At 43.7% G+C, this 57671-nt stretch carries 52 protein-coding genes and 1 riboswitch (1 of these 53 running past the window's edge); of the genes, 35 read left to right on the forward strand and 17 right to left on the reverse strand.

Annotated elements, in window-relative coordinates; genetic code table 11:
- The first annotated feature begins 95 nt into the window (after nucleotides 1-95).
- The 10 genes from ehuD (at nucleotide 96) to D4T97_RS20860 (ending at nucleotide 11365) form a co-directional block, all read left to right on the forward strand.
- Nucleotides 96-794 (forward strand): ectoine/hydroxyectoine ABC transporter permease subunit EhuD, encoded by a 699-nt coding sequence (gene ehuD / locus D4T97_RS00010; RefSeq protein ID WP_126046449.1) that lies wholly within the window; start codon nucleotides 96-98, stop codon nucleotides 792-794.
- An 8-nt stretch (nucleotides 795-802) separates the two neighbouring features.
- Nucleotides 803-1627 (forward strand): ectoine/hydroxyectoine ABC transporter ATP-binding protein EhuA, encoded by an 825-nt coding sequence (gene ehuA, locus D4T97_RS00015; protein ID WP_408021585.1) that lies wholly within the window; start codon nucleotides 803-805, stop codon nucleotides 1625-1627.
- Between the two features lie 698 nt (nucleotides 1628-2325).
- The gene (locus tag D4T97_RS00020) at nucleotides 2326-2961 is read left to right on the forward strand and encodes a LytTR family DNA-binding domain-containing protein (RefSeq protein WP_126046452.1); all 636 of its coding nucleotides are present in this window, start codon (nucleotides 2326-2328) and stop codon (nucleotides 2959-2961) included.
- A gap of 216 nt (nucleotides 2962-3177) precedes the next feature.
- The gene (locus D4T97_RS00025) at nucleotides 3178-4716 is read left to right on the forward strand and encodes an acetyl-CoA hydrolase/transferase family protein (RefSeq protein ID WP_126046454.1); all 1539 of its coding nucleotides are present in this window, start codon (nucleotides 3178-3180) and stop codon (nucleotides 4714-4716) included.
- Nucleotides 4717-4839: 123 nt separating this feature from the next.
- On the forward strand, nucleotides 4840-5283 hold the full coding sequence (gene hutP, locus D4T97_RS00030) for a hut operon transcriptional regulator HutP (protein WP_126046456.1): 444 nt from the start codon (nucleotides 4840-4842) through the stop codon (nucleotides 5281-5283).
- A 123-nt stretch (nucleotides 5284-5406) separates the two neighbouring features.
- The gene (hutH, locus tag D4T97_RS00035; protein WP_126046458.1) at nucleotides 5407-6927 is read left to right on the forward strand and encodes a histidine ammonia-lyase; all 1521 of its coding nucleotides are present in this window, start codon (nucleotides 5407-5409) and stop codon (nucleotides 6925-6927) included.
- A gap of 187 nt (nucleotides 6928-7114) precedes the next feature.
- Nucleotides 7115-8794, forward strand: a complete 1680-nt coding sequence (gene hutU / locus D4T97_RS00040; protein ID WP_126046460.1) for a urocanate hydratase — start codon at nucleotides 7115-7117, stop codon at nucleotides 8792-8794.
- Nucleotides 8791-10059 (forward strand): imidazolonepropionase, encoded by a 1269-nt coding sequence (gene hutI, locus D4T97_RS00045; protein WP_126046462.1) that lies wholly within the window; start codon nucleotides 8791-8793, stop codon nucleotides 10057-10059. The genes hutU and hutI overlap by 4 nt, the downstream gene beginning before the upstream one ends.
- Entirely contained in the window at nucleotides 10052-11041 is a 990-nt protein-coding gene (locus D4T97_RS00050) for an agmatinase family protein (RefSeq protein ID WP_126046464.1), read from the forward strand. The genes hutI and D4T97_RS00050 overlap by 8 nt, the downstream gene beginning before the upstream one ends.
- A 126-nt stretch (nucleotides 11042-11167) precedes the next feature.
- On the forward strand, nucleotides 11168-11365 hold the full coding sequence (locus D4T97_RS20860) for an amidohydrolase family protein (RefSeq protein ID WP_268920393.1): 198 nt from the start codon (nucleotides 11168-11170) through the stop codon (nucleotides 11363-11365).
- Nucleotides 11366-11409: 44 nt separating this feature from the next.
- On the opposite strand, the gene D4T97_RS00060 is transcribed toward D4T97_RS20860, so the two are convergent.
- Nucleotides 11410-12282: a MurR/RpiR family transcriptional regulator gene (locus tag D4T97_RS00060; RefSeq protein ID WP_126046467.1), complete on the reverse strand. Its 873-nt coding sequence runs from the start codon at nucleotides 12280-12282 to the stop codon at nucleotides 11410-11412.
- Nucleotides 12283-12287: 5 nt separating this feature from the next.
- Nucleotides 12288-13067: a nitrilase-related carbon-nitrogen hydrolase gene (locus tag D4T97_RS00065; protein WP_235872110.1), complete on the reverse strand. Its 780-nt coding sequence runs from the start codon at nucleotides 13065-13067 to the stop codon at nucleotides 12288-12290.
- Between the two features lie 184 nt (nucleotides 13068-13251).
- On the opposite strand from D4T97_RS00065, the gene D4T97_RS00070 reads away from it, so the two are divergent.
- From D4T97_RS00070 to D4T97_RS00125, 12 genes are all read left to right on the forward strand, one after another.
- A complete protein-coding gene (locus tag D4T97_RS00070) occupies nucleotides 13252-14631 on the forward strand; it encodes an aspartate aminotransferase family protein (protein ID WP_126047951.1) in 1380 nt (459 codons plus the stop codon).
- Between the two features lie 616 nt (nucleotides 14632-15247).
- Nucleotides 15248-16690 carry a Na+/H+ antiporter NhaC gene (gene nhaC, locus D4T97_RS00075; RefSeq protein ID WP_126046471.1) on the forward strand — a complete coding sequence of 481 codons (1443 nt, stop codon included), beginning with the start codon at nucleotides 15248-15250 and terminating at the stop codon, nucleotides 16688-16690.
- A 133-nt stretch (nucleotides 16691-16823) separates the two neighbouring features.
- A complete protein-coding gene (locus tag D4T97_RS00080; RefSeq protein ID WP_126046473.1) occupies nucleotides 16824-17060 on the forward strand; it encodes a hypothetical protein in 237 nt (78 codons plus the stop codon).
- 79 nt (nucleotides 17061-17139) lie between these two features.
- Nucleotides 17140-18186: an ABC transporter substrate-binding protein gene (locus tag D4T97_RS00085; protein WP_126046476.1), complete on the forward strand. Its 1047-nt coding sequence runs from the start codon at nucleotides 17140-17142 to the stop codon at nucleotides 18184-18186.
- A gap of 39 nt (nucleotides 18187-18225) precedes the next feature.
- Nucleotides 18226-19503, forward strand: coding sequence for an NAD(P)/FAD-dependent oxidoreductase (locus tag D4T97_RS00090; protein WP_126046478.1), 1278 nt, complete (start codon nucleotides 18226-18228; stop codon nucleotides 19501-19503).
- Between the two features lie 21 nt (nucleotides 19504-19524).
- Entirely contained in the window at nucleotides 19525-20607 is a 1083-nt protein-coding gene (locus tag D4T97_RS00095; RefSeq protein ID WP_126046480.1) for a C45 family autoproteolytic acyltransferase/hydolase, read from the forward strand.
- Between the two features lie 69 nt (nucleotides 20608-20676).
- Nucleotides 20677-22218: a bifunctional GNAT family N-acetyltransferase/carbon-nitrogen hydrolase family protein gene (locus tag D4T97_RS00100; RefSeq protein WP_126046482.1), complete on the forward strand. Its 1542-nt coding sequence runs from the start codon at nucleotides 20677-20679 to the stop codon at nucleotides 22216-22218.
- Nucleotides 22219-22457: 239 nt separating this feature from the next.
- A complete protein-coding gene (locus D4T97_RS00105) occupies nucleotides 22458-23528 on the forward strand; it encodes an ABC transporter substrate-binding protein (protein ID WP_126046484.1) in 1071 nt (356 codons plus the stop codon).
- A gap of 81 nt (nucleotides 23529-23609) precedes the next feature.
- Nucleotides 23610-24677: an ABC transporter substrate-binding protein gene (locus D4T97_RS00110; RefSeq protein WP_126046486.1), complete on the forward strand. Its 1068-nt coding sequence runs from the start codon at nucleotides 23610-23612 to the stop codon at nucleotides 24675-24677.
- Nucleotides 24678-24827: 150 nt separating this feature from the next.
- The gene (locus D4T97_RS00115) at nucleotides 24828-26450 is read left to right on the forward strand and encodes an amidohydrolase (RefSeq protein WP_235872111.1); all 1623 of its coding nucleotides are present in this window, start codon (nucleotides 24828-24830) and stop codon (nucleotides 26448-26450) included.
- 18 nt (nucleotides 26451-26468) lie between these two features.
- Nucleotides 26469-27812: an APC family permease gene (locus D4T97_RS00120; protein WP_126046490.1), complete on the forward strand. Its 1344-nt coding sequence runs from the start codon at nucleotides 26469-26471 to the stop codon at nucleotides 27810-27812.
- A 26-nt stretch (nucleotides 27813-27838) separates the two neighbouring features.
- Nucleotides 27839-28510 carry a GNAT family N-acetyltransferase gene (locus D4T97_RS00125; protein WP_126046492.1) on the forward strand — a complete coding sequence of 224 codons (672 nt, stop codon included), beginning with the start codon at nucleotides 27839-27841 and terminating at the stop codon, nucleotides 28508-28510.
- 578 nt (nucleotides 28511-29088) lie between these two features.
- On the opposite strand, the gene D4T97_RS00130 is transcribed toward D4T97_RS00125, so the two are convergent.
- A complete protein-coding gene (locus tag D4T97_RS00130) occupies nucleotides 29089-29904 on the reverse strand; it encodes a mechanosensitive ion channel family protein (protein WP_126046494.1) in 816 nt (271 codons plus the stop codon).
- A 552-nt stretch (nucleotides 29905-30456) separates the two neighbouring features.
- Between D4T97_RS00130 and D4T97_RS20340 the strand changes: the two genes are divergently transcribed.
- The gene (locus D4T97_RS20340) at nucleotides 30457-30627 is read left to right on the forward strand and encodes a hypothetical protein (protein ID WP_164525403.1); all 171 of its coding nucleotides are present in this window, start codon (nucleotides 30457-30459) and stop codon (nucleotides 30625-30627) included.
- Between the two features lie 397 nt (nucleotides 30628-31024).
- Here the strand turns inward: D4T97_RS20340 and D4T97_RS00135 are convergent, their stop codons facing one another.
- From D4T97_RS00135 to potA, 6 genes are all read right to left on the reverse strand, one after another.
- Complete coding sequence (locus D4T97_RS00135) at nucleotides 31025-32128, reverse strand: polyamine ABC transporter substrate-binding protein (protein ID WP_126046496.1); 1104 nt, start codon at nucleotides 32126-32128, stop codon at nucleotides 31025-31027.
- Nucleotides 32129-32261: 133 nt separating this feature from the next.
- The gene (locus D4T97_RS00140; protein WP_126046498.1) at nucleotides 32262-33338 is read right to left on the reverse strand and encodes an ABC transporter substrate-binding protein; all 1077 of its coding nucleotides are present in this window, start codon (nucleotides 33336-33338) and stop codon (nucleotides 32262-32264) included.
- Nucleotides 33339-33803: 465 nt separating this feature from the next.
- On the reverse strand, nucleotides 33804-34901 hold the full coding sequence (locus D4T97_RS00145) for a polyamine ABC transporter substrate-binding protein (RefSeq protein WP_126046500.1): 1098 nt from the start codon (nucleotides 34899-34901) through the stop codon (nucleotides 33804-33806).
- Between the two features lie 98 nt (nucleotides 34902-34999).
- Nucleotides 35000-35773, reverse strand: a complete 774-nt coding sequence (gene potC / locus D4T97_RS00150) for a spermidine/putrescine ABC transporter permease PotC (RefSeq protein ID WP_126046502.1) — start codon at nucleotides 35771-35773, stop codon at nucleotides 35000-35002.
- Complete coding sequence (locus tag D4T97_RS00155; protein WP_126047953.1) at nucleotides 35774-36607, reverse strand: ABC transporter permease; 834 nt, start codon at nucleotides 36605-36607, stop codon at nucleotides 35774-35776.
- 80 nt (nucleotides 36608-36687) lie between these two features.
- Nucleotides 36688-37758, reverse strand: coding sequence for a spermidine/putrescine ABC transporter ATP-binding protein PotA (gene potA, locus D4T97_RS00160; protein ID WP_126046504.1), 1071 nt, complete (start codon nucleotides 37756-37758; stop codon nucleotides 36688-36690).
- A 372-nt stretch (nucleotides 37759-38130) separates the two neighbouring features.
- Between potA and D4T97_RS00165 the strand changes: the two genes are divergently transcribed.
- The 4 genes from D4T97_RS00165 to D4T97_RS00180 all read left to right on the forward strand — a co-directional run bounded on the left by D4T97_RS00165 (nucleotide 38131) and on the right by D4T97_RS00180 (nucleotide 44166).
- The gene (locus tag D4T97_RS00165) at nucleotides 38131-40266 is read left to right on the forward strand and encodes a sigma 54-interacting transcriptional regulator (RefSeq protein WP_126046506.1); all 2136 of its coding nucleotides are present in this window, start codon (nucleotides 38131-38133) and stop codon (nucleotides 40264-40266) included.
- Nucleotides 40267-40526: 260 nt separating this feature from the next.
- A complete protein-coding gene (locus tag D4T97_RS00170; RefSeq protein WP_126046508.1) occupies nucleotides 40527-41951 on the forward strand; it encodes an NAD-dependent succinate-semialdehyde dehydrogenase in 1425 nt (474 codons plus the stop codon).
- Between the two features lie 66 nt (nucleotides 41952-42017).
- A complete protein-coding gene (locus D4T97_RS00175; RefSeq protein ID WP_126046509.1) occupies nucleotides 42018-42665 on the forward strand; it encodes a GNAT family N-acetyltransferase in 648 nt (215 codons plus the stop codon).
- 142 nt (nucleotides 42666-42807) lie between these two features.
- Nucleotides 42808-44166 carry an APC family permease gene (locus tag D4T97_RS00180; protein ID WP_126046511.1) on the forward strand — a complete coding sequence of 453 codons (1359 nt, stop codon included), beginning with the start codon at nucleotides 42808-42810 and terminating at the stop codon, nucleotides 44164-44166.
- 107 nt (nucleotides 44167-44273) lie between these two features.
- Here the strand turns inward: D4T97_RS00180 and D4T97_RS00185 are convergent, their stop codons facing one another.
- From D4T97_RS00185 to D4T97_RS00195, 3 genes are all read right to left on the reverse strand, one after another.
- Nucleotides 44274-44816 carry a chromate transporter gene (locus tag D4T97_RS00185; protein ID WP_126047955.1) on the reverse strand — a complete coding sequence of 181 codons (543 nt, stop codon included), beginning with the start codon at nucleotides 44814-44816 and terminating at the stop codon, nucleotides 44274-44276.
- On the reverse strand, nucleotides 44816-45427 hold the full coding sequence (locus D4T97_RS00190; protein ID WP_126046513.1) for a chromate transporter: 612 nt from the start codon (nucleotides 45425-45427) through the stop codon (nucleotides 44816-44818). The genes D4T97_RS00185 and D4T97_RS00190 overlap by 1 nt, the downstream gene beginning before the upstream one ends.
- A 482-nt stretch (nucleotides 45428-45909) precedes the next feature.
- A complete protein-coding gene (locus tag D4T97_RS00195) occupies nucleotides 45910-46401 on the reverse strand; it encodes an Lrp/AsnC family transcriptional regulator (RefSeq protein WP_126046515.1) in 492 nt (163 codons plus the stop codon).
- A 454-nt stretch (nucleotides 46402-46855) separates the two neighbouring features.
- Here D4T97_RS00195 and D4T97_RS00200 point away from each other — a divergent pair, with 454 nt between their 5' ends.
- The gene (locus D4T97_RS00200) at nucleotides 46856-48409 is read left to right on the forward strand and encodes a gamma-glutamyltransferase family protein (RefSeq protein WP_126047957.1); all 1554 of its coding nucleotides are present in this window, start codon (nucleotides 46856-46858) and stop codon (nucleotides 48407-48409) included.
- Nucleotides 48410-48627: 218 nt separating this feature from the next.
- Here the strand turns inward: D4T97_RS00200 and D4T97_RS00205 are convergent, their stop codons facing one another.
- Nucleotides 48628-49644 carry an LLM class flavin-dependent oxidoreductase gene (locus D4T97_RS00205; RefSeq protein WP_126046517.1) on the reverse strand — a complete coding sequence of 339 codons (1017 nt, stop codon included), beginning with the start codon at nucleotides 49642-49644 and terminating at the stop codon, nucleotides 48628-48630.
- A gap of 93 nt (nucleotides 49645-49737) precedes the next feature.
- Here D4T97_RS00205 and D4T97_RS00210 point away from each other — a divergent pair, with 93 nt between their 5' ends.
- The 5 genes from D4T97_RS00210 (at nucleotide 49738) to D4T97_RS00230 (ending at nucleotide 53245) form a co-directional block, all read left to right on the forward strand.
- A complete protein-coding gene (locus D4T97_RS00210; RefSeq protein WP_126046519.1) occupies nucleotides 49738-50037 on the forward strand; it encodes a 4a-hydroxytetrahydrobiopterin dehydratase in 300 nt (99 codons plus the stop codon).
- Nucleotides 50038-50124: 87 nt separating this feature from the next.
- Nucleotides 50125-50233, forward strand: a riboswitch (TPP riboswitch).
- A gap of 407 nt (nucleotides 50234-50640) precedes the next feature.
- Nucleotides 50641-51258, forward strand: a complete 618-nt coding sequence (locus D4T97_RS00215; protein ID WP_164525404.1) for a thiamine phosphate synthase — start codon at nucleotides 50641-50643, stop codon at nucleotides 51256-51258.
- A gap of 5 nt (nucleotides 51259-51263) precedes the next feature.
- Nucleotides 51264-51464, forward strand: coding sequence for a sulfur carrier protein ThiS (gene thiS / locus D4T97_RS00220; protein ID WP_126046523.1), 201 nt, complete (start codon nucleotides 51264-51266; stop codon nucleotides 51462-51464).
- Between the two features lie 3 nt (nucleotides 51465-51467).
- A complete protein-coding gene (locus D4T97_RS00225) occupies nucleotides 51468-52235 on the forward strand; it encodes a thiazole synthase (protein WP_126046525.1) in 768 nt (255 codons plus the stop codon).
- Nucleotides 52232-53245, forward strand: a complete 1014-nt coding sequence (locus D4T97_RS00230) for a ThiF family adenylyltransferase (RefSeq protein ID WP_126046527.1) — start codon at nucleotides 52232-52234, stop codon at nucleotides 53243-53245. Before D4T97_RS00225 ends, D4T97_RS00230 begins: the two co-directional genes overlap by 4 nt.
- A gap of 44 nt (nucleotides 53246-53289) precedes the next feature.
- On the opposite strand, the gene D4T97_RS00235 is transcribed toward D4T97_RS00230, so the two are convergent.
- Nucleotides 53290-53844, reverse strand: a complete 555-nt coding sequence (locus D4T97_RS00235) for a GNAT family N-acetyltransferase (protein ID WP_126046529.1) — start codon at nucleotides 53842-53844, stop codon at nucleotides 53290-53292.
- Nucleotides 53845-54452: 608 nt separating this feature from the next.
- Here D4T97_RS00235 and D4T97_RS00240 point away from each other — a divergent pair.
- Nucleotides 54453-56075, forward strand: coding sequence for a Na/Pi cotransporter family protein (locus D4T97_RS00240; RefSeq protein ID WP_126047959.1), 1623 nt, complete (start codon nucleotides 54453-54455; stop codon nucleotides 56073-56075).
- 18 nt (nucleotides 56076-56093) lie between these two features.
- On the opposite strand, the gene D4T97_RS20345 is transcribed toward D4T97_RS00240, so the two are convergent.
- From D4T97_RS20345 to D4T97_RS00245, 3 genes are read right to left on the reverse strand one after another with little or no spacing between them, the layout of a single operon-like run.
- A complete protein-coding gene (locus D4T97_RS20345) occupies nucleotides 56094-56264 on the reverse strand; it encodes a hypothetical protein (RefSeq protein WP_164525402.1) in 171 nt (56 codons plus the stop codon).
- A gap of 21 nt (nucleotides 56265-56285) precedes the next feature.
- Nucleotides 56286-56441 (reverse strand): hypothetical protein, encoded by a 156-nt coding sequence (locus D4T97_RS20350; protein WP_164525405.1) that lies wholly within the window; start codon nucleotides 56439-56441, stop codon nucleotides 56286-56288.
- A 56-nt stretch (nucleotides 56442-56497) separates the two neighbouring features.
- Nucleotides 56498-57121, reverse strand: a complete 624-nt coding sequence (locus tag D4T97_RS00245; RefSeq protein WP_126046531.1) for a flavin reductase family protein — start codon at nucleotides 57119-57121, stop codon at nucleotides 56498-56500.
- A gap of 142 nt (nucleotides 57122-57263) precedes the next feature.
- Here D4T97_RS00245 and D4T97_RS00250 point away from each other — a divergent pair, with 142 nt between their 5' ends.
- Nucleotides 57264-57671, forward strand: the start of a protein-coding gene (locus D4T97_RS00250) for a Zn-dependent hydrolase (protein ID WP_126047961.1). It continues 888 nt past the right edge of the window; the window shows 408 of its 1296 coding nt (coding positions 1-408); the start codon lies at nucleotides 57264-57266; its stop codon lies off the right edge, out of view.

Genomic DNA, 57671 nt, shown 5'->3' on the forward strand with positions numbered 1-57671 from the left:
ACCATGCTGCTTCTCCTATACTTTGTCCTGGCGCTTCCGCTCATCTTCGGCGCGCGCTGGCTTGAGAAAAAGGCTGCGAAAGGGGTGGCGGCCAGATGACTTGGGATTGGAATTTTGCCATCGAGATTTTTCCAAGGATTTTCAAGGCGATGTGGATTACGCTCGGTGCCACGGTGTCCGCCTATCTGATTGCTTTGACGCTGGGCCTTGTGTTGACATTGCTGCGGCGGACCAGTTTCAAACCGCTCAAGTGGCTGACGGTCGGCTTCATCGAGTTTGTGCGGAGCACGCCGCCGCTTGTGCAGCTATTCTTCCTTTTTTATGCGTTGCCGCAGATTCCTTATATCGGCTTTACGCTTAGTCCGTTCATGACGGGAGCATTAGGCCTTGGTATCCATTACAGCACCTATGTGTCGGAAATCTATCGGTCGGGGATCGACTCGATACCAAAAAGCCAGTGGGAGGCAGCTGCGGCGCTGAACTTCTCCAAGGTGCATACGTGGATGAAGGTCATCTTGCCGCAGGCGATCCCGCCTGTCATCCCGATGCTCGGAAACTATCTGATCGTGCTATTCAAGGAGACGCCGCTGCTTTCAGCGATCCTCGTTGTGGAGATGCTGCAGACGGCCAAGATCATCGGCTCGGAAACATGGCGTTATCTGGAGCCGATCACTATTGTAGGGCTGCTCTTCCTGCTGCTGAGCTACCCGTCGTCGCTGCTTGTACAGTACGTGGAGAAAAAGGTTAACAGAAGCCGTGGAAGACAACAAACGAATAAAGGAGTGAGCGCGTGATGGCAGCGATGCAGGATGCAATCCGTGAAGAAGTTAGTGATATGCCGGAAGCCGCGCCTGACGGGCCGGTCGTCCGCTACCGGGACATCCGGAAATCGTTTGAGGATTTCGAAGTTTTAAAAGGACTGGACCTTGATGTAAAACAAGGGGAGAAGATCACGATTATCGGGCCGAGCGGATCGGGGAAGACGACGATCATCAGGATGCTCATGACGCTGGAGGAGCCGACATCAGGGATTATTGAAGTGGACGGCGAGCCGCTTTGGCATCAGGAGGTCAAGGGGGAGCTTGTCCCCGCCGGCGAGAACCACCTCCGGAAAGTGCGCGGTAAAGTCGGCATGGTGTTTCAACAGTACAACCTGTTTCCGCATATGACTATATTAAAGAACGTAACGGAGGCACCCGTCCATGTGCTAGGCATGCCGAAGAAAGAGGCGAAAGAAAAGGCGCTGGCGATGTTGGAAAAAGTCGGGCTCAAAGACCATGTGCACAAATATCCGATCCAGCTGTCCGGCGGACAGCAGCAACGGGTGGCAATCGCCCGGGCGCTCGTCATGGAGCCGAAGGTGATGCTCTTTGACGAAGTGACATCGGCGCTAGATCCCGAGCTTGTCGGAGAAGTGCTGAATGTCATCAAGGATATCGCCGATACGACGAACATGACAATGATCCTCGTGACACATGAGATGGACTTCGCCCGTGAGATTTCCGACCGTGTCGTCTTCATCGACAAAGGGAAGATCGTGGAGCAGGGCCCGCCGGAGCAAGTATTGGAAAAGCCGAAGACAGAAAGGCTTCAGACGTTTTTACAACATTTTCGTAATGGATATTAAGAAAAGCGGAAGGCCGCCAGCCTATCGGCGAAAAGCACAAGGCGAATATTGATGAGGAAGTTCCTCAGCCACCACAGCAAAGCAGCTGATTTCAATCACCTCGTGAGAGACAACACTGAAATTGCTTGATGCAGCTTTGCGACGAGTTGAACAAGGCTCCCTCGAATAAGCTATGGCGCAGGAACACATTCACCCGAATAGGCTTCCCTGCAGCTTGTGACCTCGAGCCGATGGCGCCTGAAGCTAGACATAGCACATATTAATTCAGCAGAATTAGGCTGATTTTGTCTTTCCTATTTTGAAAGCATGTAAGAGAGAATCTCGATTCACTCTTACATGCTTTTTCTGCTTATATACAATTACAATAAAATGTTTTCAATGTCCCATTAAACAAAAATCTAATTTTGGTCCTTATCCTTCCCGAAGAGTAGAGCGCATCCAGCATACGTTCAGAAAATCCCGGGTAGAGGTAATCCGTTGTACGTCTTCTCGAAAAGTGATGGCCATCGTCATTACGCAATAAATCCACACGCGGAATGGCAGTCATTGTCTATGCGTTGAAGAATTTAACAGAACAGCTCTTAAAGTCAGTCGATTCTGCTTACAGGACGACAATACTTAAAAGCGGTTACTGATGCTGTTTCAGTAAAGGTTATTATATACTTATTATTAAAAGGTAAAATTCAAAGGTGGTTCAAATGGACAAGGTTTCGCTTTTAAATGTAATCGGGGAGCTGTTTTCCGATGAAATATCCATTGCTGTATCGAACACAAAAGAATATATTTATTTCCGGCCGAGCAAGCGGATTGATTTGAAAATCAAACCGGGCGATCCGATCAAAGAGGGAACAATCGCATATAAAGCCCTTTCTACAAAGCAAAAGGTCTCCGAATTCATTGACCGTGAAGTTTACGGTGTCCCTTATCACGGGATGGCTGTTCCTTTCGAGAAGGATGGGAAACTTGAAGGATGCGTCACTGCCATTTATCCTGTTCTAAGTGAAGGAAAATCAGTTGTCACTGTTAAAACGAATGATGGCTGGATCCCTATACCGTTTGAAAAGGTAAAGTACTTAGAAGTAAAAGACAGGAAGACTCACGTTTTTTCTGATGGGTATTCCGGTACGCATAAAGATACATTGCAGGAATTTGAATACCTGCTGCCGAGAGATACTTTTATCCGCTGCCACCGTTCTTATATTGTCAATGTCCATCATATTCGTGCAATTTATCCGGATACACATTCCACTTTTATATTGGAAATGGACAACGAGGTAAAGATACCGGTCAGCCAATCCTACTCCAGCTACTTTAGGAAATTGCTTGGATTTTAAGAAAAGCGAAGGCACCGGAGCTAGAAAGAGCACTCATCCTTTTTTAGATTAACTTAGTCTAATTTTTCAAATTGTTTATTTAAAAGTTGCTGCCTTAAGCAGCGAATTTTGTGCTTTAGACAGCCATTCCCTTATTTCAACCCCAATTTCTCAATAATCGGCTTAAGTCATTTAAAATTATTTTTAACTATAGCCTGAGAAAGAGGGGTATTTTTCATGGAAATTAAATATGATCGCATAAGAGACCCTCGCTTACAAGACCGATTCGTAACAGCTGAAGAAGCAGCTTCATGGATTCAAGACGGGATGACGTTAGGGTTAAGCGGATTTACTCGTGCAGGTGATGTGAAAGCGGTTCCGTTCGCCCTTGTTGAACGGGCAAAAAAGGAAAAGTTAAAGGTAAATGTATTTACAGGAGCTTCTTTGGGCTCTGACATAGATAAAATCTTTGCGGAAAATGGGATGATCAATAAAAGACTTCCGTTCCAAGCAGACCCTACCATGCGGAAAAAGATCAATAATGCAGAGCTTTTATTTGTGGATCACCATCTTTCGCATACGGCGGAATATGTACGGGCAAATACGATCGATTCAATAGATGTAGCCATATTGGAAGCGATTGCGGTTACAGAGGATGGGATGCTTATCCCGACAACGTCAATTGGGAATTCATTATCTTTCGCGAAGCATGCAAAATCTATTATTGTTGAGATCAATATGGCGCAGCCCATGTTACTGGAAGGGCTGCATGATTTGTACGATCCCGAAGAACAGGGAGAACGGGCTCCAATTCCGCTGACCAAAACAGGAGACCGAATTGGTACGGCCGGAATCCCACTTGACTTGGAGAAGATAAAAGGAATTGTCTTTACTGACCAATTGGATTCCCCTTCAACGATTGTTTCTCCGGATCATGAAACTGAAATGATGGCCCAACATTTAATTTCATTTCTCCGAAGTGAAATTAAAGCGGGCAGGCTAACCGAGCACCTGGCCCCGCTGCAATCAGGAATAGGTTCGGTGGCAAATGCCGTCCTGCACGGAATGATCAACTCCGAGTTTGAAGATTTGGAAGTCTATTCGGAAGTTTTGCAGGATGCGGTATTCGATCTGATTGATGCAGGAAAAGTAAATTATGCTTCCTGCTGCTCCATCACTCTGTCAGAAGAAAAAATGAACCAGGTCTTCGGTAATTTTGAAAAATACCGTGACAAGCTGATCATGCGTCCGCAGGAACTGTCCAATCATCCGGAAATCATCCGCCGGCTCGGATTGATTTCCATTAATACAGCCTTAGAGTTCGATATTTATGGGAACGTCAATTCAACGCATGTTTCCGGAACGAAAATGATGAATGGGATAGGAGGCTCCGGCGATTTTGCCAGGAACGCCCGACTAGCCATTTTTGTGACCAAGTCAATTGCAAAAAACGGTGATATATCCAGCATTGTTCCATTTGTGTCCCATGTGGATCACACAGAACATGATGTCGATATCGTTGTAACTGAGCAGGGCTATGCGGATCTAAGGGGGCTTGCTCCAAGGGAAAGGGCGCCATTGATCATAGAAAAATGTGTACATCCGTTGTACCGGGACCAGCTGTGGGCTTATTGCGAAGAAGCGCTTGAACGTGGAGGACAGACCCCGCATGTCCTCGAAAAAGCTTTTTCCTGGCATACGAATTACAGTAAATTTGGAACAATGCTTGAGGGACAGATCCAGGAGGAACAGGAATTATTAATTGATCGTGCTTAGCGGCCAAGTCTATTAAAAAATGTGTCTCACAGATTCCGGTTGACACACTTGTGAAAAGCGCTTACAATTTAGGTAGTCATTAGCTTTTAGTGAGTTTATCGGTAAATGGAAAGAGTTGTTCATATGACATTGAATAAAGATCTTCGAATCGGCCGTCACGCAATTCTTCTTTTGCTGTCCGACCAGCCGGCTGAGCAGATGAAAAAGCTGGAGCAGTCAAATTGGAAGGGCTGTGTTGGAAAAGTCGGCTCAATGGATGCCCATAAGGTAGTTGCTGCAATTGAAACAGCGGCCAAGAAAAATGGGATTATCCAGACGGACGTTTACCGGGAATCGCATGCATTATACCATGCTATCATTGAAGCGTTGCATGGTGTTACAAGAGGCCAGGTGCAATTGGGGTCTATATTGAGAACGGTCGGCTTGACTTTTGCCGTGTTGCGGGGAAACCCCTATATAAACGAGCAAGAAGGAGAGTGGATTGCCGTTTCTTTATACGGCACAATTGGTGCACCTGTCAAGGGTTCTGAACACGAGACAATTGGATTAGGAATAAATCATATATAATTTGCCCATAGTTTACTAGCTAGTAGGGGGCTATATCATGAAATCGTTATTGATTTTTATGATATAGCCCCTTTTGTATTTTTTGCTTTATCTGACTAAAGGAATATGAAGGGAGCCAATAGAATGATTACACTAGATGGTCAATCACTCACTTTTTCTGAAATGCATAAGTTTCTGTTTGAGAGCGAAAAGGTTAGTTTCACTGAAGAAAGTATGAAGTTGGTTCAAAAAAGCCGGGAAGCCGTTGAAAAAATTGTTGCCGAGGAAAAAGTTGTCTATGGAATTAATACAGGTTTTGGAAAATTCAGCGATGTGTTGATTGGTAAAGAGGACGTGGAAGAATTGCAGTTGAATTTAATACGATCCCATGCCTGCGGGGTTGGTGAACCTTTTCCGGAAATCGTCTCACGGGCAATGGTCCTGCTTCGGGCAAACGCATTGTTGAAAGGTTTTTCGGGTGTGCGTCCTGTTGTTATTAAAAGACTGCTAGATTTAGTCAATGCGCAAATTCATCCGGTCATCCCACAGCAGGGTTCTCTTGGCGCCAGCGGAGATTTGGCTCCGCTCTCCCATCTGGCCCTTGTGTTAATTGGAGAAGGAGAAGTCTTTTATAAGGGAAAGAGAATGTCTTCGATTGATGCTTTTTCAAAAGAAGGGGTATTCCCGATTACGTTGACGGCCAAAGAAGGGCTGGCTCTAATAAACGGGACACAGGCAATGACAGCGATGGGAGTGGTTGCATATTTAGAAGCGGAAAAGGTAGCGTATCAGGCCGAAATAATCTCATCTATAACAATAGAAGGACTGCGAGGAATCACTGATGCATTTGATGAAGATATTCAACTCGCACGCGGCTATAAGGAGCAAGTTGAAGTGGCTGAACGAATCCGCAGCTATCTGAACGATAGTTATTTGTCGACCAAACAAGGAGAACTGCGTGTCCAAGATGCCTATTCGATCCGCTGCATACCACAAGTGCATGGAGCTACATGGCAGGCGCTGAATTATGTGAAAGAAAAGCTTGAAATTGAAATGAATGCGGCTACTGACAACCCGTTAATTTTTGATGACGGTGAGAAGGTTTTATCCGGCGGCAATTTTCATGGACAGCCGATTGCATTGGCAATGGATTTCCTGTCCATCGCCGTGGCAGAACTGGCGAATATCTCAGAACGGCGGATTGAACGCCTAGTTAATCCGCAGCTAAATGATTTACCGCCATTTTTGAGTCCAAAGCCCGGCCTGCAATCAGGTGCGATGATTATGCAATATGTTGCAGCTTCCCTTGTATCTGAAAATAAAACATTTGCTCATCCGGCAAGTGTTGACTCGATCCCATCCTCAGCAAATCAAGAGGATCATGTGAGTATGGGGACAATTGGAGCCAGACATGCTTACCAAATTGTTGCCAATACGCGTCGGGTATTGGCTATTGAAGCAATTTGCAGCATGCAGGCGGCAGAAATACGTGGAAAAGAAAAAATGGCGGCTGCTACAAGGGGTTTTTTAGAAAAGGGAAGGAAAATTGTCCCGTTTATTCATTCAGATCGTGTATTTTCCAAAGACATTGAAAATATGTCCGAATGGCTGAGAAAAGAAGATATCTTCTTTGACAAAAAAGGTATTACGGAGCTACAGGCGTAAGAAAAGCGGAAGGTGCGCAGCCCTTGGCGAAGGCGACAAGCGCAAGAGCACATTCTTCCTGAATAAACTGCCTTCCGGCTTGTGACCCCGAGCCAATGGCGCCTGGAGCCAGACATATAAAATCTTAATTTGAACAAAATATTTTGTCTGATTTTATGCTTCTCAATAATAAACAGGAGGTAATAATATGGAACCGATCACACCTAATAAGATTATGCGTTATCGTGGAAACGAGTTAAATACGAAAGGATGGCAGCAAGAAGCGGCTCTGCGTATGTTGATGAATAACCTGGATGAAGAAGTGGCAGAAAAACCTGACGAGCTTGTGGTATATGGTGGGATAGGGAAAGCTGCACGGAACTGGGAATGCTTCGATGCGATTGTCCGTTCACTGAAAGAACTGGAAAATGATGAAACTTTGCTCATCCAATCCGGAAAACCTGTTGTCGTTTTTAAAACACATGCAGATGCTCCCCGGGTGCTATTGGCAAACTCGAATATTGTTCCGGCTTATGCCAACTGGGAAACTTTCCACGAGCTTGATAAAAAGGGATTAATGATGTACGGACAGATGACAGCGGGAAGTTGGATCTATATCGGGTCTCAAGGGATTGTTCAGGGGACTTACGAGACGTTTGCGGAGCTTGCCAAACAGCATTACGGCGGCAGTTTAAAAGGCACGATTACTGTTACTGCCGGGCTGGGGGGAATGGGCGGAGCGCAGCCGCTGGCGGTAACCATGAATAGCGGGGTATGCATAGCGATTGAGGTGGATGAGTCTAGAATTGACCGCAGAATCGAAACGGGTTACACAGATGTAAAGGCCCATACCTTGAATGAAGCAATGAAGTTGGCTAGAAATGCACGAAACGAGGGCAAAGCGTTGTCAATCGGCTTATTGGGGAATGCCGCTGAACTGATTCCGGAGATGATCGGAAACGGCTTTATCCCTGACGTGTTAACGGACCAGACATCGGCACATGATCCGCTAAACGGGTACATTCCTTCAGGAATGTCACTTGAAGAAGCCGCTACTTTGCGAAAATCTAATCCGGAAGAATATGTGAAACGTGCTAAAGCGTCGATGGCAAGGCATGTTGAAGGCATGCTTGAGATGATGGAAAAAGGAGCCGTTACATTTGATTATGGGAACAACATCCGTCAAGTTGCCAAAGACGAAGGAGTGCAAAATGCTTTTGACTTCCCTGGTTTCGTTCCGGCTTATATTCGTCCCCAGTTCTGCGAAGGAAAGGGCCCTTTCCGCTGGGCGGCGCTCTCGGGTGATCCGGATGATATTTATAAAACAGATGAAGCCATACTGAGGGAGTTTAGTGATAACGAACACCTTTGCAATTGGATTCGGATGGCGCAGGAAAAAATTCAATTCCAAGGCTTGCCGTCCCGTATTTGCTGGCTTGGATATGGGGAGCGAGCACGCTTTGGAAAAATATTAAATGATATGGTAGCAAGCGGAGAACTGAAAGCGCCGATTGTAATCGGACGTGACCACCTTGATTCAGGCTCTGTCGCTTCCCCAAACCGTGAAACTGAAGCAATGAAGGATGGCTCCGATGTTGTAGCGGACTGGCCGATCTTAAATGCAATGATTAACGCAGTCGGTGGAGCAACATGGGTTTCTGTCCATCATGGGGGCGGAGTAGGCATGGGATATTCACTTCATGCGGGGATGGTCATCGTTGCCGACGGTACAAAAGAGGCGGAAGCACGTCTTGAACGTGTATTGACGACTGACCCCGGCATGGGCGTTGTCCGTCATGTGGATGCAGGATATGAAACAGCAATAAATAAGGCTCATGAAACAGGGATGAAGATTCCGATGCTCGAGAAAGGGAGTGATCAAGAATGACAATGCCTGTGTGGATCAAACACGCTGCCCAACTGGCAACGCTGGCTTCTGAAAACGAAGGGCCGCGAACGAAAGCAGACATGTCAGATTTAGGCATCATCGAAAATGGGAGCGTGTGGCTGGAAGACGGAGTAATCAAAGCTGTTGGCACGACAAAGGAGCTTGAACAAAGATTTTCAGCAAGGGCAAAGGTAGCGGAAATGATTGATGCATCAGGCCTGCTTGTGACTCCCGGTCTTGTCGATCCCCATACGCATGTTGTCTATGGGGGAAGCCGTGAAAAGGAATTTGAAATGCGGCTGGAGGGCACTTCATATATGGAAATCATGAACGCCGGCGGCGGCATTCATGCAACCAACCGAATGACAAGAGAAGCAACGGAAGAAGAGTTGATTGAACAAACAACACGTCGGCTAAATTCCTTTTTATCCCATGGTGTGACAACGGTTGAAGGGAAAAGCGGCTACGGAATGGATTTGGAGACCGAGCTGAAACAGCTTCGTGTCATGAAAAAGCTGCAACAGACACACCCTATTGATCTCGTGCCTACTTTTATGGGCGCCCATGCGGTGCCCCCTGAATATAAAGGTCGAGAAGATAAGTTTGTCGATCTTTTGATTGAAGAGATGCTTCCAGTAGTTGCAGGGGAAAAGCTGGCTGAGTTCAACGATGTCTTTTGTGAAAAAGGGGTTTTTACACCGGAGCAATCAAAGCGGATATTGGAAGCAGGAAAGCATTATGGGCTGATTCCGAAAATTCATGCCGATGAGATTGAGCCTTACGGCGGCGCTGAGTTGGCAGCTGAAATTGGGGCCATCTCAGCGGAACATTTGTTGAAAGCTTCGGAAGAAGGCGTGCGGGCGATGGCGAAATCCGGAACAATTGCCTGTCTTCTACCTGCGACGGCACTCTTCTTAAGGGAGAAGGCGGCTAACGGTCGCTTCATGATAGATGAAGGGGTCGCTGTCGCCATCTCGACAGACGCCAATCCGGGCTCGTCGCCGACAACATCGATGCCGCTTGTCATGAACCTTGCATGCATTTTGATGCGTATGACTCCAGCGGAGGCATTGACTGCGGCGACATACAATGCCGCTTGTGCAATCAACCGCCAGGAGTGCGTAGGGTCGCTCGAAGTCGGAAAGCAGGCGGATGTTGTTCTGTGGGATGTGAAAAATTATCAGGAGCTTCAATATTTGTTTGGCGTGAATCATATGAAGTCGGTCTGGAAAAATGGTGTACAGGTGGTGAGAGCGGATGGGTAAGAACTGGCTTCAAACCCCGGAATGGTCCTGGACCGTTCCAAATGACTATCGTGAATTTGTCCATCAGTGGGTCCGTCCATTAAAAGAGGGGGATTTGCCGGATATGGTCCTTTATGGAGCGCCGATTTCCAGATCGTCCATCAGTGTCTCCGGAGCCTCTTTATATCCATTGGAATTTCGACGGTTGTGGAAAAACTTTGCGACTTATAATTTGGATGAAAACGTCGATTTGGCGCCGTTTTATGTAGCGGATGCCGGAGATATCGCAATGCATACGACGGATATTCTTTTATCCCATCAAAGAATTCAGGAAACGACAGCACATTTAGTTAAGCAGTATCCTCAATCTGTTACATGCATGATAGGGGGAGACCATTCCGTCACGGCTTGCGCTGTCCGAGGAATCAAGGAATACCACCCCAGTGAAGAGATAGGAATTCTCCAGATTGATACCCATCTGGATGTTCGGGATCCGCAGGAATTGGGGCCAGCCAACGGAACTCCGATCCGCCAGCTGATTGACGGCGGTATGGTAAAAGGGGAAAATGTCGTGAATATCGGGCTTCATGGCTATTTTAATGCCAAGCCGCTCGTCAATTATGCATTGGAGCATAAAGTCAAAATGGTTACATTGAACAAAGCTCGCAAAAAAGGACTAGTCCATACGGTCCAGGCCGCGTTGGATCATTTAACAAAAGTTACGGACCGTATTTATGTTACAGTTGACATGGATGTGCTTGATGTTTCAGTTGCTCCGGGGGTACCGGCTTCGACTCCGGGTGGAATGACGTCCATGGAGTTGTTTGATATTTTACTTGAAATCGGGAAGCGTCAGTCTGTACGCCATATTGATTTTGTCTGTTTAGATCCGAGCAGGGATTCTTCAGTGTCAGAAACTGTTAAAATCGGAGTCTATGCCTGGCTTCAGTTTGTCACGGGGCAGATGCTGAAAAGAGGGGCGAACCAGACAAGATCCATTTGAGGCCACTTTTGTGGTCTTTTTCTATTTGGGTAAATGTCAGAGAGGTATTCTTGCCTTTAAGAGCCTTTTGGATCCGGATAATTGAGTCCAGATGATTGGGGATATCCCATTTGAAATATAAATAGAATTGACAGCTGCGGAAAAGATGTTTGGTATTCACATGAACTCGGAACGCTTGAAGCGGGTAAGCTGGCAGACATCGTTGTATTAAAACAAAATTTATTTGATATACCTGCGGAGGATATTCCAAATGCGGGAGTTGAACTCACTATTTCCGATGGAAACGTTGTTTTTGAAGCCCCTTGTGTTACAGTTGATCAATAGGAGAGAACAGGGTATGTGGGTTGCCTCACAAACCCTGTTCTTTTTTATTCAGTAAAAGTGTCCCTCATATGAAAAATTCCAAAGCGCTCCCACGCTGCTTCTATTTTTTCAAGGCGGGCTTCCGCCTCTCTCATCCTGCCTTTTCCGATACTCACCACAAGTGCGTTGATCAGGCTTAGCGGAGCAGTAAATGAATCAATGAATGTCGGCATTTGGCTTGTTGCAGTCAGAGCAACATCAGAATGGGGGATCAAGGGTGAGAGCAAACTGTCCGTGATGCATATTGTCTTCGATCCTCTTTCCTTGGCAAAGGCGAGCGTTTGAATAGTGCTGTTCGGATAACGTGGAAAGCTGATGCCGATAACCACGTCTTTTTCATTTAGGTTATACAATTGCTCGGACAAATTTTCGACGGAGCTAACCATCTCCGCATGTCCTAAAATGATGTTTAAATAATATTGAAGGAAAATCCCCAACGCCGCGGCGCTGCGGTTGGCTGCAATGTATATTTTATTTGCTTCCTGCAAAAGGCCTACCGCCTGGTGAAACTTTTCAATATCCAATTTTTCCATGGTCGACTTGATATTTTCCATATCGTCGTAAAAAATGTCATAGATCGATTGGTCCCGGTCGTCATATATATCGGTTGTCATCTTCAATCGCTCCGTTGTGGTCAACTGCTTCTGAATTGAGCTTTGCATCCTGGACTGCAGCTCGGGATAGCCCGAATATCCAAGGAAAGAAGCGAACCGGACAACAGTCGCTTCGCTCACATCGGCTTTTTTTGCGAGAGTCGCCACGTTAAAAAAAGGAACGACATTTGTGTTGTTCAAAATATAGCTGGCGATCTTCTTATGAGATTTACTCATTTCAGGGATCTTTTCCGCAATATGATTGTAGACATTGTAATTTTTCATCTCACTCATCCTTTAGCAAATGTTGTACGATTGAAATCTTCCAGATAAGGAATTCTCTTTCTCACTTCTTCGATCACACTGAAATCCATCTTATGTATTAAAATAAAAGGTTCATCCCGAGGTGCTTCAGCCAGCACTTTTCCATCAGGGCCAACCAGCTTGCTTTTTCCGCAGCTTCCTTCAAACACTGTATTCACCCCTAAAACAAAGACGGTATTATCGAGGGCCCGGGCAGGAAGTTGAATATCCCATCTAGGTTCGGCAGGTATACTCCATACGGACGGCGCGATAATCAACTGAACCCCTTGCAATGCAAGCTGTCGGCTTGGTTCGGGGAATTCCATGTCATAGCATATTAATATTCCGATTTTACCGGCTGATGTTTGGATAGCTTCGTATTTTCTTTCACCTGGTAAAAAGATTTCTTTTTCTCTTCCCCATAAAAAAGATTTCCTGTAACAAGTCAGCAAGTCGCCCGTCTTTTCAATGACAGCAGTAGAAATAAAGAGGTCTTTTTTCCCTTTTTCTATAAAGGGCACGACCAATACTATGTCTAGCTTCTTTGCGAGCATTTGGAAACTGGAAATTGTAGGTCCTTTTTTGTGTTCTCCGAGAAGCTCAAACTCTTCTTTGGATAAATAATAGCCACACTCCCATAGCTCTGGGAGTGCCACAAGCTGAGCTCCCTGTGCCGCTGCAAGTTTAACCATTTTAACCGCTGTATTGAAGTTTTCAGTAGCTTGGTTTGGCTTGGAGTGCAACTGGATAGCAGCAACTATCGGCAAAGTAAACACATCCTTATTCTTTCTCCTAAAGATAGTACAGATATCATTTATATGCAATAAATATTTCATTTTTATTAGAAAAAGAAATATTTTTTTGTAAAAGGGCTGATTACAGGGTATAATGAAATAAATATTTCATAATATATAAATAATGGAAATAAAAATTACCAAAGAGGTGCTTATGATGGGGATCAGTGAAAGAGGAATGGAGATCAAACGCTTTGCAGAGAAGACTCCAAAGTCACTGGATTTTTATAAAGAAGCAAGTAAGGTCATGCCGGGCGGCTCGACCGCCAATATCAAATTCTATGCACCATATCCGATCATTATGGAAAAAGGTAAGGGAAGTCATCTTTATGACTTGGATGGGAATGAATATATCGATTATTTGCTTTCATATGGGGCATTGATTCTCGGACACGGGCATCCGAGGGTGCTTCAGGCGGTACAGGAACAATTATATGAAAGTGGCACATATTTATTTGGCACCCCACACCGGCTGGAGGTGGAAATGGGGAAGAAGATCCAGCAGCTATATCCAAGCATTGAACTTTTGCGTTATACAAATTCCGGCACGGAAGCCACTTTGCTGGCTATCCGGTTGGCTTGCGCTTTTACCGGTAAAAATAAAATTGCAAAATTTGAAGGCCATTACCACGGAGGGTATGATCAGGTTCTTGTCAGCGTCAACCCATCAGTGGTGGAAGCTGGTCATCCACAGCATCCGAATTCAATTGCTGAGTCTAAGGGGATGGACGAGTATCACGAAGAGCATACAATCATTTTGCCCTTTAATGATTTGGACGCCACTTCGGAAATCTTAAGAAAAAGAAAAGATGAAGTTGCGGCCGTTATTGTGGAACCGATCCAAAGTGGGTTTATCCCGGCAACGCAAAGCTTTATGGATGGTTTGAGAGAAGTGACGGATGAACTGGGGATTCTCCTCATTTTTGATGAAGTGAAGACATGTTTTAGATTGGGGCTAGGAGGTGCACAGGAATATTACAACATAAAGCCGGATCTTTCGACCCTGGGTAAGGCGGTTGGCGGGGGATATCCGATCGGCATTACCGGCGGGAAAAAAGAAATTATGGATGTAAGCATTCCTAAAGCGGCTTCAGATGTATTTGACAACAGCCAAAGTAAAATTTCCAGTGCAAAAGATGTGCTCTTTCATAGCGGCACGTATAATGGGCATCCATCCATTTTGGCAGCGGGGCTTGCAACAATCGATGTTCTAGAGGAAGAGATTGATAGGATCAACGGAATTGCCGGCCAGTTGAAAAAAGGAATCTCCAAGCTTTTTTTACAACGAGGGATAGCTGTACAGACATTGGGTCTAGGATCTATGTTCAATTTGATTTTTACTGAAAAAGATCAAATATTGAACTACCGTGATCTTCAGCACGCGGATTATTCTCTAAGAAAAGAGTTTGACTTTCAATTATTAAATGAAGGAATATATACAAAGCCGCTGAACAGATATAGCATTTCCAGTGCTCACGGCCAGAAGGAAGTCGATAGAACTTTGGAGGCCTATGATAAGGTGTTAGGAAGTCTATAAAAATACGCTCCGCTTCGTGTTTTACAGAACGCGGGGCTTTTTATTTTAGACTTTTTTTGAGAATCGATGCAACTTAGCGGGATTAATTACCGCTTTCAGCTTGGGCATCGGCTGTATACTTGGGATGTCTTGTTTCAGTAAAAATCCTTTTTGTGGTCACTTCAGCCACTGCCAGGTTTAAGGATGAATCCTCTTTTACGGTCATTGACAGGTAAGGCCTGTGATTTTTGCTGCTTTATGGTTCCCGCCCGCCTGTCTTTTTTTCCATCTCGGTCACTATGACCGCATCATGGCTCCTGTCCGTCTGGCTATATCCCAATATGGTCACTGTGAATCTTACAAGTGATTATCCATCGAACAACCCATTACTACAATCCCGGGACTTTTGGTGCTCTCCATTCCAATCCATTATCTCTTCAGTAGCCGTCCAGTTTATATGTCGCTAACCGCCACCTCTCATTTTCAAAGAATCAATGCAATAAAGCAATCATTATTCAAAAATGCATAACCTTAGGCATGAATAAGAATGAAAACGTTATCGGTAAACCCTTTAGGGGTTGGCACAGATCTTGCAACTGTTTTATGATAACGCTTTTATTACAGGAGGATATATAGATTGAATAAACAACAAGAACGGACAGAAGCTAAAAAACCTACATTACTTGTCGCTTTGATACCAATTGGTTTTATGGTGATAGCCCTGTTTACGGGGATATTCATATATGATGCAGATCCTCATATTCCGCTGCTCCTCAGCGCGGGTGTAGCAGCCATTGTAGCGTTACGGCTCGGATTTAAATGGAAAGAAATCGAGGATGGTATGCTTGACGCAGTCAGGATGGCGCTTCAAGCAATTGTGATTCTGATGGTAATCGGTGCGATTATCGGTTCCTGGATTGCAGGCGGGATCGTTCCGACAATGATCTATTACGGCTTGGATATTTTGGCTCCCGGGTATTTCCTTGTTGCTGCGTGTGCCATCTCTTGTATTGTCGCGATTGCTTCCGGCAACTCGTGGACAGCTGCAGGAACAATTGGAATCGCAATCATGGGAATTGGACACGGGCTTGGCATGAATCCAGCCATGGTAGCGGGTGCTGTAATTTCAGGTGTGTATTTCGGGGATAAAATTTCACCGCTTTCCGAGACGACGAACTTGGCTCCTGGAATTGTCGGAGTAGAGTTGTTTGAACATATTAAGCATATGCTTTATACGACAATACCCGCTCTTGTCATTTCCTTGGCAATTTATGCAATCATGGGTATTAAGTTTGCCGGAAAAGGCAACGAAATATCAGAAGTAAAATTGCTTCAATCCCAATTGGGAGATATTTTTACAATCTCGCCTTGGCTCTTGCTTGTCCCATCTTTTATCATTGTCATGATGATTTTTAAAATACCAGCGCTTCCAGGATTGACGATCGGTTCTCTGCTTGGTGCATTCTGCGCGGTCACAGTTCAAAAGGTCCCGGTAGGAGAGGCTATCAACATCTTATACTACGGGTATTCCATCGATACAGGGATCGAGATAGTGGACAGCTTATTGAATAATGGCGGTATAGAATCGGTATTGTATACGGTTTCCCTGATTGTGATCGCAATGTGTTTCGGGGGAGTTCTGGAGAAAACAGGAATCTTTGAAGCCATTGTCCATGCAATTATTAAGCTTGCGAAGAAGACAGGAAGCTTGATTGCAACAACTGTGGCGACTTGTATAACTTCCAACATAGTCGGCTGCGACCAATATTTATCCATTATTGTCCCTGGACGGATGTATGCTGCCGAATATGAAAAGCGCGGATTGAAGGCTAAAAACTTGTCCCGTACACTCGAGGATGCCGGTACGATGACTTCACCGCTTGTTCCGTGGAATACATGTGGGGCATTCATGGCAACAACGCTTGGTGTTGCCACACTCAGCTATCTGCCTTTTGCATTTTTATGTTTGATCAGTCCGATCATATCCATCATTTATGGAATGACTGGATTTAAAATAGAATATAAGGATGAAGTTGCTGCAAAAGCCCAAAGCAAGAAAGAACAACATGCAGTCAGTTAACAATGTTAACTGCTGCATCTCTTTTAAAAAGAATTAATAGAAATTTTATTTTTTTCAAAAATGAAAGCGATTGCCATTTAAGTTAACTGCTGCGGGCTAAAAAACGGAATACGAAGGAGGAGGATAGAATTCAATGGAAGAGATGATCTTGAGTCCTTGCGATGGTGTCCTTGTCAATATTCATGTACAGGAAAACCATGACAAGAGACGCTGTATTGTATTTTTAAAAATCCAGCAAAAAGATGATACCATTCTGGAAATCAAAAAGACCTACTGTGGAAAAATATCATCCGTGGAAGTGAGGGAAGGGGAGGAAGTGGTCAAGGGCATGGTTTTGGCATATGTGGAAGAATATGCTGTTGAAATATAAACTTTTTACTGTTGGCAAAATGCTCGTACCTTGACAGAAAGACTTATGAAATAACTTACATCTAAAGGAGAATACCCAAATGAGATTGAAAAGTTTCAGTTTGTTAGTTTCAGCGTTGGCATTTATTTTAATCATTGCGGGATGCGGAGGCAGCGGTGCCGGCGGAAAGGATGATAATGTCGTCAATATTCTAAACTGGTCTGAGTATTTGCCTGATGAGTTAATCAAAGAGTTTGAAGAAGAGACAGGGATAAAAGTGAACTACAGTACGATTTCTTCTAATGAAGAGCTTGTGGCAAAGTTGAACGTCGGGAAGGCAACTTATGATGTGGCTGTTCCGTCCACATATTTTATTGAAGTGTTGATCAATGAAGGCCAACTGGAGAAAATCAACAAAGACAATATTCCGAACTTGAAAAATATCGATGAAAAATATATGGGATGGGATTTTGATCCCAACGATGAGTACTCTGTACCTTACATGTGGGGAACAGAAGTAATTGCTTACAACGAGGACTTGGTAGACTTTGAGATTAAGAGCTATAAGGACTTATTCAATCCGAAATTAAAAGATGGTCTGGTTGTTGTGGATGACCCTCGTACAATGTTGGGAGCCATGCTGGAAATGCTTGGTTACTCTACAAACAGCACGAATGAGGATGAAATCATGGAGGCCGCCGAGGAATTGAAGAAGCTTATGCCAAATATTAAGGCGTTCGACAGTGACAGCCCGAAAAACATGCTCGTTAGCGGTGAAGTGAAAGCCGGGGTCGTTTACGGAGCTGAAGCTGCACTTGCCATGAGGGAAAATCCAAGTATCAAATTGGTCATCCCGGAAGATCATTTAAGCTTATGGCAGGATAACTTCGTCATTCCGAAAGATGCACCGCATAAGGAAAATGCGGAGAAGTTCATTGACTTCATTCTTAGACCTGAAATAAGCAAGGAAATCACAATGGACTATCCATACCATAATCCGAATAAAGCGGCACTTGAACTGCTCCCTGATGATGTTCAGGAGGAGCTGGAATTGACAGACGAGGAATTTGAGAGAGGCGTGCACGCGAAGGATGTCGGAGAAGCTATCAAGTATTACGACCGTGCCTGGTCTGAGGTAAAACAATAAACATAGAATGATAGGTGCCAATTTTGGAGGAGTGGGAATATGAGCGGTAAATCGTTGTGGCAAGCTACAGCAAATGATATGAAGAGAAGGCCTGTCCAGCAAGGTGAAGAAACATGTGACGTTGTCATCATAGGAGGGGGTTTTACCGGGCTTTCTGTTGCATATCACTTACAGCAAAGAAATGTTAAGACCGTCGTTTTGGAGTCAAATACGGTGGGTTCCGGTGCAAGCGGACGAAATGGCGGGGAAGTCCTGATCGGATATGTCGAGTCCATGAGGGCGTTAACCGAAAAATATGGCAGAGATGCCGCCAGACAGATGTTTCAAATGTCCCTTGACAGCATTGACCTCATTGAAGGGATTATTGAGGAAGAGGGAATCAATTGTGATTTTTTGCGAAATGGGAATTTGCTAGCAGCTTACAAACCATCCCATTTGGATGGAATGAGGCAAGAACAGGAATTTTTATATGAAAATTATAATTTTGAAACAAAGATCATAGAAAAAGAAGACATGCAAACTGAAATGGACTCTGATTTTTATCATGGAGCCCATATCGATGAAAAGAGCGCCATATTCCATCCATTAAACTATTGTCTGGGTTTGGCAAATGCAGTGGAAAAATACGGCGGCACTATTTATGAACACTCTGAAGCTATAAAAATCAATCGCGAATCTCATGACAGAGTAATAGTAGAAACAAATAACGGCCGTGTGATCGCCAAGCAGGTCGGGATGTTTGTCAATGCTTATACGACTGACGTCCACAAACTGATCAAGAAAGCAATAGTTCCTGTTGAAAGCATTGTGCTAGCAACTGAGACTTTACCTGAAGATTTGTGTAAACAGTTGATGAAGCACAACCGGGCAGCCTGCGACACGAAAAATCTGCTTTATTATTTCCGGCTTTCTGCTGATAACCGTATGGTGTTCGGCGGGTCGGGGCGTACGACAAGCAAGCGGGATGCCCAAAAGCTATTCGATAATTTACAAGCCGGCATGGTTGACGTTTTCCCAGCGTTAAAGGATGCCAAAGTGGATTACAGATGGAGCGGAAAAGTCGGTTTTACTATTGAGAAAATCCCTTATATCGGCCAATTGGACGACGGCACCCACTTTGCTTTTGGTTATGCGGGCCATGGAGCGGCAATGTCCACACTTCTAGGGAAAATAGTGGCGATGAACATGCTCAACGAAGGGGATAAAAATAATCCTCTCGACCGTTCCAACTTGAAGCCGATTCCGTTTCATAGCATGAATGCTACTGGACTGGGCATTATGAAGTATTACTTTAAGTTCTTGGATTATATTTCTTAAAGAGAAAGAAGGACGGCAGCAATGATTAAACAATTGTATCTTGAAGGCACACCGCGTGAAATAGGGGAAAAACACGGCCGTGAAGGAAAAGAGCAGATACAGGTCAGTTTGGGAACTTATGAAAAGCTCTTTTATGGCTTTCATCAAATCAGTTGGAAAGAAGCACGCAACCGCGGGCTTGACCACCTGAAAGCAATTGAAGCATATGACCCTCAGCTTATTGAGGAAATGGAAGGGATAGCCCAAGGTGCGGGCGTCGACTTCGAAGATATCTTAGCCTTAAATGCTCGAAGTGAAATCGCACTTACCGGACACAAAGATAAGATTCTATCCGACGGATGTACATCCATAGCAGTAACAGCTCCTGCATGTGATGAAACGATCATCGGGCAAAACTGGGATTGGAAAGGCAGCCAGATCGACAGTCTCCTCCTGCTTCGTATTAAGCAGGAAGGGAAGCCTGATATCACAATGGTGACTGAAGGCGGAATCATTGGAAAAATCGGCTTCAATTCTGCTGGAGTCGCCGTCTGCTTGAATGCTTTGATCACTGATAAAAAGTCCAATGAAGTACCTATTCATCTAGGGTTAAGGGCAGTGTTGAATTCATCCTCTTTGCATGAAGCATTATCAAGAGTCAACCATGGGCAAATGGCTTCTGCAGCCAACTTCATGATTGCAAGCCATGAAGGGGAAGGCAGTTCAATGGCAGCCAATGTTGAGGTGTCGCCTTTTGGTATTGATCTTTTGGCGGAGCCGAATGGTATTTCAGTTCATTCGAACCATATCCTTTCGCAGGAGCTTTTGAAAAACCTGAATGACCTGAACAACTTTAAACATACGGATTCGATGATTCGTAAACTGCGTGCCGAACAACTGATCAATACTTCATTGGCAAAGGGAGAAACGATTGATGAAGAAAGCTTTAAAAAATGGTTCACCGATAAATATAATTATCCGAACTCAATCAATCATTACCCTAATGAAAATGCACCGGAACATCGACGCTCTGAAACGGTATTTTCAATCATTATGAATCTTTCAAAGAAGAAAACACAGTTTTGCGTCGGCAATCCGTCCATCGATGCTTATGTGGAAATTTAATATATTTCAGAAACAGAGAGAGTCCTTCTCTCTGTTTTTATAAAAAAAGGAAGGAAGTGGAGTGTATTCATGAGTGAAGCGGACACGTCCAAGTATCAAAAAGAAATCATCGTTCGGAATATCAGGGAAGAGGATATCGAAGAAGTTGTGAAAGTGGCCAACCTCAGTTTCGGTCTTCCGGGAGTCGCTTTTGAAGCAAAACATTATAAGAGCCACATCAATATTTTTCCGGAAGGGCAATTTTGTGTTGAATACGATGGGAAAATCATCGGAGCCTGTTCCAGCATTATTATCAATTTCGATGAATATGGGGACGACCACTCATTTGATGAAATTTCGGGTGATGGCTATATCCGAAACCATAACCCCAAAGGAATTAATTTATATGGACTGGATGTTGTCGTCCATCCAGATTATCAAAAATTAAAAATTGGACGACGTTTATATGAAGCCCGCAGGAAACTTTGCCGGCAATTTAATCTGAAAAGCATTTTATTCGGTGGACGCATGCCTAACTATTATAAATATGCGGACAAAATGACACCCGAAGAGTTCGTTGATCAGGTAGTTAAGAAGAAATTATATGATCCGGTCATTACTTTCCAAACTATGAACGGATTCAAGTTCAAAAAAGTGTTGCCGAAATATTTACCCCACGATGAAGCCTCTTTAGAAAATGCAACCTTGATGGAATGGGTGAATGAAGATTATGCCCCTCCTTCGGACAAAGATTACAGACACTCTTTACCCGTACGAATATCATCCATCCAATATGATTTTAAAGAAGTCCAGTCTTTTGAAGAGTTTTCCCGGCAATGTGAGTATTATGTACGCAATAGCTCAAAGGTGAGATCGGACTTTGCCGTATTTCCTGAAGCGGTTACTATGCAGCTTGCATCTTTTTCAGATGAAAGATTTCCAAGCGGACAGGCACAGAAGGTGACCACTTATACCGAAGATTATTTACAGCTATTTTCTGATTTAGCCGTCAAATACAGTATTAACATCATTGCCGGATCCCACTATGTGGAAGAAGATAATGAGATTTATAATGTTTCCTATTTATTTAGGCGGAACGGCACTTTCGACAGCCAATGTAAGCTCCATATCACACCATCGGAAAAAAGCTGGCTGGGCACCCAGTCTGGGGACGATCTCAAAGTATTTGATACGGACTACGGAAAAATCGCAATTTTAATTGGTTATGACATTCTGTTTCCAGAGCTAGCGCGCAAAGCTGCAGACGAAGGCGCACAAATTATTTTTACACCATTCTTAGCAGAAAACGAGCAGGGGTATTTGCGAATCCGTTACTGTGCCCAGGCAAGGGCGATTGAAAATCAGGTATATACTGTGATTTCCGGTGCATCCGGCAATATGACCAATGTTACGCTGGCCGACGCAAGATATGGGCAATCGGGCATTTTTTCACCAATCGACTACTCTTTCCCGAACGCAGGGGTAGTGGCTGAAAGCCAACCAAACATGGAAGCAATTGTAACTGGGGATGTGGATTTGGAAGTTCTGCACCGTAATAGACAAACAGGTACCGTTACACCGGTAAATGATCGTCGTATTGATCGAGTCCGGTTCATTCAAAAGATCACTTAATTAAAAACCTAGAAGATAATGTTTTTTCTAAAAATTAAGATTGATGTCTCGCCGCCGACTGCGATCAGAAAACGCCAAGTTGAATGAGTGATTACATCATCGGTGACGCAATTCCGGCGTTAAAAAGACGCTTTTATGAGATTTTGGGTCGAGCCTTGTCTCGGCCTCTTTTTCCCGCTGCTTCGGAAAAAGATCACATTGTGTGGTTTTTTCATAGAAAAATAAGGGAGTGGTAGGTGTTGAAGAAATCAAGTAAATCGATCGTCACCTTTGTAATCGCTGTCATTGTCTTGGGTGTAATTTTAGGTGCGTGCGGAGGGAAAAGCACGTCAAAAGGAACATCAGGAAAAGAAGTTCTTAATTTCATGAACTGGCCTGAATATTTGCCGGACCACTTAATCAAGCAGTTTGAAGAAGAAACAGGCATTAAAGTAAATTTAAGTGAAATTGGCTCGAACGAAGAGATGGTAGCAAAATTAAGTGTTAGTGCCGGGGAATTCGATCTTGTTGTTCCGTCTACTTATTTTATTGAGGTATTAATCAGGGAAGGCAAGCTGGAAAAAATCAATAAAGATAACATTCCGAATTTGAAATATATCGGTGAAGACTTTTTAGGCTGGGATTTTGACCCGAATGACGATTATTCGCTTCCGTACATGTGGGGAACGGAAGTCATTGTCATAAACGAGGATTTGGTTGATAAGGAGGTTACATCCTACAAGGATTTGTTTAATCCTTATTTCAAAGACAGTTTAGTGATCTTAGATGATCCGCGGTCGATGCTGGGTGCGATGCTAAGTATGCTTGGCTATAGCTCAAACAGTACAGATGAGAAGGAAATTGAAGAAGCCGGGGAAGCACTAAAAAAACTGAGACCAAATATTAAAGTATATGACAGCGATAATGCGAAGAACTTGCTCGTCAGTAACGAAGTAAAGGGTGGAGTCGTTTACGGTGCAGAGGCAGCACTTGCTATGCGTGAAAAACCGGAAATAAAGGTAATTATTCCAGATGATTTTCTAAGTCTATGGCAAGATAATTTTGTCATTCCAAAGGGAGCAAAGAACAAAGAAAATGCAGAAAAATTCATCAATTTTATTTTCGATCCGGAAGTGAGCAAAGAAATCACTCTCGATGTCCCGTACGTAAACCCGAATTTAGAAGCGATGAAGCTGCTCCCAGAAGATATAAATGAAGAAATTAACAAAACAGTCGGTGAGGGGGTTCACCACCCGAAGGCGTCCCATGCAGTGGATGTTGGGGAGGCCCTTAAAATTTATGACCGGGTATGGTCGGAATCGAAACAATAAGAAGAGGTGCAGGTCGAGCAACCTTTGACTAGCCGTCTTTAGATATTCAGAGTAACAAAAAAACTAAGGAAGTGGTATGTGATGAAAAGGTTTCGTAAATCGTCCGTCATCCTAGTAATGGCTATCATGATCTTAAGTGGAATTTTAGCAGCATGCGGCAGCAGTACAGGAGGTTCGAAAAAAGAGGTTGTCAACATCATGAACTGGTCCGAATATTTACCTGAGCATTTAATCGAACAGTTTGAGGAAGAAACCGGAATCAAAGTGAATTACAGCGAAATTTCATCCAATGAGGAAATGATTGCAAAGCTCAATGTAAGCGGAGGGGAGTTCGACCTTGCTGTACCTTCCACATATTTTATTGAAGTGCTGATCAATCAGGATAAACTGGAAAAAATCAATAAAGATAATATCCCAAATCTGAAATATATCGGCGATGATTATCTTGGATGGGACTTCGACCCGAATGATGACTATTCGCTCCCGTACATGTGGGGAACAGAGGTCATTGTTGTAAATGAAGAGCTTGTTGACGAGGATGTGAAAGTGACATCATACAAAGATCTGTTTAATCCATATTTTAAGGACAGCTTGGTCATTCTCGATGACCCCCGTACAATGCTTGGAGCCATGCTGAGTATGCTTGGATACGATTCAAACAGTACGAATGAAGAAGAAATTGTGGCAGCGGGTGAAGAACTTAAAAAGCTGAAGCCGAATATTAAAGTATACGACAGCGACAATGCCAAAAATCTATTAATTAGTAATGAAGTAAAAGCTGGAGTTGTCTATGGTGCAGAAGCAGCGCTTGCGATGAGGGAAAATCCAAATATCAAGGTCATTATCCCTGAAGACTTCCTCAGCCTGTGGCAGGATAACTTCGTGATTCCAAAGGGTGCCAAGAACAAAGAGAATGCAGAGAAGTTTATTAACTTCATCTTCGATCCTGAAGTGAGTAAGGAGATCACACTTGATCATCCTTATGTAAATCCGAATGAAGAAGCGATGAAACTGTTGCCGGAAGACATCAGGACAGAGATTGAACTGACAGTGGGAGAAGGGGTGGACCATCCAAAAGGAGCCCATGCAATTGACGTGGGGGAAGCGCTTCAGGTCTATGACCGCGTCTGGTCCGAGGTGAAACAATAGAGTGGATGGGGACGGGAGGTATGCCGTCCCTTTCCATAATAAAAAATCAACCAAGGTGGTAGAGATCAAGAGTAAATTCAATCATTGATAGTTTCATTAGGCTGAAAAATGTATTTAATGGGATCCGTCGTGTGAAGTAATAAGGGGGGAATGCGGTTGGACAAAGCCGATCTGGTTATTAAAGGGAATCGTATTTTTACTGGTGAGGAAATGATTGAAGGAGGCATAGCCATTAAAGATGGAAAGATTATCGAGGTTTGTAAGCAAGAGAATATGGAGCGATTTATAGGTAGTGACACCCAAGTTTACAAGTTTGATAATCAAACGATTATGCCTGGCTTTCACGATTTCCATATCCATTTGACACTGGGTTGTCTTTTTGAGGATTATGTAAATCTTGCTGATGCCCGTTCAGCGGAGGAAACAGCCCAAAAGGTGAAAGAGTTTGCTGATAGCCGTCCGGACGATGAATGGATAATCGGCTTTAGCTGGTACCATATTTTCTGGGATAAAAAAGAGATGCCCGACCGGACCATTTTAGATGAGCTCATTCCTGACCGTCCTGTGTTTTTATTGAATGCAGAATGCCATGGAGCGTGGCTTAACAGTAAAGCATTGGAAGTGGCTGGCATCGATGAAAGTACAGAAAATCCGGATTTTGGGACGATATTGAAAGATGTGAAGGGGAAACCGACGGGGATTTTATTGGAAACCGCTATGAGTCTTGCGGTTGATCAGGCATTTAAAATGCCGGAGAAGAAGGCAATTGAATTGATGGAACGCTTCCTGGCAAAAGCGAATCGACTTGGGATTACTTCTGTCAGTGATATGCTGCCTCTTCCAGGTTTTGAAGTGGGGGATCTCTCTCTTTATCGGAAATTTGAAGAAGAAGGCAAGCTGACGGTCAGAACCTTTTTTCTCAGTCCATTAAATGGAGAATTGTCTCACGCGAGAGAGATGCGGAAAAAATATAAGTCAGATGTATTGAAGTTTACAGGTTTAAAACAATTTCTCGATGGTGTCGTAACTACATACACCGCAATGATGGTGGACGAGTATTCCGACAAACCTTCAGAAAAAGGAGAGGCTTTCCTGCCGCCTGAGCTATTGGAACAATGGGTTGCGGAAGCGGATCAGGAAGGGTTTCGCATCCGTCTACATGCGTGTGGAGATGGGGCGGTCCGTCTTGGACTCGACCTTTATGAAAATGCGGAGAAGCAAAACGGCAAGCGGGATTCCAGGCATGCCATCGAGCATATAGAAGTGATTCATCCCGATGATATCAATCGGTTTGCGCAACTGGGGGTTATTGCTTCCATGCAGCCTGAGCATATGGCGATTACCGAGAGATTCGAAGACAATGTGTATTTAACTCGCATGGGACAGGAACGGGATGAATATACATGGCCAATTAAAACTTTGGCTGAATCCGGTGCGTCTATGGCATTTGGCAGCGACTATCCTGTCGTCGAGTTGGACCCGATGCTGGAAATATACCGAGCTGTCACAAGAAGGTTTAACGATGGAGAGCCGGAAGAAGGATGGAATCCAAAAGAGAAAATCTCTTTGGCTGACGCATTAAGGCATTATACATCAGGACCGGCTTTCGGGAATTTTATGGAAGACAAGCTGGGGACATTGGAAAAGGGGAAGCTGGCCGATGTGATAGTGATGGATCGGGATTTGTTTGCCGCAGATCCCAAGGAATTGCCGAACGCAAAAGTGAAGCTGACAGTGATGGATGGGAAAGTGGTTTATAAAGATAGTGAATGATGAAAAGGGGGACAAGTGATGAAAACAGAAACTGAATTTAAGCAGGTGCTGACCCTGTTTCCTGTCGTATTATTTGGGTTGGCTTACATGGTTCCAATGACGGTTTTTACAACATACGGCATCGTATCGCAGCTTACATTGGGGATGCTGCCGGCGGCGTATATTGCCACCTTGCTGACAATGTTGTTCACTGCATACAGCTATGGCAGGATGGTTAAGGCATTTCCATATACGGGGTCTGCCTACACTTATGCACAAAAATCTCTTAATTCGCATATCGGCTTTTTTACGGGCTGGATACTCCTATTAGATTACTTATTCCTTCCCATGATCAATTATTTGGTTATAGGAATCTATTTAAATGCAGAATTTCCTTCAGTGCCAAACTGGATTTGGGTTATCTTGGCCATTTTGATTGTTACGTTTATTAATATCAAAGGAATAAAAGTGGTCACGAATGTCAATTTCTTTTTAATTGCCTTTCAGATCATTGTGATTACGTTTTTCTTGATCCTTTCTGTTAAAACAATCTTAAGCGGAGGAGGAACCGGAACTCTATTTTCAACATTGCCTTTCTTTAATCCTGAAGGATCGACTTCATTGGTTTTTGCAGGTGCTGCCATATTATGTCTGTCTTTCTTAGGGTTTGATGCCGTTACTACGTTATCGGAAGAAACAGTGGATGCAAAAAGGAATATCCCAAAAGCTATTTTTCTCGTAACTATTATCGGAGGGATTCTCTTTATTGTCGTTTCGTATATCGGGCAAATGGTTTATCCGGATTATATGTCATTTAAAGATCCGGACTCTGCTCCTCTTCAGATTGCTGTATTTATCGGAGGGAACCTATTTAAGGCCATGTTCCTTGCCGGATATGTATTGGGCTGCTTTGCTTCCGCGACAAGTTCCCATGCCAGTGTATCCAGGCTTTTGTTCGCCATGGGGCGTGATACGATCCTTCCGAAGAAAGTATTCGGGTATATTTCTCCAAAGTACAGGACGCCGGTGTACAGCACAGTCATCGTCAGCCTGTTGGCGCTGTCATCAATGGTTTTTTCGTTGGAGACAGTGGCATCGTTCATTAGCTTCGGAGCCTTGGCAGCTTTTACTATTGTGCACATATCAGTCATCTCACATTATTTCATTAAAAATAGAAGGCGGTCATTGAAAGATACCATCATGTATTTTGTGATTCCTTTGATTGGTGTCGTCCTATGCATTTGGCTTTGGACAAGCCTGAGTCAGCACGCATTTATGCTCGGTATCGGCTGGTTCATTATTGGAGCTATTTATCTGGCATTTTTAACAAAAATGTTCAGGGAAAAACCGCCTGAGTTAAGTTTTGATGAAAAGGTTTCTTAAGATAAAATTCTTAGGGGGCGTTTCGATTGTACAAGAAGTGGTACGTTTTTGACGGAGAACGACCTGTAAAGGGTGTAATCAGAAACTATACTAACAATGACTTTCAAGCGCTGATTGACGTACAGAAAGAAAGCTTTCCTCCACCTTTCCCTGCGGATCTCTGGTGGAATAAAGAGCAGTTAAAAGAGCATGTCGAAAGGTTTCCTGAAGGTGCTTTGTGTGTGGAAATAGAAGGGGAAATGGCGGGTTCAATCACGGGGCTGATGATCGACTATGACCCAAGCCAGCCGGAGCATACGTGGTCGGAGATCACGGATGACGGATTTATCCGTAACCATAATCCAAATGGAAATGCCGTATATATCGTGGATATTTGTGTCAAGCCCGCTTATCGCAAGCTGGGCCTTGGCAAGTGGCTGATGCAATCCATGTATGAAGTGGTTGTCCATGAGGGGTTGGACCGGCTGCTCGGCGGAGCCCGGATGCCTTTTTATCATAAGTATCAGCAGGAAATGACTGCTCAGGAATATTTGAACCGCGTTATGGAAGGGGGTATCAAGGACCCTGTTGTAACTTTTCTGCTTCACTGCGGGCGTAGCCCAGTCCAAGTTCTGCCAGGCTATATTGACGATGAGGAATCATGTAATTATGCAGCCTTAATGGAATGGAGAAATCCGTTTATAAATCTGGAGTTATAATAAAACATAGACGTATTGTTTCTTGAGGAGGCGATACGTCTTTATATGGTTAATTTATAATGAAAGCAGGAGACGGAATTGGCAGAAACAGAAGCAATGAAGAATCAAGGAGTGTGTTTAATCAAACGTTTGGTTAAATAGGGGCTCTTTTTTAGACTAATTGACTTTTGATCTAATCAAACGTTTGATTAATTGGCGTTTAGTCAAAAGACATGCGGCTTTTCGGGGGTTGCACCAAAGGATTGCGTTTTTCAACCAAACGTTTGATTAGCATCCCCATTAAAGATTTTCCATAACCGTAAACTATTAATCAATCGTTTAATTAAAGAGAGGAGGTTTTCTAAAATACTGGACTGTTGATCTAATCAAACATTTGATTAGTGGTTAAAAGTCAAGTGCCGTGCAGTTTAGGGGGTGAGCGCTCCCAAACTGTGCATTTTTTAATCAAACGTTTGGTTAGCACAACGGGAGGAGGCAACCACTTGTACTCGACTTCCATACCCTACAAGGCTTCCCTTGTTGTATTCATGAAGGCAACAGAAAAAAAGCAGGAGAATGAACTCTTGCTTTTATGATTTTTAATGGCTGGTGTTGAAGCTCTCTGCCATCAACAAGTCGTTCTCGTAGGCAGCCATTGCCAGTTCATACCTTACTTTTTTGCCCGCTTCCACGAAATCCTCTTCCTTCACTAGACCTGATAACGAATACTGGTGACCTCTGTAATCCACGTTGAGTTCGGTGATTTGATTGAATTTGAATCTCTCCACGGGAACGTCGTTCTCATCCTTCAACAGGTATTCAGCGTATTTCTCGTTGCATGTTTGCGCCACTGCCTCCATCACCTTGAAGGCATCGTCCGGATTTTGCCTATAATTGAGAACAAGGCTTTCAGTCACTCGGCGCCTTCCCCGGTTCCCGTTCTGAAGTTCTGTGATGCTGCTATAGGAGACCGTATAGAGGTATCCGTCATGCTGACGGATCTTCAGGTGGCGCATGCTAATTTCCTCGATTTTCCCCTGACGGTTTCCATTGATGATGACATAATCCCCGTGATGGATTTGGCGCTCAAACAAGTAGGTCAGCCCCATAATGTAATCGCGGATGATATGCTGGAAGATTAATGCCAAGGCACCTACGACCACGACCGAGCCAGTGAAAAGCCTTGCCAATTCGAAGAAATGGCTAAGTACATAAATAAAGAAGAACAAAAGTCCCAATACCTTTGTCACTTGGTTGGCGAAATGAATCAATGTCTCTTCCCGCTTTACATCCAAGAGGTTTGTTTTGTCAAAGAAAAGCTTAATGGATTTGCGGATCAAATAAACTGTGAGTATAATCAGCAGTGCCACCGTTAATATTTTTACGGGCTCCTGGAACATTCCCAAGTAAAACATCCTATCAACCCCCACTTTTTTAAACTATAGCAAAGGAATGCAGATAAGGAGATAAAGCTTCCTTTTCCAACAAGCCTTAACGATAGCAAGGTTACATTAAAAAATAGATGCAGTATCCGGGCTTCTTGAGGAACGATTATTTTTCCCTAATGTGTTTTCTGCTGCTAAGTGGATATTAAAAGATATGGAGGTAAAGGTCAATAAAGGAATTGATCCTGCGCAAGATTTATACATTTTCCATTCTTATTAGACAGGGTGGGATAGTTAAATTTTATGAATCAGGAGTGGTATTAATCTTTTTTTCAAAACACGCTCTATCTTTTAGTTCGGTGTTAAGATTGTAAGCATCAATTTGAAAAAAATATTCTTCTAAAGAACAATGTGCCGCTTGTCTTTTAAATAGAGAATATATCATAAGAAGAACGGGGAAACCCATAAACTTTAAGAATTCATGCCTAAGTAGGCACAATAAACTATAAGACATTAGTCAGGATGGAGCTTAAAACTCTGGGTATAATAATTATTCATACAACAATGAATAGGAGTGCTAAGATGACCGTCAATGATAAGGAGAAACAAAAAACAGTATTCAGAGATAATCAAGATATAGTCCCAGAAGGTAGCCTACCTGGTAATAGGGAGGATCGAAGTGATAAAATGGGTACGTTAAATTCTGAAGAAATTCGATTTGAAAATGCTGACGATATATATGATGAATATTAGTAAAAGGGGCAAAAGCTTAGATTCGAACTTCAGCGGTCGGGCGCGATTAAATAAAACATAGCTTTTTAAATGTTACATTAAAAATTCAGTTAAGCATTTTTCAACAAAAATTTAACCCCGTCCTGATTTCATGCCGGGGGTATGCTTGTTTGAGTTTATAAAAATTAAATAATTCTATTGTCATTCTACAGCACCCCCATAAAATGTTAATCAAACGTTTGATTAGTTGGTGAAAGGCAAGGCCAGCGCGGTATTCCAAGCTTCATAACAAAAGCAATGTTTTTCAATCAAACGTTTGATTTGCATTGGCAATCTTATCTGAATGAAAGTATGCTTCGATATAATTTCAAAAAAGAAAATCCTAAAGGAATCCTCCATCCTTAGGATTTTCACCGCATCACTGTTTTATTTCAGACCAGGCCCGATCGTAGTCTAGGACGGCCTCACCCAAGTCTTTTAGGAATTCTCCTTTTTCAAGTTCTTCTTCCGGTGGATTGACAGCTGGATGCTTCATAATCTCGTCGCTGATCAGCTCATGCGCAGCCTTGTTTGGGTTGGAATATGGAAAATCCTCTGTAATTTCGGCGCTGATTTCCGGACGCAGTACAAAATCGATGAACGCTTCTGCTGTACGCTTGTTAGGCGCATCCTTTGGGACAATAAAGCAGTCAATTCCCAAGTACATACCTTCTTCGGGCAAGACTGTTTCAATGGCTGGATTTTCACTGTGGGCAAGATAAGCTTCTGCCCCCCAAACGATGCCTGCTTTGGCTTCACCGTTTAAAAGCATGGTTTTTTGCGTGTCGCTGTCAAAGGCTTTGATATTGGGGAGCAAATCGATGAGTAATTCTTTGGAACTGTCAATAACATTCGGATCAGTCGAACTCATGGATTCTCCTTGCATTTTATTGGCGATGCCAATCATAACGCGCTGGTCATCTAATACAACAAGGGAGTTCTTGAATTCCGGCTTCCATAAATCTTTATAGCCCGTGACCTCGCTTTTTACTTCATCTTTATTGTAGGCGATAAAAGCACCTCCCCACATATAGGGAACTGAATATTCATTTCCGGGATCGAATGACTTGTTTAAAAACTGATCATCGATGTTTTTTAAATTAGTGATGTTATCGAGGTTAATCGGCTCCAGCAGGCCTTCTTTACGCATGATTTCAACCATATAATCTGTTCCTACGGCGATATCATATCCGGACGCACCTGCATTGATTTTTGCCAGCATTTCATCATTGGATGAATATGTACTATAATTCACCTTTACTTCATATTCTTCCTCAAATTTTTCAATGACACTGTCGGGCATGTACTCTGACCAGTTAAATAAATTTAATTCTCCAGTGATTTGATCTTCGCCGCTATCAGCTTCTCCAGATGCTTCCTGTGATGCCGGCGGGCTTTTTCCCCCGCAGCCGCTTAAAACAATAATAATTAGCAGAATAAGTACAAAGGGCCATACAACTCTTTGAAATCCTTTCCTCGCCATTATTTAACACCTCTCTATATAAAATTGGTAAAACCAGATTAATAGCGCAATAGAATGAGTATTTAGATGTTGTTGAATATTCATATAATTTAATACAAAAACATAGAGGAGTCAAGCTCCTCTATGAGACAGGCTATTGAGAGCCTTTTGCTTCCGACCATACGCGGTCGTATAACTGGATTGCTTCACCGATATCCTGGATATACTCCAGACGGCTCATTTCTTCCTCAGGCGGATAGATTGCGATATTATTAAGGATTTCTTCATCAATCAACTTACGTGCCTCTTTGTTTGGATTGATGTATGGCTGGTGTTCAGCAATCTCTGCACTGATATCAGGCTCTAAAATAAAGTTGATAAACTTCTCTGCTAGTTCCTTATTTTTGGCATCCTTTGGTATAACCCAATTGTCCATTGTAATAAGGAGGCCTTCTTTAGGTATAATAGTCTCAAAGTTTGCTCCTTCTCTTTGAGCCAAGGCTATTTCAGGCCCCCAAACGAGTCCCCCGGAAGCTTCGCCATTAACCATCATCTGCTTCGGGCTATCGCTATCAAACGCTTTAATATTTGGAAGGAGCTCAACCATTTTCTCCTTAGCTTCTTCGAGATGTTTCGGATCTGTATCATTTGCACTATATCCTAGAGATTTAAGAATCATCCCGATGATCATCCGCTGGTCATCCAGGACAACCAATTTATTTTTCAGCTTCGGATTCCATAGGTCAGTATAGCTTTTTATTTCAGAAACGTCGACGCCGATTGTATCAGGATTGACGCCGAGAGATAATGTATTTCCCATAAATGGCACGGAATATTTATTCCCCGGATCGAATTCCTGATCAATATAGTCATCTATCAGGTTTTCGAAATTTGGAATGTTCGATACATCTATCGGCTCAATCATATCGCGTTCAACCATAGATGGAACGATATAATCGCTTGCCATCGTCAGGTCATAGACACCGCCGCCTGCCGCGACCTTTGCCAGCATTTCCTCATTGGATGAAAACATGCTGTAATTCACTTTTACACCATATTCCTCTTCAAACTTTTTAATGGTTACCTCAGGGATGTACTCTGTCCAGTTAAAAACATTCAGCTCTTTTGATTCTTTTCCACCAGATGTACTTGATCCGCAGCCTGATAAAAAAATGCTTGCTAACAGGATGGTGATGGTCATGGCTACGATTTTATTGCCGATTTTCTTCATAAAGTGCCTCCTTGTCCAATTGAGTTAATTTATTTTATAAGCGCTTACAAATTCTTTCGCTGTTCAGCTTCGTCGCCTAGCCCAGAAGATTCAGGGAGAATGTGCTCCTGCGCTATAGCGTATTCCGGGAAGGGTTGTTCATCTTGTCGCAAAGCTGCACGAAACACATTCAAAGAAGTTCCACTTGATGTGATTGAATACAGCTGCTCCGCGGCAGGGGGCTAGAGGTCGCTTCAAAAAAACATTGAAGGCAGGGCGCCTTCACCGTTTTTTTCTCCAGCGCTTGTCGGGGCTAATCAGGCGCCTCTGCTTTTCATTGTCTAGCTCCGGGCTCCAGCGACTAGCAGACTTCGCGCCTCCTCCTACGATAAGTCAACATCGGCTCGCCTTGGCTTCGCCGTGTTTCCTTTATCTCGTCGGAGTCACTCCAGTCTGTACGTCGCTAAACGTCGCCCTCCGCTTTTCTTACTGCTTTATCTCCGACCACGCTCTGTCGTATTCAAGAATGGCATCTTCAATATCTCTGAAAACTTCGCTTTTCTTTAAAAACTCCTCGTTTGAATAAACAGCAGGATGGGACATGACATCTTCATCAATCAGTTCATGGGCAGCTTTGTTTGGATTGGCGTAAGGGAAATCCTCGATAATTTGTGCACTGATCTCAGGCTTTAAAATAAAATCGATGAAAGCTTCCGCATTCTTTTTGTTCGGAGCTCCGGCAGGTATGACGAAGTTGTCAAACCAAATATTTGAACCCTCATCAGGAAGAACAGTTTGAATTGAAGGGTTTTCTTTTTCAGCCAGGTAGGCCTCCGCACCCCAGACAATTCCTGCTTTGGCTTCTCCGTTAATCAGCATTGTTTTTGGGCTGTCACTATCATATGCCTTAATATTTGGAAGAAGATCAATCAATAGATCCTTCGATTTCTGGATGACTTTTGAATCTGTAGAGTTCATCGACTCGCCTTGAAGTTTATTGCCGACACCAATCAGAACTCTCTGGTCATCAAGTACAACAAGGGAGTTTTTAAACTCGGTATCCCATAAGTCTTCAAAGCTGGTAACATCCTTCTTTACGGTATCTTTATTGATGGCGATCACTACATTTCCCCACATATAAGGGATGGAATAGTCATTGTCGGGATCGAATTCCAGATTCAAAAATTCAGGGTCAAGGTTATCAATATTAGCAAGGTTCTCCTTATCCACCTTTTCAAGCAGATTTTGTTTCCTCATGATTTCAACCATGTAATCACTTGCTACCGAAATGTCGTAACCTGCTGCACCAGCACTAATTTTGGCCAGCATCTCTTCGTTTGATGAGTAAACATTGTAATTAACTTTGATTCCAGTTTCCTCCTCAAACTGTTTGAGGATCGTGTCAGGCATGTATTCAGACCAGATAAAGAGGTTCAACTCACCTGAAAGCTCTCCATCCCCGCCGTCTTTTGATCCATCATCATCTCCGGATGTGCTACTTCCACAACCGGTCATGATAGTGCCGACAATCAATGTCAAAACCAAAAAGATGACATATTTGCCGGTTCCCTTTAAAAAGTTCACAATATTTTCCCCCTTTGTATTTTTTAAAAAATTCTCGTGATGTAATAGCCGATACTGTAAATAGTATCGGCTATTACTTTATTATTCGGCTGTTTTGCTTATTTGTTTAGTCTGAGTTGCGCGAATACTGCAATTGAAAGTGTAATTAAGAGCATCAATGTAGATAGTGCGTTGATTTCAGGCGATACCCCGAACTTCACCATCGAGAAGATCTTCAAAGGCAAAGTGGTGCTGCTTGGTCCGGCGACGAAAAAGCTGATGATGACATCGTCAATTGAAAGGGTGAAGGATAAAAGCGCACCAGCCATGATACCCGGGCCAATGATGGGCAGCGTCACTTTTGTAAACGTGTGCCACTCGTTTGCCCCTAGGTCCCTTGCAGCTTCTTCCATTGAAGGATCAAAGCCCTCCAGCCTCGCCCTGACAATCACGACGACAAATGGTATACAGAAAGTGATGTGTGCGATTACTAGCGTCATGATTCCTAATGGGACATTGGCCAACGCGAAGAAGGCAAGCAATGAAATCCCCATAACAATTTCCGGAATGACGATCGGCAAGTACAACATACCATCCAAAGCTGTCTTACCGCGAAAATGGTAGCGGTACATGCCAACAGCGGCAATCGTACCGATCATTGTAGCGACAATCGTTGATACGAATGCGACCGTCAAACTGTTTTTAGCTGCTGCCAGGATGTCGCTGTTTTGCATCAGCTTTCCGTACCATTCAAAAGTAAAACCGGTCCAGACAGCGTTCAGTCTGGATTTATTAAAGGAAAATACGATTAAGATGATGATTGGAAAATACAAAAAGCCATAAATGAACAATGCGTACAGAATCGATGGCAAGCTTTTAAAACGAAAATTCATTTACAGCACCTCGATTCCTTTTTTGTTTCCGCCGACTCTCAAATAAATCAAAATGAAAATCAATGTAAGAATCATTAAGATCATGGATGCAGCGGATCCGAACGGCCAATCTCTTGCTGTTAGGAACTGGTTTTTAATCAGGTTTCCGATTAATAGGGATTTTGACCCTCCCATTAAATCGGGGATAAAGAACAGTCCGAGTGTAGGGATGAACGTTAACAGGGCTCCGGCAACAACTCCAGGCATTGTGAGCGGCAATGTAACTTTTGTAAACGTTTGCCAAGGCTTTGCCCCTAAATCACTGGATGCCTCCAGTAGTGACCTATCCAATTGCTCAATGGAAGCATACAGAGGCAATATCATAAATGGCAGTAGAGTATAAGTTAACCCGACCATGACAGCCCCGTGGTTATAAAGCATAGCAAGCGGCTCAGAGATAATGCCGAATTTCATTAGAACAATATTAATTACTCCTTCTGTACGCAAAAGGACGATCCAAGCATAGGTTCTGACAAGTGAATTGGTCCAAAACGGCACAATTACCAGCATTAACAAAAAGCTTCGGTATTTCTTAGGCGCCCTGGCTATGATGTACGCAAAAGGATAGCCAAAGACTAAGCATAAAGCCGTCGTAAATCCGGCGATTACCAGTGAATCCCATAAAATTTTCAAATAAAGGGGATCAAAGAAACGAGTATAGTTTTCTAATGTAAATGTATACTCCACTCCGCCATAGAGGCCTCTTGTTGCAAAACTGATGAACAAGATGAACAGAAGAGGAAAAACAAAAAATAGAACTAACCAAAATGTAACCGGGGAAAGCGTCCATGCCATTCCGAATAACCGGCCGCTGTTACGCTTCCTCCTTTTGGAAACTGCAGGCGTTTTATCCGCTTGTGCAACGTTCGTTTCCATCATGCAATGACCACCGCCTTATCAGGTTCCCAATTGACATACACATCTTGATCAACAGCAAACGAATGAGCGACTTCAGGTGTTTCGTTCACAGTGACTTCATATCCGCCTGGGAGAGAGACGACTGTTTTGATGATGGATCCGACATAAATATGTTCGACCACTTTTCCAGGAATAGCAAAGCTGGCTCCATTCCTTTCTTCGTGCAGATGTACTCTCTCGGGACGAATTGCCATTGAAACTTCCTCATCCAATGAAACCGGATTTGTCGGGACAATAGGGATTTTGTGGCCGGATAGATCGAAATAAGCATGTTGTTCATCCAATTCCACTACTTTTCCTTCGAACAAGTTTGTCTCACCGATAAAATCTGCAACGAAACGTGAAGCAGGGCGTTCGTAAATCTCATCCGGCGTGCCGAGCTGTTCAATGATTCCGCCGTTCATGACAGCAATCCGGTCAGACATAGTAAGCGCTTCCTCCTGGTCATGAGTTACATATATAAAGGTGATGCCCAGCTGCTGCTGCAAGTGCTTCAATTCCACCTGCATCTGGCGGCGGAGTTTCAAGTCAAGAGCTCCTAAAGGCTCATCAAGAAGCAGTACCTTCGGGCTGTTGACCAAGGCGCGGGCGATGGCGACACGCTGTTTCTGGCCACCACTGAGCTGATCAGGCTTACGTTCGGCAAAACTTTCAAGCTGAACAAGTTGAAGCGCTTCCATAACGCGCCGCTTAATATCTTCTTTGCCCACTTTTTTCATCTTAAGACCAAAAGCGACGTTATCGTACACATTCATATGAGGAAATAAGGCATAGCTTTGAAACACCGTGTTGACATCTCTTTTATGCGGCGGGATATTGCTGACTTCTTTTCCGTCTATAATGACTTCTCCGTCAGTCGGCTGCTCAAATCCGGCGATCATGCGAAGTGTTGTGGTTTTTCCACATCCGGACGGCCCCAAAAGGGTGAGAAACTCTCCTGCATTAATATCCATATCAATATTTTTTACCACAACGTTGTCATCGAAGCTTTTGACGACATTGTTCAATTTAACCATTAGTTCACTCAAATCAATACCACTCCTTTAGTCTTGGTTGCTGCCTCTAGTTAAGTCTGAATATTATGTTTCGACGAAACTTATTTAATATTAATGCAAGTTATGTGCCAAAAGTTTTATGCCTATTCTATTAATAAGTAAAGTGAAAATCTTATGAAAAAGGGAAAGTTCTATGTCGTTTCGCATAAATTATTCAAATTGGAATAAGAGGACGAATGATTGAGTTGGATTTTCATCACTATTAAATTAAGTAAAATTATGCAAATTCAACATCAACAATTCATTTTTGAATAAAAAATGAAGAAATACATAGCTCAATGAAAGTTCTCTGGTATAATGATAGATATAGACAAGAACTGACAAAAGCAGGAGGGGGAGAATGGTGTGTTTTTAATATCGAAAGATATTATTCAATCGATAGTCAAGCTTTCTGTGGATAAACCTCAGCAAGAGTGGCGGGCTCTTTTGTCTGATAAAAAAAATCGGTTTATCTTTTTGGAAGAAGACGGAGAGGTTACTTCTTATATTCATCTCAAGGATCTTCCTGTAAGTGAGCGTGAGGAAGGAAAGCTGGAGCTTCAACAAATCAGGCAATACGCGCTTCCAATTACTGAGCTGAAGACGCTGTCTGAAAATCTGTCTTTTTCTTCTATCTTCCAAGTGCTTGGTAAAGAATTGTCTTTGATTAAAAATGAAAGCGATTCAATTACAGGGTACGTCTTGCGCGAAGATTTGATTGTTGAGCTTTTTAAGCAGGAAAATGAAGGTACAAACGTATTGAAAGTACTGCTTATGTCCATCCCGATGGGTATTTTCATCGTCGACAATCATGGGGTGATCGTTGACTGTAATGAATCAGCGCTGGAAATGACACGTTATCAAATCGGGCAAGTTCTGAACTATCCTGCAGAAGCGATATTCGACCCTTTTCATCTGGAACATGTCTTTCAGACGGGTGAAACCGTTTTAAATCAGATACAAGTGACGAACGAATCGGGTGTTCTGGTTGATTACAGCCCGGTTGTCAATGATGAAAAAAACGTAGAAGGCGTCATTATTATTGTACAGGATTTGCCGATGGTCGAACAGATGGCCATGGAGCTTGAATCTGTCAAAAACCTGAACAAGGACCTGAATGCAATCTTATCAAGTATTTATGACGAAATACTCGTGGTAAATCGTAAGGGTGAGTTGATCAGATACAGTGAAAATGCCATTCCTGAGTTTTGGGGTGTCGATTTAAAAGAGTTGGTTGGACAAAACATCATTGAACTCGAAAAGCAGGGGTTGTTCATGCCTTCTGTAACGCGGCTTGTCATAGAGAAAAAGAAAAAGGTTTCCGTAGTCCAAGAAACGCCGGGTGGCAAAAAGGTTTTGGCTGTCGGAAATCCGGTATTGGATGAAAACGGCGAGATTGATAGGATTATCGTGGCTTCAAGGGACATTACAGAAGCGACGCGCCTTCGTGATGAGCTCCGCGAAATGAAGAAGATTTCCGCGCAATACAAGCAAGAGCTCGATGAGATGAAAATGCAGGAAAAGTTAAGCCGGAAGCTGATTTATCGCAGTCAGAAGATGGAGGATATTGTATCCCAGGTTCATAAGGTGGCAAAGTTTTCGTCCACTGTTCTTATCCAGGGGGAATCGGGTGTCGGAAAAGAAGTGATTGCCCATGCCATTCATCAGTTGGGAGGGCGTAAAGACCAACCGTTTTTGAAGGTGAACTGTGGGGCTATTCCTGAAGCGCTGTTGGAGAGTGAGCTTTTCGGTTATGTGAAGGGGGCCTTCACAGGGGCAGACCCAGGAGGTAAGGATGGTTATTTCAAACAGGCTGATCAAGGAGTGCTTTTCCTTGACGAGATTGGTGAATTGCCGCTCAGGCTCCAGGTCAAGCTCCTCCGCGTCTTGCAGGAAAGGGAGGTTGCGCCTGTCGGAAGTACGCAAACTTTTTCCGTCGATGTCCAAATTATTGCTGCGACTAACACGAATCTGAGGGAAATGGTAGCGAATGGGGAGTTTCGCGAGGATCTGTTTTACAGGTTGAATGTCATTCCTATTCACGTTCCGCCTTTGAGGGAAAGGCATGAGGATATTCCGCTCATTGCTTTCCATTTTTTAAAGCAGTTTAATGAACAGCATGGCAGCAGTTATCACTTGACGCCTGACGCTCTTAATCTGTTAGAGGCGTATACATGGCCTGGGAATATTCGGGAATTGCAGAATATTGTCGAGCGCCTCATTGTAACTGCTGATGATGAAATGATTGACGCCATTGTGGTTGGGCAAGTGCTTAAATTGAATGAGCCGATGACAAAAGTAAAACCGATCATCACGAACATTATGCCGTTGCAGGAAGCTTTTGAAGCTGTGGAAGAACAGTTGATCACACAGGCGATGCATTTGTATAAGACAACGACAAGAGCTGCCACTGCATTGGGAATCAGTCAGTCTTCCGTAAGCAGGAAATACCAAAAAATTGTTAGCCGGAAGCAGGAGAAAGAGGATATAGGTATTCGTTGATTCCGGATAAATTATCTAATAACGCAAACTATTATGCATTGATGAATAATGCTATTGCATTAAGAATAGTTTCTTGATAGAATGAAAGGGCTTAACCTATTTAATAAATAAATGCGCTCTATTATGACGGCGTTTTCAAAATGACCGACACTCTTTGTGGGGTTGGCATGGTAATTGCATAATGTTTGGGTGATTGGCACCAAGAATTAACTTTTTCATTAGCTGAAACAAACTATAAATGAGTTGAAGGGGGATTTTCCATGTATTACATCAACGGAGAGTGGCACGAATCTGATCAGAAAGAGCAAATCACGAACCCGGCGACGCTGGAAGTGATTGATACTATTTCAGTCTGTGGGGCTGAAGAAACAAAAGTGGCGATTGCGGCTGCTAAAGAAGCTTTTAAATCGTGGAAAAAAACAACAGGTGATCAAAGAAGCGCTTATCTTTCCAAAACTGTCAAGCTGATGAAGGCAAGAGTGGACGAGCTTGCACAGATTATCACACTGGAAAATGGTAAACCGCTTCCGGATGCAAAAAGAGAAGTACTCGGCGCAATCAGCTATCTCGACTGGTATGCAGAAGAAGCTAAAAGAATTTACGGTGAAGTGCTTCCTGCTTCCCATAAAGACAAAAGCCTGATGGTCATCAAACAGCCGGTTGGAGTTTGTGGAGCTATCACACCATGGAACTTCCCGCTTTCAATGATTACAAGAAAGCTCGCTCCTGCACTTGCGGCAGGCTGTACAGTTGTTCTAAAACCTGCTATGGAAACACCGCTTTCTGCAATTAAAGTGTTCGAGTGCTTCCATGAAGCTGGACTTCCAAAAGGTGTTGTGAACCTTGTGATCGGACCTGATGCTGAAGGAATCGGAAAAGAATTGACTTCAAGCACAGATGTCCGCAAGCTTACTTTTACAGGATCAACATTTGTCGGTAAAAAGCTGGTTCGTGACTCAGCGGATACTATGAAAAAAGTATCGATGGAATTGGGTGGACATGCCCCTTACATCGTATTCGAGGATGCAGATATCGATCTTGCTGTTGAAGGTGTCATGCTTTCCAAGTTCAAAAACTCCGGACAAACGTGCATCAGTACGAACCGTGTGTATGCTCATAAGAGCATCGCTGAAGAATTTGCAGAAAAACTTGCCAAGCGCACTGCTGAGCTGAAAATCGGTGACGGATTGGAAGAAGGAACGGATGTAGGCCCGTTAATTAACAAAAAGTCACTTGATAAAATGAAAGAGCAAGTGGAAGACGCTGTTAAGAACAATGCAAAAGTTGTAACTGGCGGTAATGTGTATGACTATGAGGACGGTGACGGTTATTTCTTCGAACCTACGGTCATCTTGAATGCAACAGATGATATGGTAATCGCATCAGAAGAAACTTTCGGACCGATTGCACCAGTATTTACATTCGAAAGTGAAGAAGAAATAGTTGAAAAAGCAAATAATACATTATACGGACTTGCGGCATACTGCTATACGAAAAACCTTGGCCGCGGCTTGAGAATGATGAAAGAACTCGAGTTTGGAATCATCGGAATCAATGATCCAGCTCCGATCGTCATCCAAGCTCCATTCGGTGGAATCAAAGAAAGTGGAATGGGCAAAGAAGGCGGTAAGTTCGGATTGGAAGAGTATCTGGAAGAGAAATTCGTATCTATTTACGAAAACTGATAATGAGGGGATTGTGTGTAAAAGAAATTTTACGCACAATCCCAATAATAAAGGAGGGGCTGTCTAATGGGAACACAATTTGAAAGGGCTTTAAATTCAGCAGGAGCAAGATTAATGACATTAGATGACATTTATAAAGTAAACGAGATGGCAGCCATCGGATTTGGAGATCCGGAAATTCCATTTAAGCCAGAGCATTTGGCCAGTCAGATTGAAATTTTTCCTGAAGGTCAAGTAGTCATAGAACACGAGGATGGAAATATCGTAGGTTCTTGTTCCAGCATTATCGTTAATTTTGAAGATTACGGTGTAAGCCACAACTTCGATGACATTTCGGACAATGGTTATATTAGAAACCATAATCCCAAAGGCAAAAACCTTTATGGAACAGAAGTTGTTGTTCACCCTGAATACAGAGGTTTAAAAATAGGGAAACGTCTATACCAAGCTAGAAGAGCAATCACTCAAGCATTCAATTTGGAAAGCATCCTTTTTGGAGGGCGTATTCCAAACTATCATAAACACGCAGATGAATTAACTCCAGAGCAATATGCAGCGAAGGTTGTCAGTGGAGAAATCTACGACCCAGTTATGTCATTCCAATTGAAGAATGGATTTGAATTCCGGGCGATTATGCCGAATTATTTGCCACAAGATGCAGAGTCTTTGAAATATGCAGCTTTAATGGAGTGGAAAAATCCGGATTACAGGTGATGTAACCGCTTAATAAAAATGATAGATTGATATTTTCGGAGGGCTATAGCAGTCATCCGAAAATATCGCATTTACTTCAAGTGGTGCTTTAGAATCGGGTAAAACAAACTAGGAAATTCACAAAGAACGAGGAGGCTGTTACATGGGGACAAACACATCATTGAAAAGGTCACTAGGGTTATGGGCAATTGTCGCTTTAGGTTTGGGTTACATGACACCTACGGTTGTATTCGACACTTTTGGAATCGTTTCCAAACAAACAGGCGGGCTTGTCCCCTTGGCTTACGTTGTCGGTTTAATTGTTATGCTTTTTACAGCATTTAGTTATGGAAAAATGGTAAAAGTATTTCCGAGTGCTGGTTCTGCTTACACATATACACGTGAGACGATGGGACCGCGTCTAGGATTCCTGGTCGGCTGGGCGTCATTGCTCGACTATTTGCTACTTCCACTTGTAAACGCAGTCATTATCCGTTTGTATATGGAATCTTTATTCCCTGATGCATCCGCCTGGATATGGGTAGTTGTCTATGTCGCTTTTGTAACAGCCATCAACGCGTTCAGTATGAAGTCAACATCGGGGGTCAATATCATTTTGGTTGTTTTCACAATGGCTCTGATGGCAGCTTTCGTCGTATTGGGAGCTATCCAGCTTTATAAGGGAATGGGAACGGGAACCCTGTTGACCATACAGCCAATGTTCCAAGAGAATATGCATATCACCGCAGTTTTAACTGGAGCAACCATTGTATGTTTCTCATTCATCGGTTTTGATGCGATTACCATGTACACGGAAGAGGCGAAAGACATCAATTTGATGCCAAAAGCAATCGCTCTCACTGTTCTTATTGGGGGAGCAGTATTCTTTGTCGGTGCATACTTTGCACAAACATTATTCCCTGATGTTTCAGTGTTCAATGTCGTGGATGACACGCTTCCTGAAATTGCATTGTATGTCGGCGGTGTCGTCTTCCAATTGATCTTCCTAGCCGGAGCATTTGCAGCAACCATTGCATCCGGACTGGCTTCACACTCCAGTGTTTCCAGATTGCTGTTCGTTATGGGAAGAAATGGCGTCCTGCCCAAAAAGCTTTTTGGGTATGTCCACCCAAAATTCAGAACGCCAACTTTTAACGTCATTTTTGTAGGTCTTGTCAGCTTGTTTGCAATGGGGCCAAGCCTTGAGTTGATAGCTGCTGTAATTAATTTCGGTGCTTTGATAGCGTTTACTTTCGTTAACTTATCCGTTATCGCATATTTTGTCTTTAAAAAGAAACAATATCAAACTCCGAAACAAGTATTTTCGTACATTGTCATGCCGACAATTGGTGCAGCTTTGACAGGCGTCCTATGGGCCCACCTTCATGCAGATGCATTTATTGGAGGTATTGTCTGGGTGGCCGTTGGGATCATCTATATGATTATCATGTCCAAAGTCTTCAAGAGAGACATAACGGATCTTGGTGTGGATGAGGCCGATAATGAGAGGCTAATTGGATAGTTTTTATTTGGAAGCAGCCGGGGGCTGCTTCCTTAATTTATGTTCACCTGCTATTTGATTGAATAAGAAAATGCCTTTTCCAAAAATTGCGGAAAGGCATTTTTTTGCTAAGCCATCAGATATGGCAATACGACTCCTCCATAAACAAACGCGGCAACAATCATGATGGCCGGGTGGATTTTCCACCAAATAATTGCGACCAATGATATGGCGCCGATAAAAATAGATTGCCAGATGCCGATGGAATCGAAGGAAACAGAGCTGAATTGCCATGTCAGCTGAATCATCATCACGGCAATTACTGGTTGCACCAGCATCGTCATTCCCTTAACGACAGGTGACTGTTTAAAATGATTCAATATTTTCAGCAATATGATAATGGCGATGGCTGAGGGAGCTACTGTTCCGATTGTTGCGACGATGAGCCCGAGCCAGCCGGCTTCTTGATAGCCCGCGAATGCAGCGATTTTCGTTGCAATTGGACCGGGGAGGGCATTGGCTACGGCTAACATATCGACGAACTCCGTATTCGTCATCCAGCCGTAATGGTCCACTATTTGCTGCTGCGTTAACGGTATGGTTGCCGGCCCGCCGCCGTAGCCCAATATATTGGCGACAAAAAAGGCCCAGAATAAATCCCAATAAATCATCATGACGACATACCCCCGCTATTTTCCCCCATGCTTTCCTTCTTGCCCCATTTCTGTTTAGCCCATTCAAACACTTTGATATGGACAGTGCCATATGCAAGAAAGGCAATAATGACGATAGCCGGATGCACGTCTAATACGCCAAGAAGCAAGAAGGCGATGAGTCCAAAACCAACGCCAATCACCTTTCCGAGTCCGCCCCAAGTTTTTGCGCAAAATTCATAAGCTGTGATTCCGAGCAGCACAGCAACGACCGGCCTTACGGCTGCAATCATTCCGGCTACAATGACTGATTCTTTCATGGCATATAGGGCTCCGAGTAAACCAACAATCGCAATTGTTGTCGGTAAAATGTGTGATAGGATGGCCACTACCGCCCCCGCAGCTCCTTTTTGTTGATAGCCGAGCTGTGCAGCCATTTTGGTGGCGATCGGTCCCGGCAAAGCGTTGGCAAAAGCCAGTAGCTCGCCGAATTCTTTATCATTCATCCACTGAAAACGGGTGACCGCTTCATGCCGGAACAGAGGAATGACGGAAGGTCCTCCTCCATAGCCGAATATCCCAACCCTTAACATGGCGCCTGAAATCGCCATGTATCCTTTGAGGTCCATTTCCAATCCCTCCTAAATTATAGTCCTAACTTTAAAAAAGACAGTGAAAACAATGATTTAATATTTAATAATTTACCTTGAGACACGGCCTTCCTAATGACGCAGCGAACCCTTAATCATGCCCCTGTCTGCCATTTTTTCGCCGATACGGGTATGGCCAGCAGTTTTCGGGCATGTTCTTCGACCAAAGATGTCCGATTTTAACGAAGAGAGCGTTTTTCGGGCACGATCCTCGACCAAAGGTTCCCGCTTTTAACGAAGAGAGCGTTTTTTGGGCAAGTCCTTCGATCAAAGGTTCCCGTTTTTAACGAAGAGAGCGTTTTTCGGGCAAGTTCTACAGCTTCGACGCACAAGGTGTGACGGCTTGAGGCGGCGAGCACCTAGCCAAGCAAGGGTCAAGCTGCTTCCCTGTTCGCTTAAGCTGCCTTCTCGGGAATCGTCCTGTTTGTCCACGCTGCCCGAGGTGCTCGCTTGCGCTTTTCTTAAAGTTTAAGTCCCATCCTGCTTTTATATCGCTTTAAAAGCATTTGGGTATCCACGCGCATGATTCCCTTAGTTGAATACAGTGTTTCAAGCAAAAAGTCTTCCATTTCCTTCATGTTTTTAAAGACGCCATGCATATGTAGGGTACTTGGCCCAGTCATATGGTAGAGACTTGTGACTGCAGGATGCAAAGCGAGCTTTTCGGCAATTTCATCTAAAAATTTCGGTTCAACATCCACATTGAAAAAAGCTGATACCTGAATTCCTACTTTAATCGGGTTGACTACAGCCGTAAAACGTTCAATGACCCCATCTTCGATCAATGATTGAATGCGGGCCTGGACTGCTACTCTGGAAAGACCGATTTCTTTGGCAAGATCGGTGTAAGAAATCCGTGCATTTTCCAGCAAAATTTCAATAATCCTCTTGTCCGTTTCATTCAATTTCATGGCTGGCATATTGTTTGAGTCAAAATCATCCTTGATTTTCATTTTTTCACGTTCCTTTGTTTCGTTTAATGCGTATCAAATAGTTTGTATAAATTGATAATATCTTTCGTTGTGAACAACTATAATCTAATTGACATTCAAAATCAATGAAAATAGATTAATTTAATTTCGAAAGAAAATGCTTGGTGTGGTGTATGTCTTTGCGGACGCAATGAAATATCTCGTATTCTCATCAACAACAAAATGAAAGGGGATTATAGAATTTGGTTATTTAATGAAGGTTATTAAAGTAATTTATGTTCACTTTGTTCGTCTGCATATTGACAATATTTTTTAAATTGCTTACGATAAAATGGAATCCGGCTTATTTTAAGCGGCTTTTTGGAAGCGCTTTGAAAATAGTAACCTAATCATTCTATATAGAGGAGAGAGTCTATTGATCACTTTCAACCATTTATCACACCCTTACCCAATTACAAGGAACTCAGCTTATGCCATGAATGGTGTTGTGGCAACTTCGCAACCGCTTGCAGCACAGGCAGGGCTGGAAATTTTACAAAAAGGCGGAAATGCCATTGATGCGGCGATTGCTACTGCTGCTTGCCTGACAGTTTGCGAACCGACTTCTAACGGAATCGGCGGAGATGCTTTTGCGCTAGTTTGGACTAAAGGAAAGCTGCATGGGTTGAACGCCAGCGGACGAGCGCCAAAAAGCATTTCAATTGATAAAGTGAAAGAGCTGGGTCATGAAGAGATGCCAAAATATGGCTGGATTCCTGTGACGGTGCCAGGTGCACCCGGTGCTTGGGCAGAGCTGTCCAGAAGATTCGGGAAGCTGCCGTTGAAAGATGTGTTGAAGGATGCCATTACATATGCGGAAGAAGGCTACCCCGTTTCCCCAACGCTGAGCCGATATTGGCGTAAAGCGTTCATTGAATTCTCGGAGGACCTGAAGGATGACGTTTTTAAACATTGGTTTGATACATTTACTCCGGACGGACATGCTCCGGCGGTTGGTGAAGTATGGAGGTCACAGGGACACGCTGACACATTACGTTCAATTGCAGAAACCGATGGTGAATCTTTTTACAGGGGAGAAATCGCTGAAAAGATTGCTGCATTTGCGAGGGAAACCGGCGGATTCATTACAGAAGAAGATCTGGCAGAGTATAAGGCGGAATGGGTGGACCCGATCAGCATCAACTACCGTGGGTACGATGTATGGGAAATCCCTCCAAACGGGCAAGGGATTGTAGCCCTTCAGGCTTTGAATATTTTAAAAGGCTTCGAGTTTACAAGAAAAGAATCATTAGATACATACCACAAGCAGATTGAGGCTATGAAGCTTGCTTATGTAGACGGATATAAACATATTACTGATCCGAAGCATATGAAATACACAGTCGAGGAAATACTCAGCGATGCCTATGCTGAGGAGCGGCGCAAGCTGATTACAGAGGAAGCATGCATGCCTGAACCAGGCGAGCCTTCAACAGGAGGGACGGTTTATCTGGCTACGGCCGACAAGGAAGGGAACATGGTCTCTTTCATTCAAAGTAACTATCATGGATTCGGGTCGGGGCTGGTCGTTCCAGGTACGGGAATTGCTTTGCAAAACCGAGGATATAACTTTACCTTGGATAAAAATCATGTGAATGCCCTTGAAGGAGGGAAGAAGACATTCCATACGATTATCCCGGGATTCTTGACAAAAGGGGATACGGCAGTCGGCCCGTTTGGAGTCATGGGCGGGTTCATGCAACCTCAAGGACATGTCCAAGTCATCATGAACTCGATTGACTTTGGGCTTCATCCACAGGCAGCACTTGATGCGCCGCGCTGGCAATGGATCAAAGGTAAAATGGTGGAAGTGGAGCATCGTTTCCCCCATCACTTCGCGGAAGGTTTGGCTTTCCAGGGGCATGATATTCGCATCGCCCTTGAAACAAATAATTTCGGGCGGGGGCAAATCATCTGGAGAAATCCGGACACGGGTGTGCTTGTGGCAGGGACGGAATCAAGGACAGACGGTGCAATCGCGGTTTGGTAAAAAAAGAGCAGGCCTTAGGCGGAAGGCGGAGCAACGATGCCGGCAGCACTTGGGCATCCTTCCCGTCGGCGCTCAATCAGCGACGTTCTGTCGCATCGCCTAAGCTTGGACTTTCCCGGTCCGTTAGTACCATATCGTCGTTTGCCAATGCATAATGCAACAATTACAAAGGGCTGGTTCCGCTTTTTGCGGACCCAGCCCTGTTATTGGCAATAAAATCACTCCATCATTTCGGCAATTATTTCGTATGAATGCAGGCGGTCTTCCTGATAGAAAATCTGTGAGTTGATAATGACCTCGTCCGCTTCGGTTAGGTCGATAAACTCTTTGAGCTTTTGCTCGACAGTATCCGGATCTCCCACAATGGTTGAACCGGAGTCAAGGGTCTGTTCAACAGATGCCCTTTCAAAAGGCGACCAGATTTTTTCAATGTCATCAACCGGCGGCTTCAATTGAGACGGCATATTCCTGATCAGGCTCAAAAATTGCTGTTGCTGTGAGGTTGCAAGCCATTGTGCACGCTCTTCGGTATCTGCAACAATCACGTTTACACCAACCATAGTGAGCGGTTTGTCCAATGATGCCGAAGGCTGGAAGTTCTCCCGGTACAATCGGAGCGCCGGCAGCGTATATTGGGGTGCAAAGTGGCTGGCGAAAGAGAACGGAAGTCCCTTTTGAGCGGCGAGCCTTGCACTGAATTCACTTGATCCAAGCAACCAGATGGGGACGTCTAGACCTGTTCCCGGATAGGCGTGAACGCGGCCAACTGGATCTTCACTAAAGTAATTTTGCAGCTCGTCCAGCTGCTGTGGAAACTCTTCTGCACCTCTGTTCAATGTTCGCCGCAAAGCAAAAGCGGTAGCCTGGTCACTGCCCGGAGCACGACCGAGCCCAAGGTCAATCCGGCCCGGATATAAGGACTCCAAAGTCCCGAATTGTTCGGCGATAACAAGCGTCGCATGGTTTGGAAGCATGATTCCGCCGGCTCCAATCCGCATTTTTTTCGTCGCACCGGCTATATGTCCGATGATGACAGAAGTAGCAGAACTGGCAATGCCGGGCATATTATGGTGTTCGGCGAGCCAATACCGATTGAAACCCCAATTTTCAACATGCTGCGCAAGCTCAACACTGTTTTTAAATGAATCAGAGGCGTTGCTTCCTTCGGCGATAGGTGCCAAGTCCAAAACAGATAATGGTATTCCATGGAATTTCTTAATGGACGGAGAATTCAAAAATAACCACTCCTTCAATATCTCTTAATGGAAATGATAGAATGTTTATAAGTGTACGTCCAATTATGTGACTTTGAATGGGAGGGGAACTTATTGGAAAGATTGTCTGAGCAAGTGATTGAAGAAAGGCTTTCTGAACTTACTGACTGGAAGTTGACTGATGAAAAATGGATTGTCCGTAAATATCGCTTCAGGGACTATTTGAAGGGTATTTCCTTTGTGCAAAAGATTGCGGAAGAATCGGAGAGAGTTCAGCACCATCCATTTATTTCAATTGACTACAAGCTTATTACGGTGAGAATATCCTCCTGGAGAGCAAAAGGGTTGACGGAGCTGGACTTTAAAATGGCGGAGATATATGAACGTCTTTATTCAGAGACAAAGAAGTTATAATTTTCTTCTATGATATTTAGAAAGTTTTGTATACTTCCATTATTTGCTTCCTCATGGTACCATATCTGTAGATACGTAACTTCATATGAAAATCACTAGGGGAATCCTTAACAAGGACTGAGAGAAGAGTGGAACTCTGATACCCTTATGACCTGATCAGGTTTGAGCCTGCGGAGGGAAGTGTCATGCTTTTTATTGTAGTTTAAAATGCCACTTTCCTGGAAAAGAGAAGGTGGCTTTTTGCGTTGGAAAGAAAGTATCAAATTTTTAGATGCGAATACTTTAAGTCCTGAGTATTCGGATCCAGCCCGAAGGACAGGATGTCCTAGAGCCGCCGACGCCCTCTGCTCGAGGTCACAAGCCCGCAAGGAAGCTATTCAGGAAGAATGTGCTCCTGTGCCGTGGTTTATTCGAAGAAGTCTTGTTCAGCTCGTCGCAAAGCTGCACGAAGCTTATTCAAGGAGGCTTTACATGAGTTGATTGAAGTCAGATACTTTCCTGTAGTGGCTGGGGAAACGCCTCCTCGGAACTCGTCTTGTGCTTGTCGCCTAAGGCTGCGCGCCTTGCGCTTTTCAAATTTGGCAAAGGAGGGGTGTAATCGGAGTGGAGTTGGTTGCTGTAACGAATGACCGGCTGGAAGTTGACTCGCTTGCACGCGTTATGATTGAGGTTGAGCCCTTTGTCGACTATTTCATTATCAGAGAGAGGACAAAAACTGCGGCTGAATACATAAACCTAATCGGTCAATTGACTGAAGCGAGTGTCAATAAAGAAAAGCTGATTGTCAATGATCGGGTGGATGTTGCTGTCGCAACAGGCATCAACAAGGTTCAGCTGCCCGGACACGGTTTGACTGTCCAACAGGTAAAAATAAATTTTTCTCAATTTCGTGCCGGAAGGTCGGTCCATTCGGTGAAGGAAGCATTGGAGGCAAACGAGGCAGGAGCCGATTGGCTTTTATATGGTCATGTTTTTCCAACGGATTGCAAGAGAGGCTTGCCCGCGCGAGGTCTTGTTGAGCTGAAAAAGATTGTGGAAGATGTGCCGGCCAATATTTATGCGATTGGCGGAATCAAGCCCTGGCATGTAGCGGAATTGTGTGAGATTAAAATCAGGGGCATTGCGGTCATGTCCTCCATATTTGGCAGCTCGGATCCAGCTTCAGCTGCCGCTGAATATTATGAAGCCTGCCAATCTTATCATTCAGTTGAAAGGGATTGAATTAAGTGAATATCACATTGAATGGAAATGCTTATGAATTACCAGAAGGTGTTTCGAATGTTCGGTTGCTGCTTGAACATCTGGAGCTTTCCAATCGAATTGTCATTGTTGAATTAAATAAAGAAATTGTTCAAAAAGAGGATTATGACCGTCCAATCAGAGAGCGGGACGAAGTAGAAATGATCCATTTTGTAGGAGGAGGATAAAAAATGTTAAAACTGGGAGATAGAACTTTTCAATCAAGGTTATTATTAGGAACAGGTAAATATCCGAACTTTGAAATCCAAAAGGAAGCAGTCCGGGTTTCCGAGGCAGAAATTCTCACATTCGCACTTAGAAGAATGAATGTATTTGAACCTTCACAGCCGAATTTCTTGGAAATGCTGGATCTGTCGAAGTACACACTTCTTCCAAATACAGCTGGAGCAAAAACTGCTGAAGAAGCTGTAAGAACTGCACAGTTGGCAAAGGCCTCAGGGCTGTGCGACATGGTGAAGGTCGAAATCATTGGATGTGACCGGTCACTGCTTCCTGATCCGGTAGAAACATTGAGGGCTTCAGAAATGCTTTTGAAAGAAGGATTTACCGTACTTACATACACTTCGGATGATGTGGTGTTGGCCAGAAGGCTGGAAGAGCTCGGTGTCCATGCGGTCATGCCGGGTGCATCGCCGATTGGCTCGGGAAAGGGGATTTTAAACCCGCTAAATTTAAAATTCATCATTGAACAATCGAAGGTGCCTGTAATTATCGACGCGGGAATTGGTTCACCGAAAGATGCGGCATACGCCATGGAACTTGGAGCGGATGCAGTTCTGTTGAACACAGCGGTTTCGGGCGCGAAGGACCCTGTGAAAATGGCCGAGGCCATGAAGCTTGCAATTGAAGCCGGTCGCCTGGGATATGAGGCAGGGCGGATTGAAGAACGGGATTATGCTGTTGCGAGCAGTCCGATGGAAGGGTTGCTTCCAACTTGAACACCCGGTATTCAAGGCAGGAATTATTTGAACCGATTGGGGAAGAAGGTCAAAAGAAGATTGGCCAGGCCCATGTTTTGATTATTGGTGCGGGAGCTCTTGGATCGGCGAGTGCGGAAATGCTTGCCCGCTCCGGTGTCGGACGTCTCACGATTGTTGACCGGGATATTTTGGACTGGAGCAACTTGCAAAGGCAGCAACTATATACCGAGCAGGATGTACATGATCAGCTTCCAAAGGCGGTAGCTGCTAAACGCCGCTTAAGCGAAGTGAACAGCATGATCGAAGTTGAAACATTTACAGCTGATGTAACAGCGGAAAACGCAGAAGAGCTAGTCAGGGGAAAAACTTTGATTGTTGATGCTACGGATAATATAGAAACAAGGCTGTTGATGAACGATGCGGCTTTGAAGGCGGGCATTCCGTTTTTTATGGGAGCAGTTGTCGCCAGCTACGGGCTGACATTTACGATAGGGATGGGGGACCGACCGTGCCTTCATTGCCTGCTTGACAAGCTTCCGCCGCAGACTTTGACTTGCGATACGGCAGGGGTCATCAGCCCGATCATTCAAGTCGTAGCCGCCAATCAAGTGACGAATGTTTTCAAATATCTCGTAGGGGAAAAAGTGGATCACCGCCTGAAATCATTTGATCTTTGGACGGGTGATCAGGCCGCGATTGATGTGACATCGCTCCGCCGCCCTAATTGTCCAAGCTGCTCTGACACGGCGAATTATCCATTTTTATCAAGGGAAAATCAGACGAAAACAGCTGTGTTATGCGGACGGGATACAGTGCAGCTGACATTATCGCGTGATAGAGGTGTGGAGCTCAAGCCGCTTGCCGAGTCCATCCGCCCGATCGTAAGCGACCTTATTTCAAATGTGCATTTGGTTGCCTGCCAATTTGACGGCCACCGGATTGTATTATTCCGCGATGGCCGCATGCTGGTGCATGGCACGAAGGATATTGTCAAAGCAAAAACTGTTGCAGCGAAGCTGTTGGGATAAAAAGTCTGAAGTTGCAAAACGGGAGGTGTGTAAGCACCTCCTGCCTAATTTAGAAATAATGCCATTAAAATAATATCTTCATAACTCCCATTGTCATTTTTAACTGCCCTTCTTTGAATCCTTTCTTCAATAAATCCAAATCTCTTATATAGATGAACGGCATGCTTGTTATTGGAAAAAACTTCAAGGCGAATTTTTTCAATTAAAGGATTGTTTTCAGCCCATACTATAAGAGACATCAGCAACGCTTTGCCAATTCCTTGATTTCGAAATTCTTTTTTTACACTCATTCCGAAGGAGCCTTGGTGTTCATTTCGTTTCCTATGTCCACAGTGAAAGTCTAGAAACCCAATAATTTCTCCTCCATAATCTGCAAGTAAGGCCAACTTTCCAGCGGTATCATGCATTTCCTGCAAGTGTTGTTTTTGTTTTTCGTTTTTAATCTCAAATTCAGCCGAAGAAGTCAATAAATAGGGTGCCTCGTCTAAAATGTTTTTTGTATAATGTATTAATTGATCAGCATCTGTGGGTAAAGCTGTCCTTACTTCAAAATTTTCACCGTTTAACATCTTATACATATTTGGTTGTATCTTTCCCATCATCTCGCCTCCCATTAGTCAGGACAGGATTCATTCAGTCTACGTCCTAAATGAGTGCTTCCGCTTTTATTATTGTCCGGCTTCGGTGCCTATCGACTCTCAGACTTTGCGTCTCTAGTGCTCTTGCGGCGCGGCCTATTCGAGGGAGTCAAGCGAACAACATAGCGAAGCCATGAAGCTTTTTCGAGGGAGCTAACCCATGATGTTTTAGAAGTAAGTTGCTTGGCTTCGACGGCCAGGAGTGCTAGTGCAAACGAAGACAGGGTGTCGCGTTATGAAGCTGTTAGAGTTTGTCGCCCCTAAGTAGCTACCCTCCGCTTTTATTGTAACAAAATCTTTACATTGGGTTCTGTTTACTTTTTAATCGTTCTTCACTAGTATTATTTAAGGATAAAATAATGTCGAAAGATATAAGAAAAGCGCAAGGTGCCCGTCTATCGGCGACAAGCACAAGGCGAATTGCGAGGAGGCAGTTCTTCAGCCACCACAGCAATTTGACTTGTGACCTCGAGCCGATGGCGCCTGGAGCTAGACAGAAAGTATTTTTGTTTAAAAAGAATACTTGGTCAATCTTATACTTTCTAACTATTGAAAAAAGGGCTGAAGAAATGGACTTGCAAACATTGCTTTTCATGTTTTTTGGAGGGCTGGGTATCTTCCTTTATGGGATTAAAACAATGGGTGACGGACTCCAGAAAGTTGCCGGAGACGGACTTCGGGATTTGCTTGACCGGTTTACTACAAGGCCGATCCTAGGCGTTTTGACCGGTATTGTTGTTACAGGTCTAATCCAATCAAGTTCCGGTACGACCGTTTTGACAATCGGACTGGTCACGGCAGGTTTTATGACCTTAAGGCAGGCGATTGGGGTCATAATGGGCGCCAATATTGGAACGACAGTCACGGCTTTTATTATTGGAATCAATATTTCTGATTACGCTTTGCCAATTATTGCAGTTGGAGCATTCTTGATTTTCTTTTTCAAAAATCATAAAGTTAATAATTTCGGCACTGTGTTTTTTGGATTCGGTGCCCTATTTTTCGGTTTAAGCCTAATGGGCGATGCCATGAAGCCGCTTCGAGGAGCACAATTTTTCACTGACTTAACAGTAAGTCTAAGTGATCATCCACTTCTCGGAGTCCTGATTGGTGTTGTTTTTACCGTTATCGTTCAAAGCTCATCGGCATCGATTGCCCTTCTTCAAACACTATTTGATCAAGGTACCATTACTTTGCATGCGGCCTTGCCAATTTTATTCGGTGATAATATCGGAACGACGATTACAGCTGTTTTGGCTTCTATCGGTGCTTCTGTTGCAGCAAAGCGGGCAGCATTAACCCATGTCATGTTTAATGTTATAGGTACAATTCTTGTTTTAATTCTATTCGTCCCGTTTACGCATTTTATCGAATATTTGCAAGCAACCCTGAGTCTAAACCCAAAGATGACGATTGCTTTTGCCCACGGAACATTTAATGTGTCAAATACGATTATTCAATTCCCATTCATTGCTGTCTTGGCTTGGATTGTGACAAAGCTCGTACCAGGTGAGGATACGATGATTGAATATAGACCAGTCCATTTAGGGGAAAAATTCATTCGCCAATCCCCATCCATTGCCCTTGGACAAGGGAAAAAGGAAGTTCTTAGAATGGGTGAAATAGCGGAGCAAGGCCTGAAGGAAGTAAGTGATTATTATAAAACTAAAGGGAAAAAGCATCGAGAGCTGCTTCCGCAAATCGAAGACGCTCTGAACAATCTGGATAAAGTCATTACGGATTATTTGGTGCAAATTTCTTATCATTCCTTATCCGACCAGGATTTGAAAACTCACAGTTCGCTTTTGAATACAGTAATGGATTTGGAGCGTATCGGTGATCATATAGAGAACATCATGGAGCTTGTTGACAGCCAGATCAGTAGTAAAGTGAAGTTTTCCGAATCGGCTATGAACGATTTGGACAGAATGTTTGAATTGACTTCCTCCACACTGCATCAAGCGCTTGAAGCTCTGCAGGAAGGTAATGAATCAAAAGCAGGGTCAGTTCTAGCAAATGAAAGGCTGATCAATAAAATGGAGAAGGATCTCCGCAAAAAGCATATCCAGCGGCTCAATGACAACATGTGTACGGGAACAGCCGGTATCGTTTATGTGGATATCGTCAGCAACCTTGAGCGAATCGGGGACCATGCTGTGAATATCGCACAGGCCGTCATTGGGGACGTTTAAAAAAGCAACAGACTGGAGTTATTCTCCAGTCTGTTGTTTTTTCTGTCTCTCATACCGTTCATTTCTTTCCCCGCCATCTGCAAGTTCTTCGGAGAATTCAATGTTTCCCTTTTTGTCCTTCAAGGCATATTCAATATCGGCGCTTGTCATATTGTTGTTTGGTGCTGCTTCTTCATTCCATTTTTTCATTCGTTATCCCATCCTTTCCAGCTAATAATCGTCCGAATTTACCTCGGTCTCTGTGTGTGAAACTGACGATATAAACCCATACCCTGTTGGACTCCATTCCAACACTTCTTCCTTGGGTTTTCTTTTTATATTCAGCTTGGAAAGTCTGCGAAACTGTTCTTGATCGTGTTTTTTCATTGGGGGACCCTCCTCATGATATTTATTGTCCCCGTTGTTGTTAAAATTATAGGTAGCTATTCAGGCCGGATCAGGCTGTAGACTTTGCCGAGCTCTGCATATTCGCTCCCAGCAAGCCGCGCAACAGGGCGCAGGTTTTCCGTAAAAACATAGCCTTTTTGAGGATCATATACTTTTTCATCCATATGTATGTAAACGATGCGGGCTATCAGAAAATCAAGTACAGTATCGCCTGGGTCATTTTTAATCTCATGGTGTTGCTCAAGCTTGCACTCGAACCGTACTTTTGCTTCCAATATGCCGGGAACGCTCACTTTTGTACTCTCAACGATGTTCAGCCCCGTCAATTCCAATTCACTGCGGGCGGCTGGAAGCAGGGTAGCTGTTTCGTTGATGTCTTCAATAATATCTTCCGTGCTGATATGAACAACCAATTCTCCATTTTTGATAGCATTTCGCGCTGTGTCTTTCATTGTGCTGCCTTTTCTTCTGCCAATGGACAGTGAAATCAACGGTGGATCGCTGCTAACGACATTGAAAAAACTGAAAGGAGCTGCGTTAATTGCTCCGTTGACAGTTGATGTGGTTGTGACAAATGCGATAGGCCTTGGAACGATAGACCCTGTCAACAACTTGTACATATCTTTTCCTCTTAGCTCAGTTGGATCTAAAGTGATCATGTAATTCGTCCTTTCACAAAGAATTCAGACTAATCTATACTTTGATTGTACAGGTCCTCTTAAGGAAAGAGAACTATGTTGTTTGTTCGAACTCTCAGCATCCTGTATCCTAAAGATATATCTATGAAAAGCGGTGTGGATGATGAGAAAAATTTTTTCAAAAGAACGTTTGCTTGAAGAATTGAGCGACTGTCCATCCTATGAAGGGATTGATCCGATAGAAGTGGCCGAAAAGCTGTCAAAACTGGCTGAAATCGGAAAAACAGAAGCAGGTGGCGTATCCCGTTTCCCATATACGAATGAAGAAAGTCGGGCTAAAAAGCTGTTCAGTGAATGGATGATGGATATTGGGCTTAGTGTTAATGAGGATGCGGTCGGGAACTTATATGGAAGGCTTGAAGGAAAAGAGCCGGGTCTTCCTGCAGTTTTGACAGGCTCCCATTTGGACAGTGTGCCTAACGGGGGTGCTTTCGACGGACCGCTCGGATGTGTCAGCAGCCTGCTTGCCATCAAGGCGCTCGCCCAATCTAATACTCTGATAAAGAGAACT

It is taken from the genome of Siminovitchia acidinfaciens (assembly GCF_003605385.1).
In the GTDB taxonomy this organism is placed as follows: domain Bacteria; phylum Bacillota; class Bacilli; order Bacillales; family Bacillaceae_C; genus Siminovitchia; species Siminovitchia acidinfaciens.

What these genes read in the sequence shown, in the direction of transcription:
- ehuD (WP_126046449.1), top strand. Translation starts at nt 96, where the DNA reads ATGACTTGGGATTGGAATTTTGCCATCGAGATTTTTCCAAGGATTTTC.
- ehuA (WP_408021585.1), top strand. Translation starts at nt 803, where the DNA reads ATGCAGGATGCAATCCGTGAAGAAGTTAGTGATATGCCGGAAGCCGCG.
- D4T97_RS00020 (WP_126046452.1), top strand. Translation starts at nt 2,326, where the DNA reads ATGGACAAGGTTTCGCTTTTAAATGTAATCGGGGAGCTGTTTTCCGAT.
- D4T97_RS00025 (WP_126046454.1), top strand. Translation starts at nt 3,178, where the DNA reads ATGGAAATTAAATATGATCGCATAAGAGACCCTCGCTTACAAGACCGA.
- hutP (WP_126046456.1), top strand. Translation starts at nt 4,840, where the DNA reads ATGACATTGAATAAAGATCTTCGAATCGGCCGTCACGCAATTCTTCTT.
- hutH (WP_126046458.1), top strand. Translation starts at nt 5,407, where the DNA reads ATGATTACACTAGATGGTCAATCACTCACTTTTTCTGAAATGCATAAG.
- hutU (WP_126046460.1), top strand. Translation starts at nt 7,115, where the DNA reads ATGGAACCGATCACACCTAATAAGATTATGCGTTATCGTGGAAACGAG.
- hutI (WP_126046462.1), top strand. Translation starts at nt 8,791, where the DNA reads ATGACAATGCCTGTGTGGATCAAACACGCTGCCCAACTGGCAACGCTG.
- D4T97_RS00050 (WP_126046464.1), top strand. Translation starts at nt 10,052, where the DNA reads ATGGGTAAGAACTGGCTTCAAACCCCGGAATGGTCCTGGACCGTTCCA.
- D4T97_RS00060 (WP_126046467.1), bottom strand. Translation starts at nt 12,282, where the DNA reads ATGAAAAATTACAATGTCTACAATCATATTGCGGAAAAGATCCCTGAA.
- D4T97_RS00070 (WP_126047951.1), top strand. Translation starts at nt 13,252, where the DNA reads ATGGGGATCAGTGAAAGAGGAATGGAGATCAAACGCTTTGCAGAGAAG.
- D4T97_RS00080 (WP_126046473.1), top strand. Translation starts at nt 16,824, where the DNA reads ATGGAAGAGATGATCTTGAGTCCTTGCGATGGTGTCCTTGTCAATATT.
- D4T97_RS00085 (WP_126046476.1), top strand. Translation starts at nt 17,140, where the DNA reads ATGAGATTGAAAAGTTTCAGTTTGTTAGTTTCAGCGTTGGCATTTATT.
- D4T97_RS00090 (WP_126046478.1), top strand. Translation starts at nt 18,226, where the DNA reads ATGAGCGGTAAATCGTTGTGGCAAGCTACAGCAAATGATATGAAGAGA.
- D4T97_RS00095 (WP_126046480.1), top strand. Translation starts at nt 19,525, where the DNA reads ATGATTAAACAATTGTATCTTGAAGGCACACCGCGTGAAATAGGGGAA.
- D4T97_RS00100 (WP_126046482.1), top strand. Translation starts at nt 20,677, where the DNA reads ATGAGTGAAGCGGACACGTCCAAGTATCAAAAAGAAATCATCGTTCGG.
- D4T97_RS00110 (WP_126046486.1), top strand. Translation starts at nt 23,610, where the DNA reads ATGAAAAGGTTTCGTAAATCGTCCGTCATCCTAGTAATGGCTATCATG.
- D4T97_RS00115 (WP_235872111.1), top strand. Translation starts at nt 24,828, where the DNA reads ATGCGGTTGGACAAAGCCGATCTGGTTATTAAAGGGAATCGTATTTTT.
- D4T97_RS00120 (WP_126046490.1), top strand. Translation starts at nt 26,469, where the DNA reads ATGAAAACAGAAACTGAATTTAAGCAGGTGCTGACCCTGTTTCCTGTC.
- D4T97_RS00130 (WP_126046494.1), bottom strand. Translation starts at nt 29,904, where the DNA reads ATGTTTTACTTGGGAATGTTCCAGGAGCCCGTAAAAATATTAACGGTG.
- D4T97_RS20340 (WP_164525403.1), top strand. Translation starts at nt 30,457, where the DNA reads ATGACCGTCAATGATAAGGAGAAACAAAAAACAGTATTCAGAGATAAT.
- D4T97_RS00135 (WP_126046496.1), bottom strand. Translation starts at nt 32,128, where the DNA reads ATGGCGAGGAAAGGATTTCAAAGAGTTGTATGGCCCTTTGTACTTATT.
- D4T97_RS00140 (WP_126046498.1), bottom strand. Translation starts at nt 33,338, where the DNA reads ATGAAGAAAATCGGCAATAAAATCGTAGCCATGACCATCACCATCCTG.
- potC (WP_126046502.1), bottom strand. Translation starts at nt 35,773, where the DNA reads ATGAATTTTCGTTTTAAAAGCTTGCCATCGATTCTGTACGCATTGTTC.
- D4T97_RS00155 (WP_126047953.1), bottom strand. Translation starts at nt 36,607, where the DNA reads ATGGCATGGACGCTTTCCCCGGTTACATTTTGGTTAGTTCTATTTTTT.
- D4T97_RS00170 (WP_126046508.1), top strand. Translation starts at nt 40,527, where the DNA reads ATGTATTACATCAACGGAGAGTGGCACGAATCTGATCAGAAAGAGCAA.
- D4T97_RS00175 (WP_126046509.1), top strand. Translation starts at nt 42,018, where the DNA reads ATGGGAACACAATTTGAAAGGGCTTTAAATTCAGCAGGAGCAAGATTA.
- D4T97_RS00180 (WP_126046511.1), top strand. Translation starts at nt 42,808, where the DNA reads ATGGGGACAAACACATCATTGAAAAGGTCACTAGGGTTATGGGCAATT.
- D4T97_RS00185 (WP_126047955.1), bottom strand. Translation starts at nt 44,816, where the DNA reads ATGATTTATTGGGATTTATTCTGGGCCTTTTTTGTCGCCAATATATTG.
- D4T97_RS00190 (WP_126046513.1), bottom strand. Translation starts at nt 45,427, where the DNA reads ATGGACCTCAAAGGATACATGGCGATTTCAGGCGCCATGTTAAGGGTT.
- D4T97_RS00195 (WP_126046515.1), bottom strand. Translation starts at nt 46,401, where the DNA reads ATGAAAATCAAGGATGATTTTGACTCAAACAATATGCCAGCCATGAAA.
- D4T97_RS00200 (WP_126047957.1), top strand. Translation starts at nt 46,856, where the DNA reads ATGAATGGTGTTGTGGCAACTTCGCAACCGCTTGCAGCACAGGCAGGG.
- D4T97_RS00225 (WP_126046525.1), top strand. Translation starts at nt 51,468, where the DNA reads ATGTTAAAACTGGGAGATAGAACTTTTCAATCAAGGTTATTATTAGGA.
- D4T97_RS00235 (WP_126046529.1), bottom strand. Translation starts at nt 53,844, where the DNA reads ATGGGAAAGATACAACCAAATATGTATAAGATGTTAAACGGTGAAAAT.
- D4T97_RS00240 (WP_126047959.1), top strand. Translation starts at nt 54,453, where the DNA reads ATGGACTTGCAAACATTGCTTTTCATGTTTTTTGGAGGGCTGGGTATC.
- D4T97_RS20345 (WP_164525402.1), bottom strand. Translation starts at nt 56,264, where the DNA reads ATGAAAAAATGGAATGAAGAAGCAGCACCAAACAACAATATGACAAGC.
- D4T97_RS20350 (WP_164525405.1), bottom strand. Translation starts at nt 56,441, where the DNA reads ATGAAAAAACACGATCAAGAACAGTTTCGCAGACTTTCCAAGCTGAAT.
- D4T97_RS00245 (WP_126046531.1), bottom strand. Translation starts at nt 57,121, where the DNA reads ATGATCACTTTAGATCCAACTGAGCTAAGAGGAAAAGATATGTACAAG.